Source organism: Acinetobacter sp. 24-47-64 (genome assembly GCF_057737055.1).
Window position 1 is genome coordinate 230,687 of record NZ_CM173215.1, and the last position, 56,708, is coordinate 287,394.

The window sequence follows — 56,708 nt, forward strand, 5'->3', positions numbered from 1 at the left end:
AATTTTATCGAAGTTACTCATAAGCCCTCCTGGCCATGGTGATATAAAGTGAGTAACTGAATTAAGTTACTTGACCTCGCACCGAATATTTTTCATTTTTCCATTCTTCATTCAGCATCACTTGTTTAAGATGTTGAACAGCATGCCAAATGTCTTCATGGCTTAGGTACAAAGGTGTGACCCCAAATCTGAGCACGGCTGGCTCTCGGTAATCTCCAATCACACCACGTGCAACAAGCGCTTGGACAATGGCATAACCGTGTTCATGGCAATAACTCACATGACTACCACGCTGTAAATGATCGATTGGTGTAATTAACTCAAAACCAAATTCAGCACATTCCTGTTCAACCAATTGAATAAAGAGATCTGTTAAATTTAGAGATTTTTCTCGGATCTTTTGCATGTCAGTTTTTAAGAACACATCTAAACCACATTCGATCAAACTCATGGACAAAATACTTTGTGTGCCACATAAAAAACGACGAATGCCTTGAGCTGGCTCGTAGTGATCAGCCATATCAAAAGGACGTTGATGCCCCCACCATCCTGAAAGAGGTTGCCAAAATTTATTTTGGTGTTTTGCATTTACCCAGATGAGAGCAGGAGAACCTGGTCCACCATTAAGGTATTTATATGTGCAACTTACGGCAAAATCACTTTGGGTCTTGTTTAAATCGATTGGCACAGCACCTGCAGAGTGACATAAATCCCAGATGACCAAAGCGTTATATTGATGAATCGTTTGGTTGACCTGTTCCATGTCATAGAAATATCCTGAGCGGTAATTGATATGTGACAACACCACAACTGCCGTTTGATGGGCTTTCAGAATGGTTTCTAATTCATCAGGATGTTCGATTAAAACCAGTTGGTAGCCTTTTTGAACAAGGTCAATATAACCTTCAATAATATAGAGGTCAGTCGGGAAGACGTCCTTTTCCGCAATAATCACTTTACGTTCAGGAGCGATTTCAGCTTGGATTTTGACAGCAGCAGAGAGTGCTTTAAATAAGTTGAGTGTGGTTGAATCAGAGATCACCGTTTCGCCTGGATTTGCCCCAATGAGCTGAGCCACCTTATCACCTAACCGAGTCGATAATCCCCACCAATCCGCTTTGTTCCAGCTATTGATGAGATCTTCCCCCCACTCTTGGCTCACCACTTCTTGAGCACGTGTTAAAGCAGATTTAGGGCGTGCACCAAGGGAATTTCCATCTAGATAGATAGTATTCTCAGGTAAAGCAAATTCATTTTTTAAATGTTTCAGTTCGTCTTCAGCATCCCATGCTTTGCATTGATCTAAGGTAATCATTTTTATCCTAACTCGGTCCGTGTTATTTCATTCGATTTTATCACGGCATTTTTTCATATTTATCCGATAATTATGCTTGAAATTGCATGAAAACTGGATAGTATTCGAATTAAATATAAAAAATCAGGATGATATTTAGGAATGAATTTAGACCTCATTGATCATAAAATTTTAAGACTATTACAACAAAATGCACGACTAAGTCATCAAGAATTGGCAGATTTAGTGAATCTTTCTGCTTCAGCATGTCATCGACGTGTCAAAATTTTAGAAAACAATGGAGTCATCGAAAAATACCAAGCAAAAATTAATTATGAAAAATTGGGTATTCAAGTTGAGGCGATTGTCGAGATTAAACTCAATCAGCTGACCGAATCAGATCATCAGCACTTTCTGAGTCAGATTCGTAATTTTGATGAAGTGATCAATGCTTTTATCATTACAGGGGATTCGAATTACGTTCTCTTTGTGGCCACCAAAGATTTAAATGGGTTTTCCCAGTTTATTATTAATAAGTTAAACAAAATTAAAGGCATAGCTAACATTAATTCTAAAATTATTCTTGAAAAAGTGATCGAGAAGACCTTCATGTGATCATTAATTTTTTTATGAAAAGTGAATCCGTATTTTAAAATCAACCTCGAATTGATTTTACAAGCGATGTTTTTTTATGAGTTAAAACACATAAAACTGCTATTATGGTCCATCTTTTTTTTAAAATAATTCTATGAACGAACATTACAAATATATATACACTAAATTTAGTTTTTTTGGTTCATTACCTACATATAAGGTGTTTCTGAATGAACAAAATAAGATCGTAAAATGGGTCTTTGCTGATAACTCTTTTATCTATGGGTATATATCTGATTGGGCATTGAATCATTCTGGTTTAGATGTGGGAAAGGCTACTTGGGCTGAAGAGTCGACATTATTACTAAATAATGAAAAATTTAAACTCAATTTGTATAGGTCTTTACATCAAAAATTTAAAACAGAATTATCTGAATAATTTATCTAGTAACGATAATGATTTTATAGTTTTTGATAAAAATAAATTATTTAGATTGCTATATATCTCAAATTAGCGTACAAATGCACTTGTTGATGCGGGATGGAGCAGTCTGGTAGCTCGTCGGGCTCATAACCCGAAGGTCGTTGGTTCAAATCCAGCTCCCGCTACCAATTAAAAACTAATTTAAAAGTTTACAACCTAATTGCGGTCGATCTGTAGTTAGGTTTTTTTATTAAAGAAAATTGAATCAATAAATCAATTAAATATGTGTTATATTGGTTTTCTAGAATTATAATTTTATTGTTTACTAATTTTATTTTGATCTGATATTAATTACATCTTTCATTCTATTAAAAGTCTATCTTCAAAATTATTTTCTAATTATTCATTACATAATATAGGAAATAAATGATGTCTAATTTAACAACTGGTACTGTTAAGTGGTTCAACGAAACTAAGGGTTTCGGATTTATCGCTGTAGATAATGGTCAAGATGTATTTGCTCATTTTAGTGAAATTCGAGCAAATGGTTTCAAGAATCTAGTCGAAGGACAGCGAGTTCAATTTGTTGTGCAACAAGGTCAGCGTGGCTTACAAGCAAGTGATATTGTAGCTATTTCATGAACACCTCATTAATTGAGGTGAAAGATCAGTTTGAAGTTAAATATGCAGTGATAGGTACATTTAATACTTCGCAGCATGCTTCGAACTTATCTCAAATAAATATTAAATTTATCACTGTTAATAATGAAAATATAAGACCTAGTTTTGATTTAAATTTTCATAGTTTAAATACTGGTAAAATTTATCAGCTCATTTAAATATTAAAATTAAACCATAAAGTATTTTTTATGGTATAATCGTTGTTGATCGAATCCGTAAGCGAAACGGAAGTGTTTAGATAGAACTTAGAATTGCGTATTCTCAATTTATAGATTTTAATATCTATGATGTCTAAACAGTTAACGCAGAGCATGAACTCGCACCATGCCGATCTTAGAAGTCCACAATCTCATTGTGGGCTTTTTATAATTAAATACATGCTAATGTAAAATTGTAATTTGAATTATAGGCTTGAGCCTCTTCGATATCAGAATCCATACTCTCGATTTAAATATTTAATATTATTTTTAATTTTACATGAGCTCATTAATGAGTAAGTGAAAATGAATATCTCTAATGGCTGGACTACAGCAAAAGCAGTGAATGGTGAAACCATTCGAATTAACATTATCCCATTTCATAAAGTTCAAAATACGATGAGAGGGCAAATTCTTGTAGAAGTTTCTAAACAAGTTGAAGTCGAATCAGGTGAAGTATTTGAAATAAACTTAGATGGCCGATCTTTTTTCTTGGGATTTAATAATCTATATAAGATTATGATTTAAAAATATTTTTCATAAATGATGCTATTTTTAGTAGTAAAACCTTTAAAGATCATCAAGATAAATTTAAGAAAGCGATACAAAATCACAGACTCTGGTCTCGAGAGGATATAGTAGCAAGTATCCCAGCATAAAAATAAGAGAAGCCTAGATTCACTATCTAGGCTCTTTTTTTAGGTAGTCATGATAGGTTTATTGATCGAATTATTTTGATTGGTCTTAAGTAAATATACCGTGAATAATCTGAGCACAGTTCATCATAGAGCTTTTAGACTCGTAATTCGAGCGACGTTAGATCGCTAGTTGATTTATTTCTATTGATGACCTTGAGTAATTTGATACAAAGTTAATTTTGATTTGTCTAGAGAATTGCTATTCTTGAGCTAGCGCTTGAAAATTTGAAATGTGAAACCGCCATACATATTTGTAAAAGTAATTCTATGAAAGATAATAAAAATGGGAAACAAACTTTGAGTAATGAACGGTGTCCTTTTGAAACGTCACTCCCGATACTACAAAAATCTAAGTTGGGGCATCATTTCTCTAGAGTGCAAAACTCACATATATCCATGGATCTTATTGAACTGATTCGTGGAAGAAAGTCATGATCGGTGTAATCGATGTGGCAACCAATCAAATTGAAACACTTGACGAAATGGTGAACACTTTGCGTAAAGTTTTGCAATTTGTCGATGCTGATAAGCTATACCCTTCAACCCACTGTGGAATGATACCACTGTCTCGTCACGTGGGACGTGACAAACTTGAAGCCTTAAGTATGGGTTCAGCGATCTTAAACTAAGAAGTTAGTGCTTTAGCTGAGTTTATTTTCTACATTCAAGATGGATCATCTGTGCAATCACCTATATCCTAGGTTCGCACGAGTTTAGCAATTTATATTTGAGAAGAGAAAAATGGTTGAAGCTTCAGACTACAGAAACGCAATGTCTTTATTAACCACTGCAGTCAATATTATTACAACAGCTGGTGAAACAGGACAGCATGGTTTCACGGCTTCTGCTGTATGTAGCGTTACTGATTCACCTGCTACGCTTTTGGTGTGTATGAATCAATCATCCCGATCTCATCAGTATTTTATTGAGAACAAAGTTTTATCTGTCAATGTGCTCAGTTCTCAACATGAGTCTCTTTCAAATGCTTTTGCATCGAGTCAATTAAGTGCAGAACAACGTTTTGGATTAGCCCAATGGGGTAAATTGAAAACAGGTTGCCCGGTCTTAAAGGACGCTTTAGTCAGTTTTGATTGTGAGATTGAGCAAATTCAACGAGTGGGCACACACAGTATTTTTATTTGCCGAGTTGTAGCCATTCAACAAAGCTCGCAAGAGGAAAGTCTTGTCTATTTTAATCGATCTTATCATCAGGTGAGTGCAGAAGAGGAAGTTTAATGAGCTAGAGCAGCAAGATTTTCAATCGTTTCTTATAATGATTATAGAAATAGATCAGCGTTTGATTAATGATCTTGGGAAAGATGGTGAATCGTAAGCCTCGAACAGTGAGCTTTCATAGTGTGAGGTTAAACCCAATGGATATTACTCGAATCGTTTATGGTCATACAGAGTGAATGATCTTTCTCTTTGGGATGAAAAAAGAAAAGTATTATTTTCAAAAATTTGAAACCAATTAAATAAGTTTTAAAAAAAATCAGTGTTTTATATTTAATTTATTCTCTTAAAGAAATATATTAACTTTTAAATCTAGAAATTCGATTGTTTTTATAAATACTTTCGGTTTTACCAATCCAATCATATTTTGTATTCTCTATTTCAACGAAGCAACACTCTCACAAAGAAATAGAGGAAAACACATGAGTTTAATCAATACTGAAGTCAAACCATTCAATGCAACTGCTTATCAAAATGGTGAGTTCATTGAAGTTTCTGAGCAAGATTTTAAAGGTAAATGGTCTGTTGTCTTTTTCTATCCTGCAGATTTTACATTTGTATGTCCAACAGAATTAGGCGATCTTGCTGATAACTATGCTGAATTCCAAAAGTTAGGTGTAGAAATTTATGGTGTATCTACAGATACTCATTTCACACATAAAGCTTGGCATGATACTTCAGATGTGATTGGTAAAATTCAGTATCCACTTATTGGTGACCCAACGTGGACATTGTCTAAAAACTTTGATGTATTGATTGAATCTGAAGGTTTGGCAGATCGTGGTACATTTGTAATTGATCCTGAAGGAAAAATTCAAATTGTAGAGATTAATGCAGGTGGTATTGGTCGTGATGCTCAAGAACTTCTTCGCAAAGTGAAAGCGGCTCAATATGTTCATGCCCACCCAGGCGAAGTATGTCCTGCGAAATGGAAAGAAGGTGATGCTACACTTGCACCATCAATCGATCTTGTAGGTAAGATCTAAATTAAGTTGAAAAGTAAAGAACCAGCACGATGTGCTGGTTTTTTATTAAGAGGCATAACCTTCTTGATTTTGTGCTGCTTGTCGTAAACCTTCAACCAAGTGGTCGATGAGTTTTTCCATCACGAGTCGTTGTCCTTTACGTGATGCATAAACGAGTTGCACAGTCCCTATATTTGAGCACCAGTCAGGTAAGATGTGTATAAGCCGTCCTGCTGCCAAATCCTTTTGCACTGTAAGATAAGGTAGATCTGCAATACCTAATCCATCCATCACTGAATAATACACACCAGCCAAATCATTACTTTTAATACGTGGTTGTAATGGAATTTCAATGAGATCATGCCCTTCAATTCGGTGCAAATTCCATTGATAGTGTGTTTTTTGAGTTCCTAAAACAATTGTTGGAAAATCATTGATTTCAGTTGGATATTCTAAAACGCGACCCTGTAAAAGCTCAGGGGTTGCCACTAAACAATGAGTGGTTTTGATGACATCACGAACCACGATGGTGGAGTCTTCATTGGCAGAAAAATTAGTTCTGATCGCCAAGTCAATATCATCGTGCAATACATCTACGCGTCGGCTGGTTAATTCCATCTCGACTTGAACTTTTGGATAGCGCTTCAAAAAATCATTGAGTAAAGAGCGAATTTGATAACGCATCATTACGGGTGGGCAACTAATTTTAACTAGACCCTGAGGTTCACTTTTCTGTTTAAGTAAAACATTATGAGCGCAATCAACTTGGTTGATTACTTTTTCACATTCTTGAAAAAATTCTTGACCTAAAGGCGTTACTTTGAAATGGCGAGTAGAACGTTGAATGAGTGTGACATTAAATTTTGCTTCGAGTTCTAAAATACGTCGACTAAGCTTTGATTTAGTTATATTTGACGCGTCACTAGCAGCACTGAAACCGCCGTATTTAACGACCAAATAAAAATAGTAATAGTCATCAAATGAATGCAATTTTCACCTCGACGCCTGATCTGATAAAGTTTAAGCATAGGTTAAACTAAGCCGTTCAAGAAATCATCTTGGGTTTTGAATATGGTAAAAAAAAGCGACCCAAAGGTCGCTTTTATTAAATATTATTTTTTAGTGGTGTTCTTTACATAGCTAACCATTAAGTTTTTATAGTCAGGAATATGCTCACCGAATAAAGCACCTAAACCTTCGATATCATTACGCCAGTCACGATGTAACTCACCTGCAGCACCAAACCATGTCATAAGTTGAGCACCTGCTTGAGACATGCGGTTCCATGCAGCATCGCGCGTAATTTGGTTGAATGTACCAGATGCATCAGTAATCACGAATACATCAAAGTCTTCAGCAAGAGCTGAAAGTGTAGGGAATGCAACACATACTTCAGTCACAACACCAGCGATGATCAGTTGTTTTTTACCTGTCGCTTTAACAGCATTTACAAAATCTTCGTTATCCCAAGCATTGATTTGACCTGGACGCGCGATATATGGAGCATCAGGGAACATTTCAACTAATTCTGGAACGAGTGGACCATTAGGACCATCTTCAAAGCTTGTTGTTAAAATTGTCGGCAAGTTAAAGTATTTTGCTGCTGCTGCGAGTGCTAAAACATTGTTTTTAAACTTATCAGGATCGATATCACGTACAAGAGAAAGAAGACCTGTTTGGTGATCGACTAAAAGCACTACTGCATTATCTTTATCTAAACGAACGTAAGGTTTGCCCATTATTATTAGCCTCTATGATGTTAGTAAGTGTGAATACGTATCAATGAACTCGTATTCAGTCACCAGTTATATTAGACTGAAAATGAGATAAATTTGTGACCATTTTTAGGATAATTAGTCTTATTAATAGGAATATTGTAATCATAAATTCCAAATTTCAGTGAATAGTCACATATATGAATTAATTTAGATTGTTATAATCATAAAAATAGGAATCTGTGTGGCAGTAAAGCTCTTTTTATTTTCTGTGCAAAGTCTAAAATGAGCGCATGTTCATCCTATCGAATATAGGAGTAAAAGATGAAAAGAGTAATTGGGGTTTATCGTAACCAACATACACATTGGGTTGGTGATGGTCTGCCAGTGCGTAACTTATTTTCTTATGATCGCTTAGGTCAAGCACTTAGTCCTTTTTTGTTATTAGATTATGGTGCACCACATCACTTTGAGCCAACGACACGTCAGTTAGGTGTTGGTTCACATCCTCATCGCGGATTTGAAACAGTGACTATCGCCTACCAAGGTGGTTTGGCACATAAGGATTCCAGTGGTGGTGGTGGTGTTATCGAGGCAGGAGATGTGCAATGGATGACTGCTGGGGCTGGATTGGTTCACGAAGAGTTTCATTCTCCTGAATTTGCTCAAAAAGGTGGAATTCTTGAAATGGCACAGCTTTGGGTCAATCTACCAGCCAAAGATAAAATGACTCAACCACGTTATCAAGCGATCACATCTCATGATATTCCAACAATTACCATGGATGATGATGCTGGTCACATCCGTGTAATTGCGGGTGAGTTTGGTGGTCATTATGGTCCTGCTGAAACATTTACTCCAATAAATGTGTGGGATGGTCAGCTTAAAGCTGAGTATGAAACATTCATACATGTTCCTGTAGATCACAATGTATTGGTTGTAGTGTTGAATGGTGAACTCGTAATTAATGGGACTCAAAAAGTTCTAGACAGTTCAATTGTGATGTTTGCTCGTGATGGTGAGGCAGCAATTCAATTGCAAGCATATAAAGATACACAATTTTTAGTGCTTACAGGTGAGCCACTAAATGAGCCAATTCAAGGGCATGGACCATTCGTCATGAACACCAAAGAAGAAATCATTCAAGCTTTTCATGATTTCAATAATGGTAAATTTGGTGAAATTGCACGTTAATTGGAACGCCAAAAGCGGAAATATCATTTCCGCTTTTTTTGTGATCATCATTTTAAAAAAATAAAGGACCTCTATCCCACACAACAGAGGTCCTTATACGCTGTAATTTATATTTATTTTCTAGATCACATTCTATTTGTGCTTCTTATTAATGTGATGTAGTTCTCATTTTCAAAACAATGATAATGCATTTTTTTTAAGCTGTAAACTAAAAAATTAAATTATTGGTGAAAATATCTATTTTGTTTTTAAACATATTTTTTGATTTCTTAAAAAATACAAGTGTATTAAATATTTAGCGTATGACGAATAGTGTAGCAAGAATTTTACGTAAATTTATTTGATTAAAAATTAATCAAAAACAAATAAAATCTGGAAGTTTTTAATAGCAAGTTTCAAAGTGTTCTATCGCATAATTAAAAAAATTTTTAATGCTTGGATCATAATTTTGAAAATTGCAGTGATTGGAAGTGGTATGGCAGGGTTGGCAACTGCGAGAATTCTCAAGGATGCTGGTCACCAGATCACAGTTTTCGAGGCGCTTCCAGGGCGTGGTATGGATAGTTATAGTCTTGAGTATGAAGGTGGGATTATTGATTCGCCATTACGTGTCATGAATCCAATGCTCTGGAAAAATACATTGAGTCTTGCCACACATTTGGGTCTCAACACTTTTCCAGTACGTACATATATGTCATGTAGCTGGTTATTTGAAGATAAAATCGAAACTTGGCTGACAACATCACGTTCACGCATAGGCAACTTTCCAATCATTAACAATCGAAAAGGATTAAAGCAATATGGCATCCGTTTAGTGAAAGGGATGTTACAACTTAGATCTGCATTGAAGCAGTTTTTTAAATCTAAAAATCAAGATATCACTTTAGATGAGTTCGTTAAATATAACCAAATAGAAGAAGTATTTTGGAATGGGGCAGTCATGCCTGTCCTATTTACCATTTGTACATGTGATGCCAAAACAATTGGTGAATGGCCAGCGAAACCATTGTTGATTTTCTTACGCCAACTGACGGATGGAGATGCACTTCTTCGAATTCAAGGTGGGACTCCAGCTTTCGTTGATAAATTGCTGGAAGATATCGATTTAAGAAGTGGGCAGCCCATTACTCGTGTACAAGAGCAGGGTGATTTAGTCTATGTGGAAAATGAAGCAGGTGAATCTGACTTATTTGATCGCGTGATTGTCGCGACACCAACAACAAAAGTTCATGAGTTTTTAGATGCTGAACAGTTTGCGGATGATATTGCACTTCTCAAACAATTTAAGTTTGTTGATGGTGAATTGGTCATTCATACTGATTCAGTGGTAATGCCTGTGAAGCGTAAAGATTGGTGCGTATTGAGTTATATGATGGATCGTAAATTTACTAAACAGCATTTCACTGTTTGGCTGAATTCGATTGAGCCAACATTAGTGGGTAAATCTCCTGTTTTTCAAACTTGGAATCCAGTAATTGAGATTGATCCTAAAAAAGTAATACATAAAGTGAAGCTCACTAGAGCTGTTGTAGATCGTCATACTTTACCACTAACCCATGAGTTGAGTGCTCGTCACCAACAACAAGGTCGCAAAGTATTTTATTGTGGTTCTTGGTCATGTGATGGATTGCCAATTTTGGAGTCAGCGGTGACTTCAGCAATGGATATAGCAAAATTACTTGATGCGCCGTTACCATTTTTAGGTTTAAAGCCTAAGGTACAAGTTGCACCAGAGTTAGGATATTAAGGGATTGAATGAAGAAGCTCCAAGCATGGATGAAAGCACCTCAACATAAATATGCGATCAATGCAGCTTTATTGGGGGATCACCGTAATTGTGCTTGGAGTAATTTAGGTCTATGGCAAACTGACCAGCTGAATTATCCACAAGCCTGCGAGTTACTCGCAATAACCCTTGCTCAATCTATCGATTTAAATTCAAAAGATAAATTAATTGATTTAGGTTGTGGGCAAGGTGCTAGCTTAATTTTATGGAAAGAAAAATTTCAAATCGAATACTTGGAAGGAATTGAATTACAAAAATATTATGTAAATCATACGCGTAAGTTTTTACCTCATGTCAATCGGATCTCGCAGGGAACATTTTTAAATTTAGAATCTAGATCATTTGAATTTAAATTTGATGCGGCAATTTGCATCGATGCTGCTTATCACAGTAATTTGAATTTATTTCTTCGTTCTGTAGATGGTATTTTGAATTCAAAAGGACGCTTAGCATTTCATTATCTTGCTTTGAATTCAAAGTTCTATACTTTGAGTCCTCTAGCGCAATTGAAAGTTAAATTATTATTAAAAGCAGCTGACGTTCAACTGAACCATTTGCACTCATTCGATGAAATGCAATCAATCTTAGTGCAAACGGGTTTTAGAGATATACATATTCAAGATTTGAGTCACGAGGTATTTGCAGGATTTGTAACGTATATTCAGAGTGATATTTTTAAAAATAACATCCAAGCTCATTCGTATCACGTTTTAGATTTAGCAAAAATTAAGATGACAGCAAAGTTGTGTGCGAAACTTTATCAAGAGGGGATCGTGCGATATGTACAAGTGAGTGCAAGTAAAAAATAAATCATCAAAAACAACAAAGCCTCACTAAAAAGCGAGGCTAAGTATAAAATGGTGCCGGCACACGGATTCGAACTGTGGACCTACTGATTACAAGTCAGTTGCTCTACCAACTGAGCTATGCCGGCAACGTGGAGAGAATAATAGCGTTTTTTCACTAAAACGCAAGTCAAAAATTAATCGATTAATTAAAATTGAGCAGGATGAATTGTTTTTGCTTTATTTTTGATCGTCTTTTCTCCTCATTTTATAGTGATGCCCGTCATAGCGTGTACAGGCATCTTGAGAAAATTTTATAGGATCAGCTATTTGTTTTTTAGAATACGATCAAGGTCTTGTGCACACTCTTCAAGAGTATAAGCCATATCAAATTGCATTTGAGGTTTTAACTCTTGTGCTAATTTTCTCCATTGCTCAATTAATCTTAGCGCTTTTTGAATTTTGTGTTTATTCACATCTTTAGCGATAGTGGGTGTGTAGCCACCACGTTTTGCATTTTTAATTTGTTTTACATAGTTGGCGCTGTTATTCATATTATCTCCGGAATAGCAGGTTCTATATTTAAATAGGTGTGCAAAAATCATCTATTTGAATAACGTTGTTAGGTTGCTCAGCTCCTTAAGTATTGTTTTTATTAACTTAACATGATGTTGATGACAGTAAAATGAAGCGAGATACGTGCCAAAAGCGAAGTTTTAGGCGAAAAAAAACCGAATCATGAGATTCGGTTTTTTAAATTCTGGCGGTGAAAGAGGGATTCGAACCCTCGATACGCTATTAACGTATACACACTTTCCAGGCGTGCTCCTTCAGCCACTCGGACACTTCACCAAGGCGTGCGATGATAACTAAAAAAAAAGCAGATGCCAAGTTGAAACAATTGATTTAAAGAAAAAGTTTTTAGCCAGTGATATGATTGCCGAAAAATTCTGTCGAATGCATGAAGACTAAAATATGCAAAGCACTGCAAAAAAAGCCGCACTTCCTGCGGTAACATTGGCAGCATTAGGGGTGGTGTTTGGTGACATTGGAACCAGTCCTCTGTATGCATTGCGTCAATGCTTCCTTACGGCTCATATTGCAATTACTGAGGCAACCGTTCTGGGCATTTTGTCGCTCATTTTCTGGTGCATGATGCTCACCATCAGCTTTAAATATGTCTCAGTCATTATGAAGGCAGATAACAATGGCGAAGGCGGTATTATGTCGCTTCTTGCCTTAAATCTACGTTCAACCCGTATTGCAGATCAGCGCAAAATTTATCTCATTGCCTTGGGCTTTATCGGTGCATCACTTTTTTTTGGTGATGGCATTATTACCCCAGCAATTTCTATTTTATCCGCGATTGAAGGTTTAAGTATTGCGACTCCGATGTTTAATCAGTGGTTATTACCATTGGCCGTCGGTATTTTAACAGCACTGTTTTTAATTCAGCGCCACGGCACGGCGACCATGGGTAAGTTCTTTGGACCAATCACATTATTGTGGTTTGCATCTATTGGACTATTAGGCTTATGGAGTGTTATGCAAACACCGTTCGTGTTGGCAATGATTAGTCCGCACTGGGCATTTGGCTTTATCATCAATCAACCTTTTGTTGCATTCCTCACGATGGGTGCCGTCATTTTAACGATGACGGGGGGTGAAGCACTATATGCAGATATGGGACATTTTGGTCGCATGCCCATTAAGCTTGCTTGGTTTGTGATTGTATTGCCAAGTCTAGTTTTTAACTATGCGGGTCAAGGTGCTTTACTTTTACGAGACCCAAATGCAATTGAGAACCCATTTTACCTGTTAGTCCCTGATTGGGCTTTATTTCCAATGATTGGTCTTGCAACCGCTGCTGCCGTGATTGCGTCTCAAGCGGTGATTACGGGCGTATTCTCAATGGTCAATCAAGCGATTCAATTGCGCTATTTACCGCGTTTAACCGTGCAACATACCTCTGATGTTGAACAAGGACAAATCTATGTCCCATTCATCAACTGGGTATTATTTATTTCAGTCATTATTCTCATTTTATTATTTGAAAATAGTGCAAATCTTGCCAGTGCCTACGGTGTAGCAGTGACCATGACGATGCTATGCGGTACGATTTTAATTTCGATTTTAGCTTATGGCGTTTGGCGCTGGCCTGTTTGGAAAGTAGCGCTTTTTGCCGTGCCTTTATTGATCATTGACCTTGTTTTTGTTGCTTCGACTTCTTTAAAAATTGTTGGTGGTGGATGGGTGCCGATCTTGATTGGTGCAATTGTATTTACTGTTTTAATGACGTGGAAAGATGGTCGTCAAATCGTACTTAATAAGCTTGAGTCTGATGCGTTACCAATTGATCTCTTCATTCAAAGTGTCAAGATGAGTGATGAAACGCTCATTGTTCCTGGGGATGCAATTTTCCTCACAGGAACACCCAATATCGTTCCACATGCGATGTTGCACAATATTAAGCATAATAAGGTTCTACACGAACGTAATATGATGATTACGGTCATTACTAAAGATGTACCATATGTACCTGATATTGAGAGAATTCGTGTAGAAAAGATGGATAATCGATTCTTTAGGATTTTTGTATATTATGGGTTTAAAGACCAACCCAACATTCCAGTTGCGCTGAAAGCGGCATATGAGCAGTTAAATTTTGAATTTGATATGATGCAAATTAGTTTCTTTATTTCACGTGATCGTCTGATTCATACCGTGGGAGAAGGAATGGCGCCATGGCGTGAAAAATTATTTATTTCAATGCAGCGGAATACCAGTCCTGTGAGTGATTTCTATTTAATTCCACCAAATCGCGTGGTCGAAATGGGAAGCCAGATCGAAATCTGAGTAAGCGTTTGCTAAAATTTTGGATATAAAAAAACCGCCTCAAAGGCGGTTTTTTTATTAAGTCTAATACATTACTCAGCCGCTGGTGCTTCTACAGGCGCTTCTTCAGTTGCATTTACTTCAGGTTGAGCTGGAACTGCAGTTTGTGCTTGAGGAGCAGTTTCTTCTGCTTCAGCAGGTGGTAAGTTTCCAATAGGCGCTTTCGCATCAGCAGGCGCTTGTGTTGTAGCACCTTCAGAAATAACTTTCATCTGACCATTAGCTAATACTTCTTGTAAAGTACCAGGCTGACCATTAACTGTTGTTACGACTTTAGCTTTAGAAAGGCTTTCCAAAGTTTCGCCAGCTTGAACTGGTGGCTCAGCAAATGCACTTGCACTTGCCAAAGATAAACCCATTACTAATGCTGTCAAAGAAGTATGTGCTAATTTCATAGTGTCCTCACTTTCAATTCTTTTAATTTACTAAATAACTTTTATAGCATCTCACAAGTAATTGATGTAATTCAATCAAATACACGTAAAACCTTAAAGAGTGTTAAAAAACTATTCTATAAAAACAACAATTTGTTACTTATTTTGAGTGATATTTGAACGGAATGCGAAGATCCTTTATTCACTTGAAAATTCACTTGATGTACTTCAAATTCATAGCTTGTTAAGCTGTGGCCGGTTTTGAATAAAGCCCACGCATTGGGCCAGAAGTTGAACACGGAATGAATAGGTAATCTGAGTTTGAATAATATTGTGGTAAAAGCTGTATTAGGTATTGTTGCAGCAGGAAGCTTTGCAATTGCTTTCGGTCAAGAAAAGTTGTCTTCATATCTGCCATTTTCAGGTTCGGTTAATAATACAGCTTGTCTAAATCAATTTTATCGCCAAGAGCCACCTTATTTAATCAAAGAGAGCTTAAATAAAGATCGCTACCCATTATGCTTTAATGGATTCACCACTATGTATTCTGGTGTCTCAAAAACACCATTATGGGTAGCTGAATATCTGAATCCAGATCGGCTGAGCCAAAAAATAAAAAGAGAAGACAGTTTCCATGAGGAGACTCGTGTAGCAGAAAAGCATCGAGCATTATTATCAGATTATCGTGGGTCGGGATATGACCGTGGTCATATGGCTCCAAATGCTGATATGCCAAATAAAGCTGCACAGTACGACAGTTTTTCTTTAGCCAATATGGTTCCTCAAGCTCCGCAGAATAACCAACAAATCTGGCGAGAAATTGAGGAAGCGACACGTGCAATCGTTACGAAGCAGAAACATGATGTGTATGTGATTACCGGGCCTGTATATAGTGGCAAAAAACTGAAAACCATTGGACGCGGTGTTATTGTTCCAACAGCGGTGTTTAAAGCCGTATATATACCTAAAACAGGTGCTATTGGCGCATATTACGCTCCCAACAATAATTCACTACAGATGCAAGTGGTCAGTGTATGCCAGTTAGAAGAAGTGCTTGGCATGAATCTGTTTCCTCAACTTACATCTGAGCAAAAGCGTAATACTTATAAATTGCCATTAAAAGCCAATCAGGTCAAAGCCCAACAAGCGATAGAGTATTCGCACTGGGATGCCGAAAGCCAATGTGCAGTTGATATCTCAACAGATCAACTCAAAGCGCTGCAAAAAGAGTTTAGTAGTCAAAGCGTACCTGTTAATACAACCGTAACGAATCAAGAGGCTAAGATTGATGAACAAGCACAAGATGCAATCGTGAAAGAGTTGGTTCAAGCGTTGTTGCAATATTTATTACAAATCCTTAAATAAAAAAGCTCGAATTCGCCCTGAAGATTCATTTATCTTCAGGGATTGATATTTATAAACTTAAAGAGATTTGCCATGTTTAAGCCTTTTGAAAATGGGACTGAGTCACATTCGATTCATGACTTGACGCTTGAAAATGATCTTGATCGTGTGAGTATTTATGGCAACTTGCAAATCACCAAAGATCAAACCGGTTTAGCCGCTGCGAAAGCGTTAAAACAATATTTAGATGCAATGGTCATCTACTTAGAAGATCAACAAAATTTAGCAGAAAAAATAGAAACGACGGCTGAGAATGAAATAGAAAATCCATTCTTGTGATTCATCAATCATCTTTAGAATGATGATTTAGATTGACAATCATGAACTGCGAATATGATGTTGAATACGCCACTGCTGGGGCGTCATCTTCATCCACTGACGAAATGCGCGTTGGAATGCACTTTGTTCTGAATAGCTGAGCAATAACGAAATCTCATGCAAGCTGAGATAAGGATCTTGTAGATATTGAATCGCTAGAAGTTTGCGAACTTCTTGAACGCGCTGCTGATAGGTATCACCTTGATTTTGTAAATGGCGCTGAAGTTGTCTGACGGACATTCCCACTTGTTCTGCGACAGTTTGAATTTGATAATTGTGTCTTTGGATTCCAATCAGAATGGCTTGCTGTAACCGCTCATCGATTTGTGTGTTATTGGGGAGTCGACTTAACAAATCTTGAGCTTGCTGCATCAGGAGTTTTTGTAAAGTTTGATCAGCTTGTTTAATCGGTGCTTGTAGGAGCTGGCTTGGAAAAGTAAGCTTGACATGAGGCTGAGAGAATTTTACTTTGCTCTGAAAAAAACGCTCATAAATCGCAATATTTTTTGGTGCTGTAAAGCGAAAGTGAATTTCTTGAATATGTAAATGCTCAATACCCGCATAACGTTTTAGAAATTCAACCAATAATGCCATCGCAATTTCATCCGTGATTTGTGTCGACAAATGCATCGGCAAATCTTCCCAACGTACGCTAAATACGCCTTGCTCCAGATCAACGGCGAGAGGTGTACCATCATAAATTAAACGATGATATTCATGATAACGGGTGAGTGCTTCTGCTAGGTTATCGCATGATAAAGCGATATACGCGATAATGCCTAAATGTTGCGGTTTGACCCATTGAGCAATTTCTAACCCTAACGCAGGTTGTGGGTGTACTTCATAAATTTCATTTAATATTTCACGCCAAATGCTAAAGTCAAAGCGTTCGGCTTGCTGAATACTTGCCAATTTTGCAGAAATAGGGAGACCGTTCTCTTCACAATAATTATGTAAGAGATGTCCAAGTCCACCATGAACCGAGCCTGAATAATCCTTTATCTGCTGCATGTGATTAATACTTTTCTTGTTTTATCAATTGAAATCACGATGAGTTATTAAGCCTGTTTTTACAGTGCTATACAAGCGCTTTTTCTACCATACGACATTGAAAAATATGTCGTGATTTGTCAATGAAAATTTTATCTTGCGTCAATGGTTGAGAGCTTGAGTTAGATATATTGAAAGAAAAGAAACAGGGATTTTGAACATGATTAAAGGTTTTGTTGCAGGCTTAATCATTGCCAATGGATTTGAATGGGTCGCGCATAAATATGTTCTACATGGTGTACACCGTCCGGGTAAAACGAGGTTTAGTCCTGTGCCTAAAAATATGGAATCTCATTGGGCACATCACCGTGAAGTTAGAACACAAGATTTCCATGATGAGGGTTATGTAGAGGGAATCTCAAATTGGCGAACAAAAAATGAAATCGTATCATTGGGGATTGTTGCTGCTGTATTTGGAACAGCATTTTATCCAATCTCGAAAGGCATGAGTTTATCCGTGCTTTATAGTGCTTGTAACTACTACTACACGCATCGCAGAGCTCACCTCGAACCTCATTGGGCAAAAAAGAAAATTCCTTGGCACTATGACCACCATATGAACGCCAATCAAGATGCAAATTGGTGTGTCACTAAGCCTTGGTTTGATTACATTTTAGGGACACGTGTCATTTCAACGCCAGATTTGAAGGAAGATAACCCTTTAGGGGTGCAGTTACCGTCTTTTATTTCAAAACGAGTCAATCATATTGTTGAACAATATTTCCCCTCAAAGTGGGTTGAGCAGAAAGCAGCGCGCTCCGATATTTCAAAAAAAGCTTTGGCTATAGTGGAGTAAGTCAGATTAGATATGGAATTGGCTGAATTGACATCTGGTTTGTCATGATTGGTCAATAAAATATGTAGCTTTTGTCAAGATTTCGTGCAGATCTGTCATTTATGATATGAGATGAATAAATCGGAGAATGAAAATCTGATGGTAGAACTCTCCAGTTTATCGCTTTGCATAACGAACCAAGCGCTGTTTTTTCTTGGTTTTTAGGGCCTTCGGGCTCTTTTTTTTGCAAAAAAAAGAGGCAAATGCCTCTTTTTTATGGGGCGTGATTAAAGACGCATTTCAATGCCTTGTTCAGCTAAATATTGTTTTGCTTCCGGGATGGTGTGTTGACCAAAGTGGAAGATAGAGGCTGCCAGCACCGCATCAGCACCCCCTTGTAAAATTCCGTCTGCTAGATGTTGAAGATTACCCACACCACCTGAAGCAATCGTTGGAATCGTTACACGATCATTAATCTGACGCATCAATGCTAAGTCATAACCAGCTTTTGTACCATCTGCATCCATTGACGTAATGAGCAATTCTCCTGCGCCGTATTCTGCCATTTTCACAGACCATTCAATCGCATCGATACCCGTTGGTTTGCGACCACCATGTGTGAAAATTTCCCACTTATTTTCACCCGTTTTTTTTGCATCAATCGCAACTACAATACATTGTGCACCAAAACGTTGAGAGGCTTCTTGAACGAATTCAGGGTTAAAGACAGCAGCTGAGTTAATACTGACTTTGTCTGCACCAGCGTTAAGCAATAAACGAATATCTTCAACTTTACGAACACCACCACCTACAGTCAGTGGTACAAATACAGTTTCAGCCATGCGCTCAACCGTACGGTAAGTGGTGTCACGGCCATTAGATGTTGCAGTGATATCGAGAAAAGTAATCTCATCTGCACCTTGTTCGTTATAACGACGTGCTACTTCAACTGGGTCGCCTGCATCACGAATATCAAGGAATTGAACACCTTTTACAACTCGACCGTTATCTACGTCGAGGCAAGGAATAATACGTTTAGCAAGCATAATTTTTTCCAAAAATAACAGCCGATTATGAAACTTACAGACTTTGGTGCTACACCTTGGTAGTCGGAGCAGGTATTCTATCAAAATAATGTAAGTTTTTTCGCAGGTTTTTTTATGTCGGTTTATACCACTTTGACTTTAAATGAAGTTCAGGATTTTGCTACGCCTTATGGATTAGAGGTGATTGACCTGATTCCGATTCAAGGAGGTATTCAAAATACGAACTATTTTCTAGTTTGTGCAGATCAAACCGAATTTGTTTTAACAATTTTTGAAGAGATGGATGAGCAAGGCGCAGGTGAACTCGTCCCTGTACTTGAGCATCTGGGTCATGCAGGTCTGCCTGTGCCTGTACCTTTGAAACATTCAGGACGTTCGATTCAGATCTTAAAAAATAAACCTGCACAAATTGCGCCTAGAATGCGTGGCAAGCATCCTATGCTTTCATCACTTGAACAGGTTCAGTCCATTGCTATTGCACAGGCTCAAATACATGTGGCTCTCGATAACTTTCCCTTAGAGCGCGCAGAGTATCGTAATCATGATTATTGGTTAAGTGTGGCTCAGCAGCTTCGACCTACGCTAAATCCAGCCGATCAAGTATTATTAAATAGTTTGTTAGGTTTATATGATGCTCTTACCGCAATGTACCCTGATCGTCCACGAGGTTTTATCCATTCTGACCTATTTAGAGATAACACTTTATTTGAAGGGGCTACTTTAAAAGGGATACTCGATTTTTATGAGTTGAATAAAGATGAACTTTTGTTTGATATCGCCATTACGATGAATGATTTCTGTACAGAATATCCAAGTGTTCATTTGAATGAGGAAAAGGCCTTAGCATTCTTGGAGGCTTATCAAAGTGTACGTGAAATGACCAGTGATGAAAAATCATGCCTAGAACTCTATTTAGCGATGGCAGCTGGACGTTTCTGGATGATGCGTTTGCTAGTGGCTCAAAAGAACAAAGAAATGGGGCGTGTTGGCGAGGATATTTTGCAAAAAAATCCTTTAGAAATGCGCAATATGCTGGTTGAACGATTAAAATTTGTCACAGCTTAAAAATTTAAAAAATCTGGGGGAAATATGCGTGATCAAGGTCGTCTAGTTGAATGGTTTGATGAAAAAGGCTATGGATTTATTCAACCCAATGATTCATCCAAAGATCGCGTTTTCCTTCACATTAAAGATTTTGCCAAACCAGGCCCAAGACCGATTCCAGGTTGTGCTTTGGAGTATATCGTTCAATTGGATGGTCAAGGTCGATTTAAAGCGAAACAAGTAACATACTTAAAAGCGGCTCAGGCAAAAAAAGTAAAAACGAAGCCGCGTCATTCACCAGTTACTCAACAAAAAATGCAACCGATGCAAGTAGCGATTATTGCTTATATCTTGACGCTTGCTACATTAGTCCTCGTGGGGCTATTGAGTATGATGGTGGTGTTGGTCATTTTATTGATGAACCTGATCACCTATGGCTTATATGCACACGATAAAGCGGCGGCTCAACAGGGGAGTCAACGTGTACCAGAAAATACATTACATGTGGTTTCTATATTAGGAGGATGGCCGAGTGCTTGGCTTGCTCAGCAACGCTTGCGTCATAAAACACAAAAACAACCATTTCGAAAAATTTATTTCTGTACTATAGCGTTTAATATACTGATTATTTTATGGATAATTTCACCATTTAATGGTTTGAAATTATAAAGCCTCAAAAAAATTAAAAAGGTGATTTTATGAATTATACAGCTGATCAAGATCCAAACCGCAGCTTAACGATTTTACTTTACATCCTGTATATCATCGCTATTTTTTCAGCAGGTATTTTGGCGGTTATTGCGCTAATTATTAACTATTGGAAACGATCAAAGGTACAGGGCTCAATTTTTGAAAGTCATTTTACTTGGCAAATTCGTACTTTTTGGTGGTATTTAATTTGGAATATCATCGCGTTCCTGCCGTTTTTGTTCTTATTCTTCACGGGTGACAATCCTAATGCCTTTGCTGGTGTAGCACTGGGTGCAACAACATTCTGTATCGCAGTGATTGGTTTGTCATGGGTTTGGATTGTTTATCGTGCGATCAAAGGAATTATTAAGGTCAATGATAACGAGCCAATGTATCAATAATTAAAACTCATGAATGAGGTGGTGTCATGATTATTGAGCATGTTCATTTAAATATCAAAATGAACCAGAGTGAGGCATTCGAAAATGTTTTTAAATTAGCTAAAGACATTATTTCACCAATAAAGGGGCTAAATGCGGTTCAGCTGATTAAAAATACGAATAATGAACATGCTTATATTTTACTGATTTACTGGGACAAACTTGAAGATCATACGGAAGGTTTTAGGCAGTCAGAGGCGTATTTAAAATGGAAGGAACTCTTGCATCCCTTTTATACGCCTATGCCTGAAGTGCAGTATTTTCAACCATGTATGATGTTAAAGCTAAAAGAGCCCCAATAAGCTTATTCTTTCTTCTTAAATTTTGGTCTCCACTCACTGGTAATTACACCGAGCACAACCAACACGCCACCTAAAATTGAGAGCATAGCTAAATGCTCACCTGCTAATCTCCCAATCAAAGCCGCCCAAACAGGTTCGCCAGAATAAATAATGGCAGCCTGTGAAGGATCAACCACGCGTTGAGCCCAGTTCATGACTAACTGAATGATTGCACTTGCAAGTCCTAAACCTACAATAATTGCAACGAAGATCCAGTTAAACTCAGGGAGTTGTGTTTCACCCACCAATGGTGCCATTAGAAAACAAATTAACGATGCAAAAATGAGTTGTAATATCGTCACTCGGCGTAAATTGACTCGAGGTGCAAAGTAACTAATGAGAATAATTTCAAGTGCAATCGCAATTGATCCTATCAAGGTAATGATCTGACCAAATTCAAGCCGAATAGCACCAAACCCATTGCCTGTTAAGAAAACTAAACCTACAAAGGCGAGTCCTGCCCCTATCCATGTCATGACATGTGGCCTTTTTTTAAAGAGCAACCACAATAAGATGGGAACCAATGGCACATAAAGTGCTGTCAAAAAGGCAGACTCGCTACTGGTGATGGTCTGTAAGCCAATGGTTTGCGTTCCATAGCCAATTGCAATCACTGTTCCAATGCAAAATCCTGCCCAAATATCTTTGGCACTAAAATTTTTACAATATTGAAGTGAGATGAGACCAACAGCCAGCGCAGCTGCTGCAAATCGAAAGGCAACGAAAAGCACTGGTGTGCTGAAGCTCAATCCATATTTGACTGTTATGAAACTGGCACCCCAAATCATCGTAATTGCAATGAGGGCAAGTTGTGGTGTTTTGGTTTTGAGGGTAGGAGATAAATTCAACATATTTTTTAAGTAAGAAAAAAGAGGTCCTAAGACCTCTTTAGAAACATGCGCTATTAGAGCGCTTGTTCATCAAGTAATAATTGAGCTTCACGAAGATTTAAAGTGCCTTCATAAATTGCACGACCAGTAATCGCACCTAAAATACCAGGCTGACCTTTTAAGTTGCGAACGTCGTCAAGATTGGTCACACCGCCTGAAGCGATCACAGGTAAACCTGAATAAGTCGCAAGATTAACTGTTTGTTCGATATTCACACCTTGCATCATGCCATCACGTGCAATATCGGTATACACGATACTAGATACTCCAGCATCTGCAAAGCGTTTAGCTAAATCAGTTGCTTTCACGTCAGTTACATTTGCCCAGCCGTCAGTTGCGACCATGCCATTGATTGCATCAATACCGACAATGATGTGACCTGCGAATTTTCTACAAGCTTCCTCAACAAACTCAGGTTCTTTGACTGCTTTTGTACCAATAATGACGAATGATACACCTGCATCTAAGTAGTGTTCGATGGTTTCAAGAGAACGGATGCCACCACCAATTTGAATTGGCAGTTCAGGTTGTGCTTTTGCAATCGCTTCCACAACAGGTTTGTGAATAGGTGTACCAGCGAAAGCACCATTTAGATCAACTAAATGTAAACGGCGAGCGCCAGCGTCTACCCAATGTTGTGCTGTTGCCACAGGATCATCAGAGAAAACGGTATCGTCTTCCATACGACCTTGTTTTAAACGGACACATTTACCATCTTTAAGGTCAATTGCAGGGATAATCAGCATGCTTTCGCTCCTTGCCAGTATTCTGGAGTTTATTCGCAGCAATCTTAGCAAAGAAACATCAAATGAGCGAAGTAACAATGAAAAAAAACCGTCAGAACAATGTTGACGGTTTTTAATACGAACTTTGAATTAAATGTATGGTGTTGTATCTAAGTTAGAGATTAGATCAAAGCTAGTTGGTGTGATATTGGTTGGGATTGCACCTAAAGCATTTGTGATCTCTCCCGTGAATCCTACAAGATCACCCACGACAGGAATCGATGACAGAGCATCTGTTACAGGTGCTAAATCATCCAATAAGTTATCTAATGTTCCTGAGACATCTCCTAATGTTCCTGTGACACTGCCTAAAGGATCATCAATGAGACCAGTCACGAGATCAAGAGGTTTGGTACTTGCGACATAATCTCCCGTTTCACTCACGAATCCCAAAAGATTTGAAGAGGTTTCTCCGACAACATCTATGACAGCACCTAAACCTGGCACTTGGCTTAGCAGGTCGGTCACGGGATCGGCTAAACCAGCGACTTCACCTACAAGATTTGAAACATCTTTGATGGTTTGGCCTACAGTTGCAGTAGTGCCATTCAATGCAGTATTAATGCCCCCTAATAGATCTCCATTCGAAAAATCATCAGCGATAGCGTGTAAGCCTCCGCTTAAATTTCCTAGTAAATTATTTTCAAGATTGAGTACCGATTCCACTGTATCTCCGATCAGTGGCAATTCTGTTAACTTATCCGTTAATGGTTTGGTCAGCGTCCCTACTGTGTCAACAACGGTATCTACAACTGTCGTTACGGTTTCTAGAATAAAACCAACTGCTTTCGTAATTCCCTGTAAAGCAAGGCTTAGAACGCCACTGATTTTTCCAGTAAAAAGTTTAAACATGTGCAGATTGCTCCAAAATATATGTGGTTAGTGTTGGATCTTTGTTGTTTCAGCAAGTTCATAATTAACAAAGAAAAAAATTTCAGACAAATCGAAAAAAAACAATATAAGTGGAATAATTTTGAAGATATGCCGTAAAAACAGCAACTTAATACAACACAAGGGTAATGTTTAAAAATGTTAACAAAATCAATTATTTATTGTGGTTTAATTTGGTGCTTGATAGAATAAATGTACACTTATAATGCATGAATATTATCGAGTAGCATGGTGTAAATACCTAAAATGCCAACTTGTTCGATTCGTTGATTGATTTTGTGAATTTTGTGTATTTTTTTAATGATTAAAATTGGTGCTCATTGTCTTTACATAAGTTAACAATTAATCATTGGGTCAATTTATTTTTCTTTTTAATTCAAACTGAGTAATGAGAAAAATTAGATCACACTTTTATTTGTGAATTATCTATATTGAAAATAATTTCAATTTCATCTGATTTGTTTGGCAATATTAGACTCAACTGCATAGGCTTAATGTTAAATTGAAACTGCAGACAGTGAATAAGATTTGGACAGAAGCGATGGCAGTTCAAGAAGATGATTTATTTAGCGAAGGTGCTAAAAAACTTAGAAAATTGATCAAAGAGAAAAACATTAAACCGACTGATGTGGTGAATGCATTGGGAGTCTCTAAGGAAACGCTGTCGAAATGGGTGCAAGAGTCAACTCCTGCCAATGCTCAACATCTAGTTGAATTAGCGAAAGTACTGAGTGCTGCAGAACGATGGGTTTCAGACGCTAAAGATGGTAAAAAATCAGAAAGTTTTAAACAGTATCCTTTGAAGGATGAGTTGGCTTTAAAAGATGCAACGCCAGAACAATTAATTTCAGAACTTAAAAGTCGTTATGCTGCGCTGAATCTAAAAGCAGAAATTAAAGTAACTGTTGAGCCAATTGAAGGTGGCTTTGTCGTAAAAGATATTTAGAGTAAAGTCTGAAAAAAAGCTCACTGAAAACAGTGAGCTTTATTATGGCTTTAAATTTTCCACTCTACAAAATTTTTCAACAACTGTAAGCCAGCTGTATGACTTTTTTCTGGATGGAACTGAGTAGCAAACAAATTATCTTTATGGATTGCGGTGCAGAATTCCAAACCGTAGTTACATGTCGCAGCAATGATCTCAGATTGTTTCGGTTCAACATAGAAACTATGTACGAAATAGAAACGAGCATCTTGATCAATGTTGTTCCACATTGGATGGCTTGGATCTGCTTGGTGTACCTGATTCCAACCCATATGGGGAACTTTTAAACCTTCAATATCTGGAAAGCGTTTAACAGCACCATCAAAAATGCCTAATGCATCTGCACCACCATTTTCTTCAGAGTGTTGCAGCAGAGCTTGCATGCCGACACAAATCGCAAGGACAGGCTTGTTGAAAACGGCATTGCGTACAACCTCGTCAATGCCAGCCTCGTGCATACCTTGCATGCAATCACGCATTGCACCAACGCCTGGGAACACAATTTTATCTGCTTGAGCAATCAGCTTAGGATCATTGGTCACATCAACGGTTGCACCAACATGTTCAAGTGCTTTTGCTGCTGAGTGAAGATTTCCCATGCCATAATCAAGAAGGGCAATACGGGTCATTACAAAGTACCTTTGGTTGAAGCTACAGTATTTTCTGCACGTGGATCTACTTCACAAGCCATACGAAGTGCTCGTGCAAATGCTTTAAATACACTTTCAATTTGGTGATGGCTATTTTTACCTTTCAAATTGTCTATGTGGAGTGTCATTAATGCGTGATTCACAAAGCCTTGGAAAAACTCAGAGAATAGGTCGACATCAAAAGTACCAATGCGCGCGCGCGTAAATGGAATGTCCATCCATAAGCCAGGGCGGCCTGATAGGTCAACAACGACACGACTCAAGGACTCATCAAGTGGTGCATAGAAGTGACCATAGCGACGTAAACCTTTTTTGTCACCTAAAGCCTGTGCAAATGCCTGACCAAGGGTAATACCACAGTCTTCTACTGTATGGTGATCATCAATTTCTAAATCGCCGTCGCAATGAATATCGATATCAAATAAACCATGACGCTTGATTTGGTCGATCATATGGTCTAAAAATGGAACACCTGTATTGAGGGTGCCTTGACCAGTACCATCAAGATTCACGCGAACACGAATTTTGGTTTCGTTTGTGTTTCTTACCACTTCACTGATACGTTGCGTCATAGACACGTTCCTCAAAAACGTTAAAAATGATGAATGTAGATTTTCGATGTCACGAAAGTGACAGCATATTAGATTGCTCAGGAGGGTTAATCAATGCCTATAACCGTACATGCAATAACTTCGCTTGATAATGTTGAAGTTCGTGAACAGCTTGAGCGCTTATATGACACCAGTCCAGAATTTAGTGACGGACAAGATGCCATTGAACAACTTGAGCAAAACTTAACTCAGTATACCTTACTTTACACGGCAGAATTTAATACAAAGATCATTGGGGCCATTTGGTCAACTGGACAAGGTGAAAGTCGAACGCTTGAAAATATCGTAGTTCATCCGGCTAACCGTGGACGTGGTGTCGCAGAGCGCTTAGTGAGTGAAGCATGTCGAATGGAAGAAGAGAAAGGCGTTAATCATTTTGAGCCTGGATGTGGTGCAATACATCGTTGTTTAAGTAGTTTGGAAAAAATTTAAAACTATTGTTCGATTTTAAATATTAAAAGTCAGTCAATACTGGCTTTTTTTATTGGATTTGTATGTATTTACATCGAATAATCTAAATGTTGTTTTAAAAACATCCAGTTGTTTAAATATCCCAAAAACTTGCTTGACTATATCGAGATGAAACTGTTTAATACGCGACATCGGCGTGATAGCTCAGTTGGTAGAGCAACGGATTGAAAATCCGTGTGTCCCCAGTTCGATCCTGGGTCTCGCCACCATATTCTTTTAAGAATTTGTATTTTCAATCTCTGATCCCATCAGAGATTTTTTTTGGGTAAAATTTACTCGAACAAATAAAAAATGCATGATTTTTATTGACTATTGAGCTCAGTTACGGCTTAATACACCCCATCGGCGTGATAGCTCAGTTGGTAGAGCAACGGATTGAAAATCCGTGTGTCCCCAGTTCGATCCTGGGTCTCGCCACCATATTCGAAAAATCCTCAACAATGTTGAGGATTTTTTTTGCTTATAAAATAATACAAAATGAATCGAAGTCATTCATAATCCATTTTTTTTGATGTGCTAAGGTTGATTTCTCGATCAAATTCAGAATAAAAAATGAAAGACCTATTTTCTGATCAAAGTGAGCTTTATCAACAAGCTCGTCCAAGTTATCCACAAAGTGTGATTGACGAAATCTTAAAATATGTTCAGAACTATGAAATGGCTTGGGACGGCGGGGCTGGTTCAGGACAATTTACTCGGATATTAGCTCCGCATTTTAATCAAATCATTGCAACGGATATAAGCGCAGCACAGCTTCGGCAAGCCCCAGCAATAGATAATGTAATCTACCGAATTGAAAACGCTGAACATAGCAATTTGAAAGCACAATGTTTTGACCTGATTACAGTTGCCCAAGCCATTCATTGGTTTGACTTCGAGTTATTTTTTCAAGAGGTCTATCGAACACTGAAGCCCCAGGGTGTCTTTGCAGTGATTGGATATGGGCTTATTGAAGTGGAGAATGAGGAGCTTCAAAGCTGTATTGAAAAGCTATATCACCAAGTATTGAAAACATATTGGGAGAGTGAGCGTCACTATATTGATCTGAAATATCAAACGATTCCATTTCCTTTTGAAGAAATCCCGACCTGTGAGCAGCACATGCATTGTAAATGGCGGATTGATCAATTGATTGATTATTTAAATACATGGTCAGCTTTAAAGAAATATCTTAAACAAAATACGCAAGCCAATAATCAGGCGACACAAATCTTAAATCAGATGAGCCAATATGCCTTAACTTTGAATAATGATACCGGTCATAAATTTAATATTCGATTCCCAATATTTTTACGGATCGGTAAATTGATAAATGCTCCTGTTTTATAAAATTTCTTAATGGTCGTGAATGAGTCTTTTAGCAAGGCATACAACTTCTTTTTCGTCATATCCCAATTGTTCATAAAAGTTTTGAATATCAATAAATTCTTTTTGCACTAAAAGCTGAACTTCTGGACAACCAAGTGCAATCAATCTTTTTTCCAAATGTTGAATCAACGCTGTAGCAACACCATTCCGTTGATGATTGGGATGTACCGCGAGGTAATTGATCCACCCGCGATGACCGTCGTAACCACCCATTAATGTTGCGATAATGAACTGATCTTGCACTGCCACCAAGAATAAGTCATCTTTTTGTGCAGCCTTCCTAAAAATATCAATTTCCGGATTATTCCATGGTCGTGTTAGATCACATCTTTCCCAGAGTTGAATGATGTCTTCTAAGTCAGTCTCAATATAAGGACGAATGATAAACATGATGCGCTCAAATGGTGGTTAATTTTAATACAGAGATTAGCCTACTCTGATGAAATTGATAACTCATAATCATCTTATGTGTCTATTTTCTGCTTTACATTTATGCAGTCTTTTTTAGATAGGAAGATAAATATCAATAAAAAAGATTTGTCTGTGAGGTGAGTCTAATAATTCCTGTTAAGTAAATGATATTTAAGATAAATGGTAGTTGTGTTTGGCTGAAATGTTTTTAAAGATGGCTTTTATTACGTTCAGTGAGAGCGATGGGGAATGAGACAATTTAAGCAAGTTTTGTGGGGAATCTGTGCTTGGGGTCTTTCGAGTTTGAGTTGGGCGGCACATCCTAACAATGGGCATTTTAAATTACTGCCAGATGATCAGTTAAGTTTGGTCAATGCTTTAGGTATTGAGGAATCTCAAATTCGTGAAATTACATCTTTTAAATCTCAGGATTTAAACCATTTAGAAAATTTCGTGAGTGATAGAAAAAGGATTCATTATACAAAGGATGAAGAGCAACCTTTTAAAGCGCTTATGGACTTAACATCTATGAACTCTTTACAATTCAATGGACAGGTTTTGGAGCAGCGGTTTGATCTTCAAAATCGGCAGATTTACATTAAATTTGGCCCAATTCGTGTTGACCGAATGGAGATGCAGTTAAATATGGATGGAGTTTACCAATTAGGTCATATTTTAAATCCACCACAAGCACTTCTTTCGTCAGCTAAATTTTGACTCCATTGATATTTATTTGATGTCCCATAAAAAAAGAACCTCTATTACGGAGATTCTTTTGGGATTAAAGCCTGTGCACACCTTCTGTGTTTTTCTTGCCTAATTTTTAAAGTAACGCATAAAAAAGAATCCCCAAAGATGGGGATTCTTTTTAGATTAAAGCCTACGCGGACTTCGTCCTTAGCTTACGTAAAAAGAAAAGCAGTGCTTTCTTTTTTACTCAGGCTTTAGGCCTTCAGCTTTTTCTAAAGTTTCATCATTGTTGAAGAACTTTTCACGTTGTTCTTCAAGAAATTTTTTTGCATCAGCTTCAAAGACATTTAAACGTTTTTCATTGATTAAAGTAGTTTGATGCTTTAACCATTCGCCCCATGCTTGCTTAGAAACACTATCAAATAGTTCCTGACCTTTAGGACCAGGGAATGGTGCAAAATCCAAACCTTCCATTTCTTTTTGATACTTACGGCAAAATACTTGGCGAGACATATCAATACTCCAAAAATATAATCAGAAATTAAGCGTAAAGAGCTTCTAAACGCGCATGAGCACGCTCAATTGCTGCTTCAACTTGAGCAGGTGCTGTACCACCGATGTGGTTACGTGCATTGACAGAAGCTTCTAAAGTTAATGCTTTTTCAAAGACGTCAGCTTGAATTAAATCAGAGAATTGTTGAAGTTGTTCAAGCGTAAGTTCTGATAAATCGTTACCTTCTTGTACGCCAAGCGCAACTGCTTTACCGACGATTTCATGTGCATCGCGGAATGCAACACCATTCTTCACTAAGTAATCAGCAAGGTCCGTTGCTGTTGAGAAACCACGCAGCGCAGCTTCGCGCATTTCAGGAATATTTGGAACAAGCGCAGGAATCATGTCTGCGAAAGCCATTAAAGAGCCACGAACCGTATCAATAGCATCAAATAATGGTTCTTTATCTTCTTGGTTGTCTTTGTTATATGCCAAAGGTTGACCTTTCATGAGAGTAAGTAGACTCATTAAGTCACCATATACACGGCCTGTTTTACCACGAACAAGTTCAGGTACATCAGGATTTTTCTTCTGAGGCATGATTGAAGAGCCTGTGCAGAAGCGGTCAGGAATATTCACAAACTTGAATTGTGCAGATGTCCAAAGAATTAATTCTTCAGACATACGAGATAAGTGCATCATGATGAGTGATGCCGCAGCATTAAACTCAATACCAAAATCACGATCAGATACAGCATCTAATGAGTTTTCTGCAACTGCTTCAAACCCTAAAAGTTCTGCTGTATAAGCACGATCGATTGGATAAGTGGTACCTGCAAGCGCAGCAGAACCTAAAGGCATGCGATTAACGCGTTTACGGCAGTCAATCAGACGTTCTGAGTCACGTACCAGCATTTCAAACCATGCCATTAAATGATGTCCAAACGTCACAGGTTGTGCAGTTTGAAGATGTGTAAAGCCAGGCATGATTGTATTTGTATTTTTAGCAGCCAAGCCTAGAATGCCTTTTTGCAGTTTGTGTAATAACGCTAAGATGGCATCAATTTCATCACGTACATACAAGCGAATATCCGTTGCTACTTGGTCATTACGGCTACGACCTGTATGTAATTTCTTACCTGTAATCCCAATGCGTTGTGTTAATCGAGATTCAATGTTCATGTGAACATCTTCTAAATCAATACGCCATTCGAAGTTGCCAGCTTCAATGTCCGCTTTAATTGCGGTTAAGCCTGCGATGATGTCATCACGCTCTTGTTCAGTGAGTACACCGACTTTTGCCAACATCGTTGCATGTGCGATTGAACCTGCAATATCTTGTTTATAAAAGCGTTGGTCAAATTGAACAGATGCTGTAAATTCAGCGACAAAGGCATCAGTTGCTTCGGAAAAACGACCGCCCCACATACCTGAAGTTTGGGCTTGTGACGGATTAGAGGAATTAGAAGATGTGGTCATGTCGGCTCAGTAAAAGAAAAAGCAGTAATTTTGCATCCAGTATAACAAATTCAAATCAAGATGCCGAAGTCTTGCCTATGGATAATTCTTCAAAAGATAAACAAGAATTTATTGATGCGAATTTCTTTGTACGTATTGGGCAGTGGCAATATTTTGCAGAGCTGTTTATTGCCAGTATTTTTTTGGCGTTGTTGCTGTGCCTAGCAGAGTCACAGTCTTGGTCAAATTTGCAGACATCACAGGTGATCAAGTATGTGCTTTACATCAATTGGGTGGTATTGGTCTTTATCGCCGTAATTGATTTGTTTAGGGAGTTTTGGCAAAAATTAACAACTTGGCAGTCTGCAATTTATACATTCGTACTATTAGAACTCATTATCCTATTCACTACTTGTAGTTTGAATTTTCTGTTTTTTTGGGGAAGTAACTTTTCTTTACAAAAATTTTCATGGTTACTTTTATTTGATCATGTGATTTTACATATGAGCTATGGCGTATTGTTGATCACTTTTTGTTTACGATATATCTATGTTCGGGGTGAGTGGTTAAAGCAGCAACAAGGTGAATTGAATGCTCGAATTCAAGCCATGCAAGCAAGAATACATCCACACTTTCTTTTTAATAGTTTAAATAGTGTGGTGAGTCTGATTGGGAGTGATCCAGATAAAGCAGAGCAAATGCTCATCGATCTTTCAAGGTTGTTTAGAGCAAGCTTTCAAGAGCTTAAAATTGTCACATTAAAAGAAGAAATCCAATTGTGTGAACATTATTTGGCGGTTGAAAAGCTAAGGTTGGGTTCGAGATTAAATGTGGAATGGAATATCTTGCAACCAGAGCAGTTGGGCCAAGCAAGTATCCCTTTTTTAACTTTACAGCCTTTAATTGAGAATAGTATCTTTCATGGGGTGGAGAAAAAGTTAATTGATGCAAAGATTGTCATATTGGTTGAAATATTACAAAATCAGGTCACTATAGTCATTACTAACCCTTATATAGCCGATAAAATGGCCAATAGGGAGGGGAATGGTATTGCGATAGAAAACGTGAAACAGCGTTTGAAAGCACACTATGGGTATACGGTACAGTTTAGGAGTCATGCAGGTAATGGAATTTACACGACTGTAGTCCAGTACCAATATAAATAAAATCAAGTTAATACATTAAAATAAGCAACGTTAACTTGAGCAAGGAGGAACAATGGACATCCTAATTTGTGATGATGAGCCACTCGCGGTTGAGCGCTTATCTCGCTTGGTCACTCAATTGGGGCATCAAGTTGTTGCAGCTGCGCACCATGGAAAAGAAGCTTTGACCTTAGTGCAACAATATGAGCCTGATGTAATTTTACTTGACATCCAAATGCCTGAAATGGATGGTTTGACATGTGCTCAGCATCTTTCACAGCTAAACCCAATGCCTGCTATTGTTTTTTGCACGGCCTATGATGAGCATGCTTTGACTGCTATTCAGGCACAAGCGAAAGGCTATTTATTAAAACCGATTATCAAATCAGAATTAGAAAATACACTCAATAATTTAACTAAACTTACTCAAGCTCAAATGTCGAATATAGAGCAAAAAGAAAATATGGAAGAAAAACATCAACGTCAGCAAATCGCTGCGAAAACGTATCGTGGTCTTGAACTCATTCCTATCGAAAATGTTTACTATTTTCTAGCTGATCAGAAATACGTAACAGTACGACACAAAAACGGCAGTGTGTTAATTGATGAGACTTTAAAAGATCTAGAGCGTGAGTTTTCAAATAAATTTATACGAATTCATCGAAATGCGCTGATTGCATTGGATTATTTGGATGGATTGGAGTTGGTTGCTTCAGGCCAGTATCAAGTTCGTTGTCGTGAACTTGAAGAGAAATTGGCGGTCAGTCGCCGTCACTTACCTTTGCTTAGAGAAAGAATGCAAAATATTTAGTTGCCTAAAATTATAGTGATTGCCGAACAATTTACTTGCAATTTTGGGACAGCAGGGTAAGTTTAGGATGTCTAAAGTTTGGCAGCATTAAAATGATCAAAACCTTAAAAATTGCAACTCGTCAAAGTCCATTGGCTTTATGGCAAGCGGAGCATATTCGTGAGCGACTTGAGACCCTACATGCTGGCCTAAAAGTTGAGTTGGTGACGTTTGTGACCCAAGGTGATAAAATTTTAGACACTCCTTTAGCCAAGATTGGTGGAAAAGGTTTATTTGTTAAAGAGCTTGAGGCTGCATTACTTGATGGTCGTGCAGATCTGGCTGTCCATTCCATGAAAGATGTGCCGATGGCGCTCCCAGAAGGATTAAGTCTTGCCGTGATTTGCGAGCGAGAAGATCCTTTAGATGCTTTTGTTTCGAATACTTATAGCAAGTTTGAAGATTTGCCCCTTGGTGCCAAAGTGGGAACCTCAAGTTTGCGTCGTAAATGTCAAATTTTAAAAGCCCGTCCAGATCTTGAGATTATAGATTTACGTGGAAATGTAGGCACACGACTATCTAAGCTTGATGATGGGCTTTACGATGCCATCATTCTGGCAAGTGCAGGCTTAAAACGTTTAGGTTTAGCAGAGCGTATTCGACACACGCTGGATGCACAGACGAGTTTACCCGCAGTTGGCCAAGGTGCATTAGGTCTTGAGTGTCGAGGTGACGATGCACGCGTATTAGAGTTGATTCGACCTTTATTACATGCAGAAACTGATGCGTGTGTTCGTGCAGAACGGGCATTTAATGCTTATTTGGAAGGCGGGTGTCAGGTACCGATTGCGGGATATGCGACTTTAAATGATCAACAGATTCAATTAGAGGGGCGCGTAGGCAGTGTGGATGGTCAAACATTATTGGTTGCTAAAGTAGAAGGTCCAGTTGAACAAGCTGAAACGTTGGGTGTTTCACTAGCAAAAGCTTTGATTGACCAAGGTGCTGCTGATTTATTAAAAGCACTGTATAAATAAAAAAATGAAATGAAGTTTATCAATACTCGACCTGCAGATCGTGCTAAGCCTCTCAATGAGGCACTGGTACGTGCAGGATATGAGCCTATCGAGTTATCTGTACTAGAGTTGGCTGCTGTTAATTGGAGTGATGAACTTGATCAGCTCTTTCAGCAATTAATTTCAGCACAAGTGATTGTGGTCGTCAGTCCAACAGCCGTTGAAGTTGGCATGCAGTTTCTCGAAAAATCGGGACTTAGATTGACCGATTTAAATCATATCAAATGGATTGCAGTTGGCCGGAAAACAGCTGAAGCTCTAAGTCGATATGGTGTTAAAAGTTTAGTTCCAGATGTTGAAACATCTGAAGGAATGTTAAGTCTTCCGGTTTTAACACAAAATGCTGATCTCAAACGTATTGCGTTTTGGCGGGGAGAAGGTGGCCGTCAGTTCATGATGCAGCAGTGTCGTACTGCTAAAATTGGAGTACTTAATTTTGTTTTATACTCCCGCTACTGCCCAAGTGATGCTCAAGATAAATTTAAACATCTACTTGAAGCATTCAATGCAAATCCACAACCTTATGCTGTATTGATTAGTAGTGAAGCCAGTTGGAAAAATTGGCTGAGTTTATGCAAAAATTATCCTGTATTTATGCAACACGGTCATTACTTGGTTTTAGCGGATCGGTTATATCAGATCGTGTGTATGTATCAACAGACCTCAAATACTAAATTTCAAATCACTCAAATTGCGGACTTAATGCCAGATACGATTTTGTCGCAGCTTGAAAGTGAACATAGGCACTCATGAAGAAAATTTTATATCTATTCATTTTAGGCTTAATCATTTGGTTGATTAAACTCAGCTATGATCATTTTTCATTACAAGAAAAAGTTGAGTTGCTACAACAAACTCAACATAAATCAGAGCAATTAGTGGCAAGTTTGAATGATCAGTTGGTAGCAATTCAGCGCTCAAATCAGCAGGTTTCGTCTCAATCCAATCCACCTCAGCAAAACAATAATCAACAAGAAATTCAATCTGAAATCAATCCAATCAAACTCTTAAGTCAAAAATTAGAGCTAATTCAATTTGTCTTAGATCAACATGAGTTTGTATATGCACTTGAGCAACTCAATCAACTGGATCAATTGGTTGAGCGCTTGGCTTTGGCAGATACATTGCAGGTTTCAATGCATCGAGCTGTTGAGCATGATCAAAAAATGATTCAACAATATGTTGTGGCAAAAAATATTCAAATTGCTCAGTTAGGTGACTTGCTTGAAAATATTGATGCAAATTTGAAAAATGAACAACAAGTACAGCAACTCACGAGTGATAACTCTTCGCAATCCTCATGGTTTGAGCGTGTATTCAAAGTTGAACGCGTTGATGAACAGATGCCGGTATTACTTAATCGAAGATTAGTTTTAAAAGAAGTTCAATTGAGAGTGTTATTTGCTCAAAGAGCACTACAACAAGGACAATACATTGATTATCAAAATGCACTGACCTCAATTATCGATGAACTGGATCAACTGCCTGATGCTGCGGCAATCAAAATAAAAAATAAAGCGAAACATCTCAAACAAGCACAACTTTTACCTGTCCCTAAATTGAACAGTAAAGCAATTTTAGAGGGCTAATCATGAAACATATTTTTATAGTTTATGCATTAGTTGGTTTAATGATATTAGCCGTGTTAAGTGTGCTGAGTTATCAAGAAGGGCCAGGTTATATGTACATGCTTTGGCACGGTATTCAGATTCAAACGAACCTCTGGTTTGTTTCATTTTTTCTTCTATTCGTTGCTTTGTCTCTTCATCTTTTATGGTTTTGGGTTGGAAAGATGAGATCACGAGAGCAGCGTAAAATTCAACAGGTGACAGACTTTTCAAGGCTTCATACGTATGAAAAATTAGGAGTTTTGTGGGTTTTGGAGGCCAACACAAAACAGCGAGAATATTTACAACCTGTGTTTGAGAACTCAGGATTACTCAAAGAGGTTATTCAATCTCGTATATGGTTGAAGCAAGATCGTATTGATGATGCGTTGAGTGTTTTACAACAAAGTCCTGCAGATGCTTTTGAATTGGCTGAACTCCAGCGTATTGAAATTTATTTAGCTCAAGAGCTTCCAGATCAGGCTTTAACCCATTTAGAGTTTTTACATGGTCATATGCTGTCACCTTGGTTAAAAGATCTTGAAGATGCTTATCAGCATAAGTTGAATCATCTATGGGGTAGATTTGCGATTCAATATCCATGGCATTATTTAAAAGCCACGCAATATGGTCATTTAGATTTGGAACATAAAAAGAAATGGCTTTTAAAGCTACTCAATGATTTTGACAACGTTTCAAATACAGATTTAGAGCTTATTCAAATTCGGTATGCTCAAATGAGTGATCAAATTATGTCGTCTTCATATGGTATTAAATCGTTATGGTTAAAACTTATTTCTCGCATTCCTGAGATGGCTTTTGATGAAACTCAACTTTCTTTGTCTTTATTAGAAGAACGGTTCGATCAGGATATTTTTTATTTATGGTTTCAACAACAATTGTTAAAACAAAATCCTGATTATGAAATGCTTGAAAACCAGATTGATCATTTTGAAATGAAATATCCTGGATTACCGATTTTGAGTTTTTCTAAATGGCATATTTATACTGCGACTCATCGTGAACAGGATGCTGAGGCATTATTGCAATTATATCCTGATCACCCTTTAATGAACTATTTAAGAATTAAATCTGTATTAAAAGGCGATGCTGTATTAACTCAGCAATTGAACAGTGTCTTTGAGACCCATAATAAATTTATTCAATTTAAGTTATGAGAATGATGAATGAAACAAATGAATGAGTACAAAGTCATCACCCATCAAAAAGTCGCTTGGGGTGATATGGATGCTTTTGGACATGTCAATAATGTGATTTATTATCGCTATATTGAAACTGCTCGAATAGAGTATTTGAATCAATTAGAAATCTTAGCGTTAGATATTAATACTGTTGTGGCTTCAAATAGTTGTAAATATCTTAAACCAGTGTTTTATCCTGATTATTTACGCATTGGAACTAAAGTGGTTGAATTGCGTAACTCTGCCTTCAGGATGGAATATACAGTTTGGAGTGAGCAACAGAATGAAATTGTGGCAATTGCTGAGGCCGTTATAGTTTGTGTGGATAAAAATACAATGCAAAAGGTTTTGATTCCAGAGCATATTAGAGAAAAAATAATAGAAATAGACTCGGTTAATTAATGTGTTAAATTATTTGTTTTATTTATGTATATTAAATAACATGATGGATTGATTAAAATAATTTATAACAATAAGATGGCGCTTTATAAATCTAATAATGATATTGAATTTTTTGGAGTAAATGTTATGCCTGATATTAGTAATTTATCTGTTGAAGAGTTAAGAAAGTTAACTGCTGAAGCCCAAGCTTTGATCGAGTCTAAGAAAGATCAGGAAATTGAAGATGCTTATCATCAGATTACTCAAATTGCTGAATCAGTGGGTATGTCTTTAGAGCAATTCATTGAATATGGTGCACAAAAGCGTAAGAAAAGCACGCGTAAATCTGTAGAGCCTCGTTATCGTAATAAAAATAATACTGCGGAGACTTGGACAGGGCGTGGAAAGAAGCCACGTTGGTTGGTTGCAGAGCTTGAAAAAGGTGCCAAATTAGAAGATTTCCTTATCTAATTTCACTGATTTGTCATGTAATGACACTAATATTAAAAAAACCAAGCAAATCTGCTTGGTTTTTTTATAAGTGAATTGGAGAAGTGTAAAATTTATGCATAATACCAAGATAGAAAATTTTCAAACATTTTGCGGTTAATTAGACTTAGATGTTGGTATACATGGAATGATAAAAAAATCAAAAAAAATGGTGTGGTTAAGCGTCGCTATCTTCGCTTTTTTATTATTTGTTTTTTTACAAGTTCCAGCATCGTGGCTCATTGCTAAATTTTATAAAAATAATCAAATTTTAAAAAATGTCAGTGGCAATATCTGGCAAGGTCAAGCAGATTGGCAAAAAGGAAATCTTGCAGGTTCTGTCATCTGGCAAACACGTCCTCTCGATCTGATTTTATTAAGAGCTGGTGCCAACTTAGAAATACATAGTGGTCAGACGCAACTCAACGGTGTGGTGGGTTATGGGCTTGGAAAAAAAATAATTATCAAAAATATGAATGGAAATATTGCCCCTGAAACACTCAAAACATTTGTGGATTGGCAATGGCCTCAGAATAGTATTCAGTTGAAGGATGTAGCATTTCAATTCAAACAAAACGATGGTTTTGCAAAAACCGCCGGAGAGATGCAATGGGGTGGTGGTACGCTAACTTATACCTTTGCCCAGAAACAAGAACGAATGAATATGCCATCTTTAAAAGGGCAGTTTTCAGACGAAGCTGGAAAACTGCTCATTGATGTACAAGATCAGCGCGGGCAAAAAATGGCCAACCTTAGTTTAGATCCTGAATTAATGTTGGATGCACAGGTGACCCAAAGATTATTAATGAATGTGCCTTCATATGATGGTAAAGCTGGTTTGGATACCTTTGTTGTCAGTACGAGACAGCCACTGCTGAGTGGAGGCTTCTAATGAAGGGATTCCAAGATAAGTTTTCACAAATTTCATTTAAAGATTTAGATCGAATTGCTCCGCTTACTTTATTTATTCTGATTTTAATCTTAATGTGGAAGCTCGCTTCATTATTTTGGTTGGTGGTTGCACCACCGCAAGTCATGCAAGTTGAGCGAGTCGCATTAGGTTCGCAGCAACCTCCTGTTCCGAATATATCGAGTTTCTCTTTGTTTCAAGAAACAGGTGCGCAAGTGAGTGGTGCTGATGCTAATTTAGCGCTTACGTTGCAAGGGGTTGTGGTTTCGACGCCAAGTAGTCAATCTTCAGCCGTGATTAAAGTGCGAGAGGTTGCTGATCGTTATACCATTGGACAAACTTTGGAAGGAAGTTCTTATCAGCTTTCAGAAGTATATTGGGATCATGTGGTATTGAAACAGCCGAGTGGTGCGACGACTGAGTTGAGATTTACTGGAATAGAGAATCTTAATCAGCCACTGATACCTGATGCACAGCAAAATTCTGCTAACGTAACACCGAATTCTGGTCAAACGACCACTCAAAATGCCATTGGTCAGGCAATCAATCAAATTCAAGAAAATCGTGAACAATACTTAAGTAATATGGGTGTCAACACTGACAGTGGTCAAGGTTATGAAGTCACGGATCGAACGCCTGCATTTTTGAGAAGCAAACTGGGATTAAGACCTGGTGATCGCGTTTTATCCTTGAATGGGCAGTCAGTCGGTCAAGGACAAAGCGATGCACAACTGCTAGAACAGGCTAAACGAGAAGGTAAAGTTCGCATTGAAGTAAAACGAGGTGATCAAGTGATGACCTTCCAACAAGAATTTTAAAATGTGTAAATTTGCATAAAGTATTAGGAAATATAACAAGTTATGGATTTTTTAAATCGAAATCGGTCACTTTGGGCGATGGTCGCAGTAGCACCAGTATTGGCTGTCGCAAGTACCGCTGCGCAAGCGCAAACTTGGAAAATTAACCTGCGTGATGCAGATTTAACTGCATTTATTAATGAAGTGGCAGATATCACGGGAAAAAACTTCGCAGTTGATCCGCGGGTTCGGGGTAATGTGACGGTCATTTCAAATAAGGCTTTAAACAAAGCTGAAGTCTATGATTTGTTCTTGGGTGTGTTAAACGTTAATGGCGTTGTTGCTGTACCTGCGGGTAACACTATCCGCTTAGTCCCTGACAATAATGTAAAAAATTCAGGTGTGCCTTTTGATGCCTCTCGGAACGCACGAGGTGATCAAGTGGTCACTCGTGTCATTTGGCTGGAAAATACTAACCCCAATGATCTAATACCCGCGTTAAGACCACTCATGCCGCAATTTGCGCATTTGGCGGCGGTACAAGGTACAAATGCGCTTATAGTCTCAGATCGTGCGAATAATATTGCACAGCTTGAAACGATTATTCGTAATTTAGATGGAACGGGACAAAACGATATTGAGGCTATTAGCTTGCAGTCTAGCCAAGCTGAAGAGCTGATAGTTTTGTTGGATTCAATGTCTTCTACGGGTGGTGCCAAAGACATTTCAGGTTCTCGAGTACGTATTATCGCAGATGCACGTACTAATAGGATTTTGATCAAGGGTGATCCAAGTACTCGTAAACGCATTCGTCAAATGATCGAAATGCTTGATGTGCCTTCAGCTGATCGCTTAGGCGGTCTAAAAGTATTTAAGCTTAAGTATGCAAGCGCAAAAAATTTGGCTGAAATTTTACAAGGTTTAGTATCTGGTCAGGCGGTGAATAGTACCAGTAATTCAAATAGTTCAAGCTCCAATTCAAGTGCTAGTAACTCATTAATTAATAATAGCTCGAGTAATACGTCTTCAAATGGGAGTGTGAATACCCCAGCGATTAATTTGAATAGTGGTTCAAATCAAAATCAACAAGATATTACAAGTTTTAATAGTAATGGCGTGAGTATTATTGCTGATGGTGCACAAAATGCATTAGTGGTAAAAGCAGATCCTCAACTCATGCGTGAAATTGAATCTGCTATTCATCAACTTGACGTGCGTCGTCAACAAATTCTCATTGAGGCTGCTATTGTTGAAGTTGAAGGAAATGACGTAGATCAATTGGGTGTTCAGTGGGCACTAGGTGACATCAGTAGCGGTATTGGTGTAATCAATTTTGATAAAGCGGGTGTAGGGCTGAGTCAATTGGCTTCTGGATTCCTTGGTAATGTAGCTACGGGTGCTGGTTTGATTGGAGCTGGTGCTTCATTGGCCTTAGGTGAATATAAAGAAGGTGCGAATGGATCGCGTAAACTGTATGGCGCACTGATTCAGGCATTAAAGACCAATACTAAGTCGAACTTATTGTCTACACCATCGATTGTCACCATGGATAACGAGGAAGCTTATATCGTTGTGGGTGAGAATGTCCCATTCCAGACAGGATCTGTGACAACAACAGGTGGAACAGCAAACCCTTATACTTCAATTGAGCGTAAAGATGTTGGTGTTACATTAAAGGTCATTCCGCAAATTGGTGAAGGTGGAACAGTTCGTCTTGCTGTAGAACAAGAAGTATCCTCAGTGAAGCCAGATAGTGGTGAGGCGAAAGACTTGGTGACCACTAAGCGTGCCATAAAAACCTCGATTTTGGCTGAAAATGGTCAAACAATTGTACTGGGTGGTCTGATTTCAGATGATACTAAGTTAACGCGTCAAGGCGTCCCAGGTTTAAGCTCGATTCCTGGTTTGGGTAGACTGTTTAGAGCAGATGCAAAGAATAATGTGAAACGAAACCTACTCGTTTTTATTCATCCAACAATCGTAGGAGATACGGCTGATATTCGTAGATTGTCACAGCAACGCTATGACCGTTTATACAGTTTGCAGTTAGCGCTAGATGGTGATGGAACATTTAAGAAGCTACCGGATAATGTTGATGATATCTTCCAACAGCGGTTGCCTGTATCAAGTACTCCTCAACCCGTTAAGCCTATCGTAGTGCCATCAAGGCCTCAAGCAGTAGAGCCACAGGTACAGCGTTATACTGCTCCGACAGCACAGTCTAAGCCAGTAGGGCGTGTGATTGAACGTCCAAATGTCATCGTGACTCAGGATCCTGTGGTGAAATCAACGCGAGTGCTGCCAAAGCCTGTGATTTACAATCAAGTTGCCACAACAAATACAAACAATGCCCAAGTCGTGGTGGAAACCCCTGTCGCGATTGAGCCAAAACACGATGTGCAAAGAACACAAAATACGGTCACAACCACGACATTGAGACCATCTCGATAACATGCGTTCAATGTGAATCTCGAAAACAGCCATGTTAAAATGTCAAAACTTGAATAATGGATCGAAACTATGACTTGGAAATTACAAACAATTACTGGCGAATTTACGGGTAAAGAAGTTGATATCGATCGAGACATGTTGGTGGGTCGTCATCAAGATGCAGATATTTTGATTCAGTCTGCAGATGTATCACGTCGTCATGCTGCTTTGTTTCTAAAAGAGCAGGTGCTCACTGTTCAAGACTTAGGTTCGTCAAATGGCACGTTTATTAACGATACAAAAGTTGCTGAAGGCGAAACTATTGTTAAAGATGGCGATATTCTGCAATTTGCTAGCCATAAATTTTCAGTTTTAGCACCTGCGCAATCTGCACAAACATTACAAGATGTTCAGCAGCCTAGCGAAGCAATCGCAACAGCTGAAATTTCTTCAAAGGTTGCAGTAGAGAAGACAGCAGCAGCTGAAATGCTTGAGCAGGGTATGCCTGATCTGAAAGAGCGAGATAGCTCAGTTCAGCTTACTCGAGATGGTATGCCTCAAAATGTAGGAATTCCTAAACCAGCCCCAATTCCTGAAGGAGTTGATGTTAATACAACTGTCAATAAGCATGAAGCGTGTGAGGTAAATATTCCTGCAGCTTGTACGGAAAAAGAGTTGGAAACTCAAAAAAATGCCAATATTGGCTTAATGGCATTATTGGTGTTAGTGATTGTGGCACTAGTTGCCTGGTTTATTTTCAACTAAGTTGCATGTGATTTTTTAAGGCATGCTTTCGCATGCCTTTTTTGTTAGGTTTAAAATAATGAATATTGCGAATTTGGAACAGCGTGACTTAATTCTTTTTGATCTGGATGGAACTTTGGTTGATTCGGCATTTGATCTATATCGTGCCATGAATATGAGTTTGAATGTATTAGAACTGCCTTTGGTCACAGAATCTCAAGTTCGAAATTGGATTGGCAAAGGGACTTCATTGTTCTGTCAGAGTGTTTTAATGCATCTGACTGGGCGTGTAGAGCCTTCTGAGCATCAACAATTATTGGATACTTTTTTAGAAATTTATAATGCCGAACCGTGCGTGGATACGCGTCCATTTCACGGCATTATCGAATTTTTAGAGTGGGGTCGAGCTCATCAAAAAAAAATGGTGTGTGTCACGAATAAGCCGGAATTACCCGCTAGAAAAATATTGGCTGAATTAAAGATGGATCACTATTTTGTGGATACGGTGGGTGGAGATCGTTTTGAGGTGAGAAAACCAGATCCTAAACCTTTGTTGCATTGTGTTGAGGCCTTTGGAATTGATCTGGACAATACCTTGATGATTGGTGACTCATCGAATGATGTAGAGGCAGCGCGCCGTGCGGGTATTGATTGTATTGTCGTAAGCTATGGTTATAATCATGGCGAAGATATTCAGCTATGTAAGCCGCAACAAGTAGTTGATGATTTAACTGTGTTGATTTCTAAGTAAGTTGTAATAAATAAAGAAGGGTAGAGGAATGAATAGTTTTAATGTTTTTCGATGGCGTCTCTCAGCGCAGACTTTATAGAACATTCAATATGCATCGAAAACTACAGAGAATTCCTCATGACAACATCAACTCAATTTCAACAGCTTCAATCGCAAGGTTTTAATCTAATTCCAGTTTATCGCCAACGCTTAGCTGATACTGACACTCCATTGTCAGTATTTGCACGTTTAAAACAACATCAACAAGCCTATTTATTTGAGTCTGTAGAAGGTGGTGAAAACTGGGCGCGTTACTCGATTATTGGTCTGGGCGAGTCAACGGTATTCTCTTGCAATGAAGGACAGTTAACAATTCAGAAAGCTGATGGTCAAGTCGAATCGTTTGAGTGTCAAGATCCTTTCCAGTATATCCGTGACTTTCAATCGCAGTTCAAAGTGCCATCAAAAGCAGAACTCCCAGATTTGCCCAACTTTACAGGGGGCTTGGTGGGCTATTTGGGTTATGACGCGGTACGCTATATTGAACCGCGCTTAAATAACGTTCCTGATGCTGATCCTGTTGGATTGCCAGATTTATGGCTCATGTTGTCTAAAACAGTTGTAGTTTTTGATAATTTAAAAGACACGCTATTTATTATCGTACATGCGGATACACAGGATGCGGATGCTTTTGATAAAGCACAAAGCCAGCTGGATGAAATTGAATCATTACTTGCCACACCGGTGAGCTTGCAGGCAAAGCCTCACACGGCCCCTCATTTTGAATCATTAACAGGTAAAGAAAAATTCTTAGAATCGATTGAAACTGTTAAAGAGTACATTCGTGCGGGTGATGTGATGCAGGTGGTTCCTGGTCATCGCATGGTATCGGACTTTGATGGTGATCCTTTACAAGTATATCGTGCATTACGTCATCTTAATCCTTCACCATATCTGTTTTTAGTACAAGGAAAGACGCTTAGTGATGAAAAGCCATTTTATATTGTGGGCTCATCACCTGAAATTTTATCGCGTTTAGAAAATGGAGTGGCGACTGTGCGCCCATTAGCGGGCACACGACCACGAGGTAAAACCAAAGAAGAAGATTTAGCGCTGGAAAAAGATTTACTTTCCGATGAGAAAGAAATCGCAGAGCACTTAATGTTGATTGATTTGGGTCGCAATGATATTGGGCGTGTATCAAAAATTGGTAAAGTGCAAGTCACTGATCAAATGGTGATCGAACGTTATTCACATGTCATGCATATTGTTTCTAATGTGCAAGGGGAAGTTGCGGAAGGCGTAGATGCTTTGGATGTTTTTAAAGCAACATTCCCTGCAGGAACACTTTCTGGGGCACCAAAAATTCGTGCTATGGAAATTATTGACGAGGTTGAGCCAGTAAAACGTGGAATTTTTGGCGGTGCTGTTGGTTATTTAGGCTGGCATGGTGAAATGGACATGTCTATCGCAATTAGAACCTGTGTTATTCGCGAAAATAAGGTTTATGTACAGGCTGGTGCGGGTCTTGTTGCAGACTCAAATCCTGATTCTGAGTGGAATGAAACCCAAATAAAAGCTCGCGCAGTGATCAAAGCGGTTGAATTATCATCAAACGGATTGATTTTGTGAGTTTTTAGGGTTTTTTTTGAAAAAAACACTTGCACGGATTTCAAGTTTTGCTAAACTGCACACCGTTCCGATACGAAACGTACGAAACACTAAGAAACGCCGGCATAGCTCAGTTGGTAGAGCAACTGACTTGTAATCAGTAGGTCCACAGTTCGAATCCGTGTGCCGGCACCATCTTAGAGAGTTTAAGTAGTCGAGTAAAGAACAACACTGAAGTAAGTGTAAATGGTGAGATTCCCGAGCGGTCAAAGGGAGCAGACTGTAACTCTGCCGCGTAAGCTTCGAAGGTTCGAATCCTTCTCTCACCACCAATTTTAAAACTTCGATCTAGTGTCTTACCAATATGCGGGAGTAGCTCAGTTGGTAGAGCGGCAGCCTTCCAAGCTGCATGTCGCGAGTTCGACCCTCGTCTCCCGCTCCATCGAAGTATTAAATGCTCTTATAGCTCAGTGGTAGAGCACTCCCTTGGTAAGGGAGAGGTCTCGAGTTCAAATCTCGATAAGAGCTCCAGATATACAGTTTAGTAGAAATTTCTACAAAGTTTTAAAGAAAGCAGGCTTATTAGTCTGCTTTTCAAGTATTTAAAGTGTCATTTTTTTTGGCGACAGGTCGATACTGAACAATCTTAGAATTGTGTTCGACGTAAACGAGGAAGATCTCATGGCTAAGGCTAAGTTTGAACGTAATAAGCCACACGTTAACGTGGGCACAATCGGTCACGTTGACCATGGTAAAACAACTTTAACTGCTGCTATCGCAACTGTATGTGCGAAGAAATTCGGTGGTGAAGCTAAAGACTACGCTGCAATCGACTCTGCACCAGAAGAAAAAGCACGTGGTATTACAATTAATACATCACACGTAGAATACGATTCTCCAACTCGTCACTACGCTCACGTAGACTGCCCGGGTCACGCCGATTATGTTAAAAACATGATTACTGGTGCTGCTCAAATGGACGGCGCGATCCTTGTATGTGCTGCGACTGATGGTCCAATGCCACAAACTCGTGAACACATCCTTCTTTCTCGCCAAGTAGGTGTTCCATACATCGTTGTATTCTTAAACAAATGTGACCTTGTAGACGACGAAGAGCTTCTTGAGCTAGTTGAAATGGAAGTTCGTGAACTTCTTTCTACTTATGACTTCCCAGGTGATGACACTCCAGTTATCCGTGGTTCTGCTCTTGCTGCACTTAACGGTGAAGCTGGTCAGTTCGGTGAAGATGCAGTTGTTGCTCTTGTTGAAGCGCTTGACTCTTACATCCCAGAGCCAGTACGTGCTGTAGATCAGGCATTCTTGATGCCAATCGAAGACGTATTCTCTATTTCTGGTCGTGGTACAGTAGTAACTGGCCGTGTAGAAACTGGTATCGTGAAAGTAGGCGAAGAAGTTGAAATCGTAGGTATCAAAGACACAGTTAAAACTACAGTAACTGGCGTTGAAATGTTCCGTAAACTTCTAGACGAAGGTCGTGCGGGCGAGAACTGTGGTATCTTATTACGTGGTACTAAGCGTGAAGACGTACAACGTGGTCAAGTACTTTCTAAACCAGGTTCAATCAAGCCACACACTAAATTCGATGCAGAAGTATACGTACTTTCTAAAGAAGAAGGTGGTCGTCACACTCCATTCCTTAACGGTTACCGTCCACAGTTCTACTTCCGTACAACTGACGTAACTGGAGCGATTCAATTAAAAGAAGGCGTTGAAATGGTTATGCCTGGTGACAACGTAGAAATGTCAGTAGAATTAATCCACCCAATCGCAATGGACCCAGGTCTACGTTTTGCGATCCGTGAAGGTGGTCGTACAGTTGGTGCTGGTGTTGTTGCTAAAGTAACTGCATAATAGAAGTACAAACGAAAACCGAGAGTTTCGATTCTCGGTTTTGTTATAGGTCAGTAGTTCAATTGGTAGAGCGTCGGTCTCCAAAACCGAATGTTGGGGGTTCGAGTCCCTCCTGGCCTGCCAAATTATTTTTGATAAAAAGCTTGATGCTGGCTAAACTGGTCATATAATAAGTCGCGAATTCAACGACGAGTACAAAAATGTCGAATGATAAATCGCGTGACGCATTAAGCGACGCGCCAATTCCTCAAAGAAACAATTCCGCTGAAGTCGTTAAATCTGGTTCACCAGTTGACGTGATTTTATGGATTATTGCATTGGCATTACTTGCTGGTGCACTTATGGTAAATCAACATCTTCCAGCATATTGGGTTCCCGCAAACAATATTTGGGTGCGTGTTGGGGTAATTTTGGCTTGTATCGTTGTGGCTTTAGGTTTATTATACGCCACCCATCAAGGCAAAGGCTTTGTTCGTTTGTTGAAAGACTCGCGCATTGAACTGCGTCGAGTGATTTGGCCAACAAAGCAAGAAACAGTAACTGCATCATGGCAAGTGTTACTTGTTGTTGTAATCACCGCTATTGGTTTATGGTGTTTTGATTACATTATTAGTTGGTTGATGAAGTTTATTATCGGGTAAAAGAGCTATGAAACGTTGGTACATTATTCATGCCTATTCGGGTTATGAAAAACAAGTGATGCGTTCGCTTAATGATCGAATCCAGCGTAGCGCTGTTGCCGATAGCTTTGGTGAAGTCCTTGTTCCTACCGAAGAAGTGGTGGAAATGAAGGATGGTAAGAAACGTAAGTCAGAGCGTAAATTCTTTCCAGGCTATGTGTTAGTTGAAATGGAAATGAATGACGATACTTGGCACATTGTTAAAGAATGTCCAAAAGTACTCGGATTTATTGGTGGTACGGCAGAAAAGCCTGCTCCAATTACGCAAAAAGAAGCTGACGCGATTCTTGCACGTGTACGCAATACTGGCGAAGCACCTCGTCCTAAGACAATGTTCGAGCCAGGTGAAGAATTATTGGTTACTGATGGTCCATTCACAGACTTTAAAGGTGTGGTGGAAGAAGTTCAGTACGAAAAGTCACGCTTAACGTTGACGATTAATGTATTCAATCGACCAACTCAAGTTGAATTGGAATTTCGCCAAGTCGAAAAAACAATTTAATCTGAATTGGTTGAAAACGCCCGATTTTATTAATCGGGCATTGTTGTTGTAACGGTATCGTTACTTGTAAATATTGGGGAGCCTTAATCGGCGTTTGTACCCAGAGGTAATTGAAATGGCTAAGAAGATTGACGGCTATATCAAGCTGCAAGTTCCAGCTGGTAAAGCGAATCCATCTCCACCAATCGGTCCTGCACTAGGTCAACGTGGTGTAAACATCATGGCATTCTGTAAAGAATTCAATGCTGCTACACAAAAACTTGAAGCTGGTCTTCCGATTCCTGTAGTGATCACTGTGTACAACGACAAGTCGTTCACATTTATCATGAAAACTCCACCTGCTGCTATTCTGCTTAAGAAAGCTGCTGGTATCCAAAAGGGTTCAGCTGTACCTAACAAAACTAAAGTTGGTAAGTTGACTCGTGCTCAATTAGAAGAGATCGCGACTACTAAAGAACCAGATTTAACTGGTGCTGACTTAGACGCGCGTGTACGTACCATTGCTGGTTCTGCACGTTCTATGGGCTTGGAAGTGGAGCTTTAAGACATGGCTAAATTAACTAAACGTCAAAAAGCGATTGCAGCTGCTGTAGAAGCGAACAAAGTTTATACTTTGGAAGAAGCTGTAGCAGTACTTTCTAGCCTTCCAGCTGCTAAATTCAAAGAATCTTTGGATGTAGCTGTAAATCTAGGTGTTGATCCTCGTAAATCTGACCAAGTTGTTCGTGGCGCGACTACACTTCCTGCAGGTACTGGTAAAACTGTACGTGTAGCTGTGTTTGCTCAAGGCGCTGCTGCTGAAGCTGCTAAAGCTGAAGGCGCGGACGTAGTTGGTTTTGATGATCTTGCTGAAAGCATTCAAGCGGGTAACCTTGACTTTGACGTAGTGATTGCTGCTCCAGATGCAATGCGCGTTGTAGGTAAGTTAGGTACAATCCTTGGTCCACGTGGCTTAATGCCAAACCCTAAAGTGGGTACTGTAACTCCTGACGTAGCAACTGCAGTTAAAAATGCAAAAGCTGGTCAAGCACGTTACCGTGTAGACAAAGCGGGTATCATCCATGCTGCGATCGGTCAAGTAGGTTTCACTGCTGAAGCTGTTCGTCAAAACGTTGAAGCTCTTGTAGCTGACCTTAAGAAAGCAAAACCTGCAACTTCTAAAGGTGTTTATATCAAAAAGATCACTTTAAGCTCAACTATGGGTCCTGGTCTTACTATTGATGTAACTAACGTTTCTAACTAAGTTTAACTTAGACAGAATTTTAAAGCCCTGAGTAAGATTTGAAGCACTGCTTCAAATCTTACGCAAGATACCGGTTTTGGATTTCTTGCGAACTTAGGCAAACTTTGAATTGGTAAATGAGAATTTATCAGCGTCAAAGACCTCAGGCGAGGGGAGTTTTATGCTTCGCTCTTAATATTCCAGCCTGCGTAGACGCGGTGGTGTGATTTAGTTCATCCTCCGCGTGTTGACTCAGTGATGAGTTAACGAACTGGGAGTGTACTTCGCGTGAGTACATAAATCACCGTTAGGAGGTTTTACAATGGCTCTTCTTATCGAAGACAAAAAACAGATCGTAGCTGAAGTTAACGCTGTTGCTTCTACTGCTTTCACTGCTGTTGTTGCTGACTACCAAGGTTTAACTGTTGAGCAATTAACTGCTCTTCGTGTTGAAGCTCGTAAACTAGGTGTTACTACACGTATCGTGCGTAATACTTTAGCTAAACGTGCTCTTCAAGATACTCAGTTCGATATCTTGAACGACAACCTTGTTGGCCCAACAATTTTAGCTTTCTCGACTTCTGAAGACGACATGGGCGCAGCTGCTCGTTTGTTTGAAGAATTTGCTAAAACTAATAAAGCATTTGAACTTAAAGCTGCTGCATTCGATGGCAAGGTTTATCAAGGTGCTGAAGTTAGCGTAATCGCGAACCTTCCGAACCAAGAAAAAGCGCTTACTATGCTTGCAAATGTTCTTCAAGCTCCTATTTCGAAATTGGGTCGCCTTATTACTGCGCTCAAAGAGAAAAACGAGTCAGAAGCTGCTTAAGCTTAATAAATCAATTTCCACACCATTCAATATCCATTTGGAGTTATTCTCATGGCTTTAACTAACGAAGAAATCTTAAACGCAGTTGCTGAAAAAACTGTTCTTGAACTTGTTGAACTTATCTCAGCTTTTGAAGAGAAATTCAATGTATCTGCTGCTGCTGTAGCTGTAGCTGCTGCTCCAGGTGCTGGCGCTGCTGCTGCTGAAGAACAAACTGAATTCAATGTAGAGTTGACTTCTTTCGGTGCTAACAAAGTTGCTGTAATTAAAGCAGTTCGTGAAGCTACTGGTCTTGGTCTTAAAGAAGCTAAAGATTTAGTTGAAGGCGCTCCAGCTCTTCTTAAAGAAGGTGTTTCTAAAGAAGAAGCTGAAGAACTTAAGAAGAAACTTGAAGAAGCTGGTGCTCAAGTTACTGTTAAGTAATTTCGCCATGGGGTCATTATTAATTTGACCCCAAAAATTGGCTGATGGCTCTTGGGTCATCAGCCTTTTTGCGTTACAATTATCGGCTCGATTTTTGTTAACTTGATGTAAAAATCATCAATACTAACTATAATTGAATAAAATCAAACGCTTACCAATATTTTTCCATGTTTAAAAATATTGTTAAGCGTTTTAATACCACTGAACATTGCAGCATTTGAACAAAGTGGTGGTCATATCGACCTGCGTAATTCCTTCTAGACCCGTTCTGCAGGCGGGTTTAGTTTACTTTCCGAGGACTCCAGATGGCATACTCATATACCGAAAAGAAACGGATCCGTAAGAATTTTGGTAAATTGCCCCAAGTGATGGATGCTCCGTACCTGCTCGCGATTCAAGTCGACTCGTACAGAACGTTCCTTCAAGATGGCAAAACACCAAAAAACCGCGAAGATATCGGTCTCCAAGCCGCATTTCGTTCAGTTTTTCCAATTGAAAGTTATTCTGGGAATGCTGCTTTAGAATTCGTTGAGTATAGCCTTGGTAAACCAGAGTTTGACGTTCGCGAATGTATTCTTCGTGGCTCAACTTATGCGGCACCAATGCGCGTAAAAATTCGTTTGATCATTAAAGATCGCGAAACGAAATCAATTAAAGACGTACGTGAACAAGAAGTGTACATGGGTGAAATGCCACTTATGACACAGAATGGTACGTTCGTGATCAATGGTACTGAGCGTGTAATCGTATCTCAATTACATCGTTCACCTGGTGTGTTCTTTGATCATGACAAGGGTAAGACGCATTCAAGTGGTAAGGTGCTTTATTCAGCACGTATCATTCCTTACCGTGGTTCATGGTTAGACTTTGAGTTTGATGCTAAAGATTTAGTATACGTTCGTATTGACCGTCGTCGTAAGTTACTTGCGACTGTGATTCTTCGTGCCTTGAACTATACAAACGAACAAATTCTAGACATGTTCTATGAAAAGGTTCCTGTATATCTAGACATGGGCAGCTATCAAATTGACTTGGTTCCAGAGCGTCTGCGTGGCGAAATGGCACAATTTGATATCACAGACAATGACGGTAAGACAATTGTTGAGCAAGGTAAACGTATTAATGCGCGTCATGTTCGTCAAATGGAAGCTGCAGGCTTAACTAAACTTCCAGTACCTGATGAATATTTATATGAGCGTATTACTGCTGAAGATATTACATTACACAATGGTGATGTGATTGCTGCAAACACGGTTCTTAGCCATGAAGTGATGGTTAAAATCGCTGAAGGCGGCGTTAAGCAATTTAACCTACTTTATACCAATGACATCGATCGCGGTTCATTCGTAGCTGATTCATTACGTGCTGATACGACTTCTGGTCGTGAAGAAGCGCTTGTAGAAATTTATAAGGTAATGCGTCCAGGTGAGCCACCAACGAAAGAAGCTGCAGAAAACTTATTCAATAACTTGTTCTTCTCTTCTGAACGTTATGACTTATCACCAGTTGGTCGTATGAAGTTCAACCGTCGTTTGGGTCGTCCTTACGAAGTGGGTACAGATCAGAAGTCACGTGAAGTTGAAGGTATTCTTTCAAACGATGACATCATTGACGTATTAAAAACACTGGTTGAAATCCGTAACGGTAAAGGTGAAGTCGATGATATCGACCACCTAGGTAACCGTCGCGTACGTTCTGTTGGCGAAATGACAGAAAACCAATTCCGTGTTGGTCTAGTTCGTGTTGAACGTGCTGTGAAAGAGCGTTTATCACAAGCAGAGACAGATAATTTGTCTCCACAAGACTTGATCAACGCAAAACCAGTAGCGGCTGCAATCAAAGAATTCTTTGGTTCAAGCCAGTTATCTCAGTTCATGGATCAAAACAACCCATTGTCTGAAATTACACACAAACGTCGTGTATCAGCATTAGGTCCAGGTGGTTTAACACGTGAACGTGCGGGCTTTGAAGTACGTGACGTACATCAGACTCACTACGGTCGTGTTTGTCCAATTGAAACGCCTGAAGGTCCAAACATTGGTTTGATCAACTCATTATCTGTATATGCGAAAGCGAATAGCTTTGGTTTCTTAGAAACTCCATATCGTAAAGTTGTTGATGGTCGTGTAACGGATGAAGTTGAATATTTATCTGCAATTGAAGAAGTAGGTACTGTGATTGCACAGGCCGATTCTCAATTGGATAAAGATGGCAACTTAACAGAAGAATTCGTATCTGTTCGTCACCAAGGTGACTTCGTACGTATGCCGCCAGAAAAAGTAACGCACATGGACGTATCTGCTCAGCAGGTTGTTTCTGTGGCTGCGTCACTGATTCCATTCCTTGAACACGATGATGCGAACCGTGCATTGATGGGTTCAAACATGCAACGTCAGGCTGTTCCTACGCTGATTGCTGACAAGCCTCTTGTTGGTACAGGTATGGAAGCGAACGTGGCGCATGATTCAGGCGTGTGTGTGATCGCGAAACGTGGCGGGCGTATTGAATACGTAGATGCATCTCGTGTCGTTATTCGTGTGAATGAAGATGAAATGGTTGCGGGTGAAGCAGGTGTAGATATCTACAACTTGATTAAATACACACGTTCAAACCAAAACACATGTATTAACCAAAAAGTGCTTGTGAACCTAGGCGACAAAGTTGGTCGTGGTGATGTACTTGCTGATGGTCCATCAACTGATGGCGGTGAATTGGCACTTGGTCAAAACATGCGTGTCGCGTTCATGACTTGGAACGGTTATAACTACGAAGACTCGATCTTATTATCTGAGCGTGTTCTTCAAGAAGATCGTTTGACGTCTATTCACATTCAAGAACTCTCTTGTGTCGCGCGTGATACTAAACTTGGTTCAGAAGAAATTACTGCTGATATCCCGAACGTAGGTGAGGCTGCACTTTCTAAGCTTGATGAATCAGGTATTGTCTATATCGGTGCTGAAGTAACTGCTGGCGACATCTTAGTTGGTAAAGTAACACCTAAGGGCGAAACGCAGTTGACTCCTGAAGAAAAATTGCTTCGTGCAATCTTTGGTGAAAAAGCAGCTGATGTGAAAGACTCTTCACTTCGTGTTCCATCTGGTACGAAGGGTACAGTTATCGACGTTCAAGTGTTTACTCGTGATGGTATCGAGAAAGACGAACGTGCTCAAGCGATTGAAAAAGCTCAACTTGATGCATACCGTAAAGATTTGAAAGAAGAATACAAAATCTTCGAAGAAGCTGCACGTGAGCGCGTTGTACGTTTGTTGAATGGTCAAGAGTCTAATGGCGGCGGTACAACAAAACGTGGTGATAAGTTAACTGATGAAGTTCTTTCAAATCTAGAACTTGTTGATCTACTTGATATCCAACCAGTAGATGAAGGCATCGCGGAGCGTTTAACTCAAATTCAAGTATTCTTGAAAGAGAAGAGTCTTGAAATCGATGAGAAATTCGCTGAGAAAAAACGCAAGCTTTCTACAGGTGATGAGTTAACAACTGGCGTATTGAAAGTTGTTAAAGTTTACCTAGCAGTAAAACGTCGTATTCAGCCTGGTGATAAGATGGCGGGTCGTCATGGTAACAAAGGTGTTGTATCAAACATCTTGCCAGTTGAAGACATGCCACATGATGCGAATGGTGTTCCAGTAGATATCGTATTGAACCCACTAGGTGTACCTTCACGTATGAACGTGGGTCAGATTCTTGAAACTCACTTGGGTATGGCTGCGAAAGGTCTTGGTGACAAGATCGATCAAATGTTGAAAGAACAACGTACTGTACTTGAACTTCGTGAATTCTTAGACAAGATTTACAACAAAGTTGGTGGCGAGCAAGAAGATCTTGATAGCTTAACTGATGATGAAATCTTGGCACTTTCAGGCAATCTCCGTAAAGGTGTTCCACTTGCAACACCAGTATTTGACGGTGCCGAAGAAGGTCAAATCAAAGAGTTATTAGAACTATCTGGTCTTTCACGTACTGGTCAGACAGTACTGTATGATGGCCGTACTGGTGAACGTTTTGACCGTCCTGTAACTGTAGGTTACATGTACATGTTGAAATTGAACCACTTGGTTGATGACAAGATGCATGCGCGTTCTACAGGTTCTTACTCGCTTGTAACGCAACAGCCGCTTGGTGGTAAAGCACAATTCGGTGGTCAGCGTTTCGGTGAGATGGAGGTCTGGGCACTCGAAGCATATGGCGCAGCTTATACGCTTCAAGAAATGCTGACTGTGAAGTCGGATGACGTTGAGGGTCGTACCCGTATCTATAAGAACATTGTAGATGGTAACCATTATATGGACCCAGGTATGCCTGAATCGTTCAACGTATTGACCAAAGAGATCCGTTCTTTAGGTATCAACATTGAACTGAAAAATGGTGACTAAATCCCCCTCAATCCCCCTTTGATAAGGGGGAGACTAACCCCCTCTTTAAAAAAGAGGGGTTAGGGGAGATTACCAATTCAGTTAAAAAACAATATTTGTGACCCAGTTGTGAAGTGAAAATCTCCACAACACACGGAGAAAAAAATTGAAAGACTTGCTCGATATCATGCGCAAAAAGACGGATTCAGACGGTCATGCTCCTGTAGAGTTTGATCGCATCCGTATTGGTCTTGCGTCACCAGAAATGATTAAGTCATGGTCTCATGGTGAAGTTAAAAAGCCAGAGACAATTAACTATCGTACGTTCAAACCTGAACGTGATGGTTTATTCTGTGCCAAAATTTTTGGTCCAGTAAAAGATTACGAATGCTTGTGTGGTAAATACAAGCGTATGAAATACAAAGGCGTCATTTGTGAAAAATGTGGCGTTGAAGTAACAACTGCGAAAGTACGTCGTGAACGTATGGGTCACATTGAGCTTGCTTCACCAGTTGCACACATTTGGTTCTTAAAATCACTGCCTAGCCGTATCGGTCTTCTTTTAGACATGACGCTACGTGATATCGAACGTGTATTGTATTTCGAATCTTACGTTGTAACAGATCCTGGTATGACTCCTTTCGAAAAATACCAACTTCTGAATGACGAAGAATACTTCACAGCATTAGAAGAGCACGGTGATGAATTCACTGCGAAAATGGGTGCTGAAGCAGTTCAAGATTTGTTGAAAGACATTGATCTTGAAGCTGAGATTTCTCGTTTACGTGAAGAAATTCCGAATACAACTTCTGAAACGAAGCTTAAGAAAGCATCTAAGCGTTTGAAGTTAATGGAAGCGTTCAAAGAGTCGAATAACAAACCAGAATGGATGGTGTTGACTGTACTTCCAGTACTTCCACCAGATCTTCGTCCGCTTGTACCACTTGAAGGTGGTCGTTTCGCGACATCTGATTTGAACGATCTTTATCGTCGTGTGATTAACCGTAACAACCGTTTAAAGCGTCTTCTTGATCTAGCTGCTCCAGACATCATCGTACGTAACGAAAAACGTATGTTACAAGAGTCTGTAGATGCATTGTTAGACAACGGTCGTCGTGGTCGTGCGATTACGGGTTCGAACAAACGTCCTCTTAAATCTTTGGCAGACATGATCAAAGGTAAACAAGGTCGTTTCCGTCAAAACTTACTTGGTAAGCGTGTTGACTATTCTGGTCGTTCAGTAATTACT

The 56,708-nt window shown here is 39.0% G+C and carries 59 protein-coding genes, 10 tRNA genes and 1 pseudogene (2 of these 70 running past the window's edge); 52 read left to right on the forward strand and 18 right to left on the reverse strand.

Annotated features, from left to right (window positions below; all coding sequences use genetic code 11):
* Nucleotides 1-21: the beginning of an amino acid permease gene (locus AC1M85_RS01065; RefSeq protein WP_180028467.1), read on the reverse strand. The gene continues 1,380 nt to the left of window position 1, outside the view; the window shows 21 of its 1,401 coding nt (coding positions 1-21); its start codon is at nt 19-21; the stop codon falls past the left edge of the window.
* A 40-nt stretch (nt 22-61) separates the two neighbouring features.
* Nucleotides 62-1,315, reverse strand: coding sequence for a kynureninase (kynU, locus tag AC1M85_RS01070; RefSeq protein WP_481607224.1), 1,254 nt, complete (start codon nt 1,313-1,315; stop codon nt 62-64).
* A 141-nt stretch (nt 1,316-1,456) separates the two neighbouring features.
* Between kynU and gigD the strand changes: the two genes are divergently transcribed.
* The 7 genes and pseudogenes from gigD (at nt 1,457) to ahpC (ending at nt 6,107) form a co-directional block, all read left to right on the forward strand.
* A complete protein-coding gene (gigD, locus tag AC1M85_RS01075) occupies nt 1,457-1,909 on the forward strand; it encodes an Lrp/AsnC family transcriptional regulator GigD (RefSeq protein WP_092766480.1) in 453 nt (150 codons plus the stop codon).
* A 514-nt stretch (nt 1,910-2,423) separates the two neighbouring features.
* Nucleotides 2,424-2,500: transfer RNA gene (locus AC1M85_RS01080), tRNA-Met, on the forward strand.
* Nucleotides 2,501-2,741: 241 nt separating this feature from the next.
* A complete protein-coding gene (locus AC1M85_RS01085; RefSeq protein ID WP_035267602.1) occupies nt 2,742-2,954 on the forward strand; it encodes a cold-shock protein in 213 nt (70 codons plus the stop codon).
* Between the two features lie 542 nt (nt 2,955-3,496).
* Complete coding sequence (locus tag AC1M85_RS01090; RefSeq protein WP_035267598.1) at nt 3,497-3,718, forward strand: hypothetical protein; 222 nt, start codon at nt 3,497-3,499, stop codon at nt 3,716-3,718.
* A gap of 365 nt (nt 3,719-4,083) precedes the next feature.
* A pseudogene (locus AC1M85_RS01095) lies at nt 4,084-4,517 on the forward strand (uroporphyrinogen decarboxylase/cobalamine-independent methonine synthase family protein); the annotation flags it as partial.
* A gap of 112 nt (nt 4,518-4,629) precedes the next feature.
* Nucleotides 4,630-5,124, forward strand: coding sequence for a flavin reductase family protein (locus AC1M85_RS01100; RefSeq protein ID WP_035267597.1), 495 nt, complete (start codon nt 4,630-4,632; stop codon nt 5,122-5,124).
* Nucleotides 5,125-5,543: 419 nt separating this feature from the next.
* The gene (gene ahpC, locus AC1M85_RS01105; protein ID WP_035267594.1) at nt 5,544-6,107 is read left to right on the forward strand and encodes an alkyl hydroperoxide reductase subunit C; all 564 of its coding nucleotides are present in this window, start codon (nt 5,544-5,546) and stop codon (nt 6,105-6,107) included.
* Between the two features lie 45 nt (nt 6,108-6,152).
* Here the strand turns inward: ahpC and AC1M85_RS01110 are convergent, their stop codons facing one another.
* Both AC1M85_RS01110 and ycaC read right to left on the reverse strand, forming a co-directional pair.
* Complete coding sequence (locus AC1M85_RS01110) at nt 6,153-7,076, reverse strand: LysR substrate-binding domain-containing protein (protein WP_035267593.1); 924 nt, start codon at nt 7,074-7,076, stop codon at nt 6,153-6,155.
* 122 nt (nt 7,077-7,198) lie between these two features.
* The gene (ycaC, locus tag AC1M85_RS01115) at nt 7,199-7,825 is read right to left on the reverse strand and encodes an isochorismate family cysteine hydrolase YcaC (RefSeq protein WP_035267592.1); all 627 of its coding nucleotides are present in this window, start codon (nt 7,823-7,825) and stop codon (nt 7,199-7,201) included.
* Nucleotides 7,826-8,125: 300 nt separating this feature from the next.
* Here ycaC and AC1M85_RS01120 point away from each other — a divergent pair, with 300 nt between their 5' ends.
* The 3 genes from AC1M85_RS01120 (at nt 8,126) to AC1M85_RS01130 (ending at nt 11,590) form a co-directional block, all read left to right on the forward strand.
* Nucleotides 8,126-8,995, forward strand: a complete 870-nt coding sequence (locus AC1M85_RS01120) for a pirin family protein (protein ID WP_035267590.1) — start codon at nt 8,126-8,128, stop codon at nt 8,993-8,995.
* Between the two features lie 448 nt (nt 8,996-9,443).
* Complete coding sequence (locus AC1M85_RS01125; RefSeq protein ID WP_481591878.1) at nt 9,444-10,742, forward strand: FAD-dependent oxidoreductase; 1,299 nt, start codon at nt 9,444-9,446, stop codon at nt 10,740-10,742.
* 8 nt (nt 10,743-10,750) lie between these two features.
* The gene (locus AC1M85_RS01130; protein WP_488213387.1) at nt 10,751-11,590 is read left to right on the forward strand and encodes a methyltransferase domain-containing protein; all 840 of its coding nucleotides are present in this window, start codon (nt 10,751-10,753) and stop codon (nt 11,588-11,590) included.
* A 49-nt stretch (nt 11,591-11,639) separates the two neighbouring features.
* Here the strand turns inward: AC1M85_RS01130 and AC1M85_RS01135 are convergent.
* The 3 genes from AC1M85_RS01135 to AC1M85_RS01145 all read right to left on the reverse strand — a co-directional run bounded on the left by AC1M85_RS01135 (nt 11,640) and on the right by AC1M85_RS01145 (nt 12,418).
* Nucleotides 11,640-11,715: transfer RNA gene (locus AC1M85_RS01135), tRNA-Thr, on the reverse strand.
* A gap of 177 nt (nt 11,716-11,892) precedes the next feature.
* Nucleotides 11,893-12,120, reverse strand: coding sequence for a hypothetical protein (locus AC1M85_RS01140; RefSeq protein WP_035267585.1), 228 nt, complete (start codon nt 12,118-12,120; stop codon nt 11,893-11,895).
* A gap of 207 nt (nt 12,121-12,327) precedes the next feature.
* Nucleotides 12,328-12,418: transfer RNA gene (locus AC1M85_RS01145), tRNA-Ser, on the reverse strand.
* A gap of 123 nt (nt 12,419-12,541) precedes the next feature.
* On the opposite strand from AC1M85_RS01145, the gene AC1M85_RS01150 reads away from it, so the two are divergent.
* Complete coding sequence (locus AC1M85_RS01150) at nt 12,542-14,422, forward strand: potassium transporter Kup (RefSeq protein WP_092766472.1); 1,881 nt, start codon at nt 12,542-12,544, stop codon at nt 14,420-14,422.
* Between the two features lie 71 nt (nt 14,423-14,493).
* Here AC1M85_RS01150 and AC1M85_RS01155 read toward each other — a convergent pair whose 3' ends face one another.
* Nucleotides 14,494-14,856, reverse strand: a complete 363-nt coding sequence (locus tag AC1M85_RS01155; RefSeq protein WP_228133254.1) for a hypothetical protein — start codon at nt 14,854-14,856, stop codon at nt 14,494-14,496.
* A gap of 300 nt (nt 14,857-15,156) precedes the next feature.
* Here AC1M85_RS01155 and AC1M85_RS01160 point away from each other — a divergent pair, with 300 nt between their 5' ends.
* Both AC1M85_RS01160 and AC1M85_RS01165 read left to right on the forward strand, forming a co-directional pair.
* Nucleotides 15,157-16,200, forward strand: a complete 1,044-nt coding sequence (locus tag AC1M85_RS01160; protein ID WP_481591881.1) for a DNA/RNA non-specific endonuclease — start codon at nt 15,157-15,159, stop codon at nt 16,198-16,200.
* A gap of 72 nt (nt 16,201-16,272) precedes the next feature.
* The gene (locus tag AC1M85_RS01165; RefSeq protein WP_488213388.1) at nt 16,273-16,518 is read left to right on the forward strand and encodes a hypothetical protein; all 246 of its coding nucleotides are present in this window, start codon (nt 16,273-16,275) and stop codon (nt 16,516-16,518) included.
* A gap of 39 nt (nt 16,519-16,557) precedes the next feature.
* Here the strand turns inward: AC1M85_RS01165 and AC1M85_RS01170 are convergent, their stop codons facing one another.
* On the reverse strand, nt 16,558-17,568 hold the full coding sequence (locus AC1M85_RS01170) for an AraC family transcriptional regulator (protein WP_488213389.1): 1,011 nt from the start codon (nt 17,566-17,568) through the stop codon (nt 16,558-16,560).
* Between the two features lie 199 nt (nt 17,569-17,767).
* On the opposite strand from AC1M85_RS01170, the gene AC1M85_RS01175 reads away from it, so the two are divergent.
* The gene (locus AC1M85_RS01175; RefSeq protein ID WP_488213390.1) at nt 17,768-18,403 is read left to right on the forward strand and encodes a sterol desaturase family protein; all 636 of its coding nucleotides are present in this window, start codon (nt 17,768-17,770) and stop codon (nt 18,401-18,403) included.
* Between the two features lie 266 nt (nt 18,404-18,669).
* Here AC1M85_RS01175 and hisF read toward each other — a convergent pair whose 3' ends face one another.
* Complete coding sequence (hisF, locus tag AC1M85_RS01180; protein ID WP_035267573.1) at nt 18,670-19,428, reverse strand: imidazole glycerol phosphate synthase subunit HisF; 759 nt, start codon at nt 19,426-19,428, stop codon at nt 18,670-18,672.
* Nucleotides 19,429-19,542: 114 nt separating this feature from the next.
* Between hisF and AC1M85_RS01185 the strand changes: the two genes are divergently transcribed.
* The 4 genes from AC1M85_RS01185 to AC1M85_RS01200 are packed head-to-tail and all read left to right on the forward strand — an operon-like array spanning nt 19,543 to nt 21,904.
* The gene (locus tag AC1M85_RS01185; protein ID WP_488213391.1) at nt 19,543-20,493 is read left to right on the forward strand and encodes a homoserine kinase; all 951 of its coding nucleotides are present in this window, start codon (nt 19,543-19,545) and stop codon (nt 20,491-20,493) included.
* Nucleotides 20,494-20,517: 24 nt separating this feature from the next.
* Nucleotides 20,518-21,141: a DUF1294 domain-containing protein gene (locus AC1M85_RS01190; RefSeq protein WP_488213392.1), complete on the forward strand. Its 624-nt coding sequence runs from the start codon at nt 20,518-20,520 to the stop codon at nt 21,139-21,141.
* A gap of 29 nt (nt 21,142-21,170) precedes the next feature.
* Nucleotides 21,171-21,563: a DUF4870 family protein gene (locus tag AC1M85_RS01195; RefSeq protein ID WP_035267567.1), complete on the forward strand. Its 393-nt coding sequence runs from the start codon at nt 21,171-21,173 to the stop codon at nt 21,561-21,563.
* Between the two features lie 26 nt (nt 21,564-21,589).
* Nucleotides 21,590-21,904 carry an antibiotic biosynthesis monooxygenase family protein gene (locus tag AC1M85_RS01200; RefSeq protein ID WP_488213393.1) on the forward strand — a complete coding sequence of 105 codons (315 nt, stop codon included), beginning with the start codon at nt 21,590-21,592 and terminating at the stop codon, nt 21,902-21,904.
* Between the two features lie 2 nt (nt 21,905-21,906).
* Here AC1M85_RS01200 and AC1M85_RS01205 read toward each other — a convergent pair whose 3' ends face one another.
* The 3 genes from AC1M85_RS01205 to AC1M85_RS01215 all read right to left on the reverse strand — a co-directional run bounded on the left by AC1M85_RS01205 (nt 21,907) and on the right by AC1M85_RS01215 (nt 24,470).
* Nucleotides 21,907-22,794: a DMT family transporter gene (locus tag AC1M85_RS01205; RefSeq protein WP_488213394.1), complete on the reverse strand. Its 888-nt coding sequence runs from the start codon at nt 22,792-22,794 to the stop codon at nt 21,907-21,909.
* Between the two features lie 53 nt (nt 22,795-22,847).
* The gene (gene hisA / locus AC1M85_RS01210) at nt 22,848-23,579 is read right to left on the reverse strand and encodes a 1-(5-phosphoribosyl)-5-[(5-phosphoribosylamino)methylideneamino]imidazole-4-carboxamide isomerase (protein WP_035267561.1); all 732 of its coding nucleotides are present in this window, start codon (nt 23,577-23,579) and stop codon (nt 22,848-22,850) included.
* A gap of 129 nt (nt 23,580-23,708) precedes the next feature.
* Complete coding sequence (locus AC1M85_RS01215) at nt 23,709-24,470, reverse strand: hypothetical protein (RefSeq protein ID WP_051586572.1); 762 nt, start codon at nt 24,468-24,470, stop codon at nt 23,709-23,711.
* Nucleotides 24,471-25,026: 556 nt separating this feature from the next.
* Here AC1M85_RS01215 and AC1M85_RS01220 point away from each other — a divergent pair.
* On the forward strand, nt 25,027-25,455 hold the full coding sequence (locus AC1M85_RS01220) for a helix-turn-helix domain-containing protein (protein WP_228133253.1): 429 nt from the start codon (nt 25,027-25,029) through the stop codon (nt 25,453-25,455).
* Nucleotides 25,456-25,505: 50 nt separating this feature from the next.
* Here AC1M85_RS01220 and hisH read toward each other — a convergent pair whose 3' ends face one another.
* On the reverse strand, nt 25,506-26,123 hold the full coding sequence (gene hisH / locus AC1M85_RS01225; protein ID WP_035267559.1) for an imidazole glycerol phosphate synthase subunit HisH: 618 nt from the start codon (nt 26,121-26,123) through the stop codon (nt 25,506-25,508).
* The gene (hisB, locus tag AC1M85_RS01230; protein ID WP_035267557.1) at nt 26,123-26,716 is read right to left on the reverse strand and encodes an imidazoleglycerol-phosphate dehydratase HisB; all 594 of its coding nucleotides are present in this window, start codon (nt 26,714-26,716) and stop codon (nt 26,123-26,125) included. The genes hisH and hisB overlap by 1 nt, the downstream gene beginning before the upstream one ends.
* Before the next feature lie 93 nt (nt 26,717-26,809).
* Between hisB and AC1M85_RS01235 the strand changes: the two genes are divergently transcribed.
* The 4 genes from AC1M85_RS01235 (at nt 26,810) to AC1M85_RS01250 (ending at nt 28,555) form a co-directional block, all read left to right on the forward strand.
* Nucleotides 26,810-27,187: a GNAT family N-acetyltransferase gene (locus tag AC1M85_RS01235; protein WP_481588832.1), complete on the forward strand. Its 378-nt coding sequence runs from the start codon at nt 26,810-26,812 to the stop codon at nt 27,185-27,187.
* 172 nt (nt 27,188-27,359) lie between these two features.
* A tRNA-Phe gene (locus AC1M85_RS01240) sits at nt 27,360-27,435 on the forward strand.
* A gap of 135 nt (nt 27,436-27,570) precedes the next feature.
* Nucleotides 27,571-27,646 (forward strand) — tRNA-Phe (locus AC1M85_RS01245).
* A gap of 132 nt (nt 27,647-27,778) precedes the next feature.
* Nucleotides 27,779-28,555 (forward strand): class I SAM-dependent methyltransferase, encoded by a 777-nt coding sequence (locus AC1M85_RS01250; RefSeq protein ID WP_488213395.1) that lies wholly within the window; start codon nt 27,779-27,781, stop codon nt 28,553-28,555.
* Between the two features lie 6 nt (nt 28,556-28,561).
* Here the strand turns inward: AC1M85_RS01250 and AC1M85_RS01255 are convergent, their stop codons facing one another.
* Entirely contained in the window at nt 28,562-28,984 is a 423-nt protein-coding gene (locus tag AC1M85_RS01255; RefSeq protein ID WP_488213396.1) for a GNAT family acetyltransferase, read from the reverse strand.
* Between the two features lie 270 nt (nt 28,985-29,254).
* Here AC1M85_RS01255 and AC1M85_RS01260 point away from each other — a divergent pair, with 270 nt between their 5' ends.
* Nucleotides 29,255-29,722 carry a hypothetical protein gene (locus tag AC1M85_RS01260; RefSeq protein ID WP_180028781.1) on the forward strand — a complete coding sequence of 156 codons (468 nt, stop codon included), beginning with the start codon at nt 29,255-29,257 and terminating at the stop codon, nt 29,720-29,722.
* A gap of 216 nt (nt 29,723-29,938) precedes the next feature.
* Here AC1M85_RS01260 and AC1M85_RS01265 read toward each other — a convergent pair whose 3' ends face one another.
* Nucleotides 29,939-30,208, reverse strand: a complete 270-nt coding sequence (locus AC1M85_RS01265) for an oxidative damage protection protein (RefSeq protein WP_035267550.1) — start codon at nt 30,206-30,208, stop codon at nt 29,939-29,941.
* A 28-nt stretch (nt 30,209-30,236) separates the two neighbouring features.
* On the reverse strand, nt 30,237-31,667 hold the full coding sequence (argH, locus tag AC1M85_RS01270) for an argininosuccinate lyase (protein ID WP_488213397.1): 1,431 nt from the start codon (nt 31,665-31,667) through the stop codon (nt 30,237-30,239).
* On the opposite strand from argH, the gene AC1M85_RS01275 reads away from it, so the two are divergent.
* The 28 genes from AC1M85_RS01275 to rpoC form a co-directional block, all read left to right on the forward strand.
* Nucleotides 31,658-32,812: a sensor histidine kinase gene (locus AC1M85_RS01275; RefSeq protein WP_180028783.1), complete on the forward strand. Its 1,155-nt coding sequence runs from the start codon at nt 31,658-31,660 to the stop codon at nt 32,810-32,812. The two genes, argH and AC1M85_RS01275, sit on opposite strands and share 10 nt — an antisense overlap.
* 52 nt (nt 32,813-32,864) lie before the next feature.
* A complete protein-coding gene (locus AC1M85_RS01280) occupies nt 32,865-33,602 on the forward strand; it encodes a LytR/AlgR family response regulator transcription factor (protein WP_481590125.1) in 738 nt (245 codons plus the stop codon).
* Nucleotides 33,603-33,697: 95 nt separating this feature from the next.
* Nucleotides 33,698-34,618, forward strand: a complete 921-nt coding sequence (hemC, locus tag AC1M85_RS01285; protein ID WP_481608697.1) for a hydroxymethylbilane synthase — start codon at nt 33,698-33,700, stop codon at nt 34,616-34,618.
* Between the two features lie 9 nt (nt 34,619-34,627).
* Nucleotides 34,628-35,410 (forward strand): uroporphyrinogen-III synthase, encoded by a 783-nt coding sequence (locus AC1M85_RS01290; protein ID WP_488213398.1) that lies wholly within the window; start codon nt 34,628-34,630, stop codon nt 35,408-35,410.
* The gene (locus AC1M85_RS01295; protein WP_488213399.1) at nt 35,407-36,246 is read left to right on the forward strand and encodes a hypothetical protein; all 840 of its coding nucleotides are present in this window, start codon (nt 35,407-35,409) and stop codon (nt 36,244-36,246) included. Before AC1M85_RS01290 ends, AC1M85_RS01295 begins: the two co-directional genes overlap by 4 nt.
* Nucleotides 36,247-36,248: 2 nt before the next feature.
* The gene (locus tag AC1M85_RS01300) at nt 36,249-37,442 is read left to right on the forward strand and encodes a heme biosynthesis protein HemY (protein WP_488213400.1); all 1,194 of its coding nucleotides are present in this window, start codon (nt 36,249-36,251) and stop codon (nt 37,440-37,442) included.
* Nucleotides 37,443-37,451: 9 nt separating this feature from the next.
* On the forward strand, nt 37,452-37,868 hold the full coding sequence (locus AC1M85_RS01305) for an acyl-CoA thioesterase (RefSeq protein ID WP_035267539.1): 417 nt from the start codon (nt 37,452-37,454) through the stop codon (nt 37,866-37,868).
* Nucleotides 37,869-37,994: 126 nt separating this feature from the next.
* Nucleotides 37,995-38,318, forward strand: coding sequence for an H-NS histone family protein (locus tag AC1M85_RS01310; RefSeq protein ID WP_035267603.1), 324 nt, complete (start codon nt 37,995-37,997; stop codon nt 38,316-38,318).
* A gap of 166 nt (nt 38,319-38,484) precedes the next feature.
* Complete coding sequence (gene gspN / locus AC1M85_RS01315; RefSeq protein ID WP_488213401.1) at nt 38,485-39,228, forward strand: type II secretion system protein N; 744 nt, start codon at nt 38,485-38,487, stop codon at nt 39,226-39,228.
* Nucleotides 39,228-40,064 (forward strand): type II secretion system protein N, encoded by an 837-nt coding sequence (locus AC1M85_RS01320; protein ID WP_481595780.1) that lies wholly within the window; start codon nt 39,228-39,230, stop codon nt 40,062-40,064. The genes gspN and AC1M85_RS01320 overlap by 1 nt, the downstream gene beginning before the upstream one ends.
* A 42-nt stretch (nt 40,065-40,106) precedes the next feature.
* A complete protein-coding gene (gene gspD / locus AC1M85_RS01325) occupies nt 40,107-42,494 on the forward strand; it encodes a type II secretion system secretin GspD (RefSeq protein WP_488213402.1) in 2,388 nt (795 codons plus the stop codon).
* Nucleotides 42,495-42,563: 69 nt separating this feature from the next.
* Nucleotides 42,564-43,238, forward strand: a complete 675-nt coding sequence (locus AC1M85_RS01330; protein WP_488213403.1) for an FHA domain-containing protein — start codon at nt 42,564-42,566, stop codon at nt 43,236-43,238.
* 58 nt (nt 43,239-43,296) lie between these two features.
* Nucleotides 43,297-43,968: a phosphoglycolate phosphatase gene (locus AC1M85_RS01335; protein ID WP_488213404.1), complete on the forward strand. Its 672-nt coding sequence runs from the start codon at nt 43,297-43,299 to the stop codon at nt 43,966-43,968.
* Nucleotides 43,969-44,085: 117 nt separating this feature from the next.
* Nucleotides 44,086-45,579, forward strand: a complete 1,494-nt coding sequence (gene trpE / locus AC1M85_RS01340) for an anthranilate synthase component I (RefSeq protein WP_035270448.1) — start codon at nt 44,086-44,088, stop codon at nt 45,577-45,579.
* Nucleotides 45,580-45,677: 98 nt separating this feature from the next.
* A tRNA-Thr gene (locus AC1M85_RS01345) sits at nt 45,678-45,753 on the forward strand.
* Between the two features lie 53 nt (nt 45,754-45,806).
* A tRNA-Tyr gene (locus AC1M85_RS01350) sits at nt 45,807-45,890 on the forward strand.
* Nucleotides 45,891-45,924: 34 nt separating this feature from the next.
* Nucleotides 45,925-46,000: transfer RNA gene (locus tag AC1M85_RS01355), tRNA-Gly, on the forward strand.
* 14 nt (nt 46,001-46,014) lie between these two features.
* Nucleotides 46,015-46,089: transfer RNA gene (locus AC1M85_RS01360), tRNA-Thr, on the forward strand.
* A 150-nt stretch (nt 46,090-46,239) separates the two neighbouring features.
* On the forward strand, nt 46,240-47,430 hold the full coding sequence (gene tuf, locus AC1M85_RS01365; RefSeq protein WP_481590120.1) for an elongation factor Tu: 1,191 nt from the start codon (nt 46,240-46,242) through the stop codon (nt 47,428-47,430).
* Between the two features lie 47 nt (nt 47,431-47,477).
* A tRNA-Trp gene (locus tag AC1M85_RS01370) sits at nt 47,478-47,553 on the forward strand.
* 77 nt (nt 47,554-47,630) lie between these two features.
* Nucleotides 47,631-48,071 (forward strand): preprotein translocase subunit SecE, encoded by a 441-nt coding sequence (gene secE / locus AC1M85_RS01375; RefSeq protein ID WP_035265936.1) that lies wholly within the window; start codon nt 47,631-47,633, stop codon nt 48,069-48,071.
* 7 nt (nt 48,072-48,078) lie between these two features.
* A complete protein-coding gene (gene nusG / locus AC1M85_RS01380; protein ID WP_035265938.1) occupies nt 48,079-48,612 on the forward strand; it encodes a transcription termination/antitermination protein NusG in 534 nt (177 codons plus the stop codon).
* A 115-nt stretch (nt 48,613-48,727) separates the two neighbouring features.
* Nucleotides 48,728-49,156, forward strand: a complete 429-nt coding sequence (rplK, locus tag AC1M85_RS01385; RefSeq protein ID WP_004813566.1) for a 50S ribosomal protein L11 — start codon at nt 48,728-48,730, stop codon at nt 49,154-49,156.
* Between the two features lie 3 nt (nt 49,157-49,159).
* Nucleotides 49,160-49,855, forward strand: a complete 696-nt coding sequence (gene rplA, locus AC1M85_RS01390) for a 50S ribosomal protein L1 (protein ID WP_035265940.1) — start codon at nt 49,160-49,162, stop codon at nt 49,853-49,855.
* 301 nt (nt 49,856-50,156) lie between these two features.
* Complete coding sequence (rplJ, locus tag AC1M85_RS01395; protein ID WP_035265941.1) at nt 50,157-50,663, forward strand: 50S ribosomal protein L10; 507 nt, start codon at nt 50,157-50,159, stop codon at nt 50,661-50,663.
* Nucleotides 50,664-50,714: 51 nt separating this feature from the next.
* Nucleotides 50,715-51,086, forward strand: a complete 372-nt coding sequence (gene rplL / locus AC1M85_RS01400; protein ID WP_035265942.1) for a 50S ribosomal protein L7/L12 — start codon at nt 50,715-50,717, stop codon at nt 51,084-51,086.
* Nucleotides 51,087-51,391: 305 nt separating this feature from the next.
* Nucleotides 51,392-55,480, forward strand: coding sequence for a DNA-directed RNA polymerase subunit beta (rpoB, locus tag AC1M85_RS01405; protein WP_092766627.1), 4,089 nt, complete (start codon nt 51,392-51,394; stop codon nt 55,478-55,480).
* Nucleotides 55,481-55,625: 145 nt separating this feature from the next.
* Nucleotides 55,626-56,708, forward strand: partial view of a DNA-directed RNA polymerase subunit beta' gene (gene rpoC / locus AC1M85_RS01410; protein ID WP_035265945.1) — the start only. The gene runs 3,111 nt beyond the window's last position; the window shows 1,083 of its 4,194 coding nt (coding positions 1-1,083); it begins with the start codon at nt 55,626-55,628; the stop codon falls past the right edge of the window.

Coding starts and splice junctions, on each gene's coding strand:
- AC1M85_RS01235 (WP_481588832.1), top strand. CDS start 26,810: ATGCCTATAACCGTACATGCAATAACTTCGCTTGATAATGTTGAAGTT.
- trpE (WP_035270448.1), top strand. CDS start 44,086: ATGACAACATCAACTCAATTTCAACAGCTTCAATCGCAAGGTTTTAAT.
- ahpC (WP_035267594.1), top strand. CDS start 5,544: ATGAGTTTAATCAATACTGAAGTCAAACCATTCAATGCAACTGCTTAT.
- AC1M85_RS01215 (WP_051586572.1), bottom strand. CDS start 24,470: ATGTTTAAACTTTTTACTGGAAAAATCAGTGGCGTTCTAAGCCTTGCT.
- AC1M85_RS01175 (WP_488213390.1), top strand. CDS start 17,768: ATGATTAAAGGTTTTGTTGCAGGCTTAATCATTGCCAATGGATTTGAA.
- hisA (WP_035267561.1), bottom strand. CDS start 23,579: ATGCTGATTATCCCTGCAATTGACCTTAAAGATGGTAAATGTGTCCGT.
- AC1M85_RS01300 (WP_488213400.1), top strand. CDS start 36,249: ATGAAACATATTTTTATAGTTTATGCATTAGTTGGTTTAATGATATTA.
- AC1M85_RS01150 (WP_092766472.1), top strand. CDS start 12,542: ATGCAAAGCACTGCAAAAAAAGCCGCACTTCCTGCGGTAACATTGGCA.
- AC1M85_RS01205 (WP_488213394.1), bottom strand. CDS start 22,794: ATGTTGAATTTATCTCCTACCCTCAAAACCAAAACACCACAACTTGCC.
- AC1M85_RS01250 (WP_488213395.1), top strand. CDS start 27,779: ATGAAAGACCTATTTTCTGATCAAAGTGAGCTTTATCAACAAGCTCGT.
- AC1M85_RS01275 (WP_180028783.1), top strand. CDS start 31,658: ATGTGGTCATGTCGGCTCAGTAAAAGAAAAAGCAGTAATTTTGCATCC.
- AC1M85_RS01295 (WP_488213399.1), top strand. CDS start 35,407: ATGAAGAAAATTTTATATCTATTCATTTTAGGCTTAATCATTTGGTTG.
- ycaC (WP_035267592.1), bottom strand. CDS start 7,825: ATGGGCAAACCTTACGTTCGTTTAGATAAAGATAATGCAGTAGTGCTT.
- secE (WP_035265936.1), top strand. CDS start 47,631: ATGTCGAATGATAAATCGCGTGACGCATTAAGCGACGCGCCAATTCCT.
- tuf (WP_481590120.1), top strand. CDS start 46,240: ATGGCTAAGGCTAAGTTTGAACGTAATAAGCCACACGTTAACGTGGGC.
- argH (WP_488213397.1), bottom strand. CDS start 31,667: ATGACCACATCTTCTAATTCCTCTAATCCGTCACAAGCCCAAACTTCA.
- rplK (WP_004813566.1), top strand. CDS start 48,728: ATGGCTAAGAAGATTGACGGCTATATCAAGCTGCAAGTTCCAGCTGGT.
- AC1M85_RS01265 (WP_035267550.1), bottom strand. CDS start 30,208: ATGTCTCGCCAAGTATTTTGCCGTAAGTATCAAAAAGAAATGGAAGGT.
- AC1M85_RS01335 (WP_488213404.1), top strand. CDS start 43,297: ATGAATATTGCGAATTTGGAACAGCGTGACTTAATTCTTTTTGATCTG.
- gigD (WP_092766480.1), top strand. CDS start 1,457: ATGAATTTAGACCTCATTGATCATAAAATTTTAAGACTATTACAACAA.
- rplJ (WP_035265941.1), top strand. CDS start 50,157: ATGGCTCTTCTTATCGAAGACAAAAAACAGATCGTAGCTGAAGTTAAC.
- gspD (WP_488213402.1), top strand. CDS start 40,107: ATGGATTTTTTAAATCGAAATCGGTCACTTTGGGCGATGGTCGCAGTA.
- hisF (WP_035267573.1), bottom strand. CDS start 19,428: ATGCTTGCTAAACGTATTATTCCTTGCCTCGACGTAGATAACGGTCGA.
- AC1M85_RS01280 (WP_481590125.1), top strand. CDS start 32,865: ATGGACATCCTAATTTGTGATGATGAGCCACTCGCGGTTGAGCGCTTA.
- AC1M85_RS01130 (WP_488213387.1), top strand. CDS start 10,751: ATGAAGAAGCTCCAAGCATGGATGAAAGCACCTCAACATAAATATGCG.
- AC1M85_RS01120 (WP_035267590.1), top strand. CDS start 8,126: ATGAAAAGAGTAATTGGGGTTTATCGTAACCAACATACACATTGGGTT.
- rplA (WP_035265940.1), top strand. CDS start 49,160: ATGGCTAAATTAACTAAACGTCAAAAAGCGATTGCAGCTGCTGTAGAA.
- AC1M85_RS01170 (WP_488213389.1), bottom strand. CDS start 17,568: ATGCAGCAGATAAAGGATTATTCAGGCTCGGTTCATGGTGGACTTGGA.
- rpoB (WP_092766627.1), top strand. CDS start 51,392: ATGGCATACTCATATACCGAAAAGAAACGGATCCGTAAGAATTTTGGT.
- AC1M85_RS01320 (WP_481595780.1), top strand. CDS start 39,228: ATGAAGGGATTCCAAGATAAGTTTTCACAAATTTCATTTAAAGATTTA.
- AC1M85_RS01195 (WP_035267567.1), top strand. CDS start 21,171: ATGAATTATACAGCTGATCAAGATCCAAACCGCAGCTTAACGATTTTA.
- AC1M85_RS01200 (WP_488213393.1), top strand. CDS start 21,590: ATGATTATTGAGCATGTTCATTTAAATATCAAAATGAACCAGAGTGAG.
- AC1M85_RS01100 (WP_035267597.1), top strand. CDS start 4,630: ATGGTTGAAGCTTCAGACTACAGAAACGCAATGTCTTTATTAACCACT.
- gspN (WP_488213401.1), top strand. CDS start 38,485: ATGATAAAAAAATCAAAAAAAATGGTGTGGTTAAGCGTCGCTATCTTC.
- nusG (WP_035265938.1), top strand. CDS start 48,079: ATGAAACGTTGGTACATTATTCATGCCTATTCGGGTTATGAAAAACAA.
- AC1M85_RS01185 (WP_488213391.1), top strand. CDS start 19,543: ATGTCGGTTTATACCACTTTGACTTTAAATGAAGTTCAGGATTTTGCT.
- AC1M85_RS01090 (WP_035267598.1), top strand. CDS start 3,497: ATGAATATCTCTAATGGCTGGACTACAGCAAAAGCAGTGAATGGTGAA.
- AC1M85_RS01140 (WP_035267585.1), bottom strand. CDS start 12,120: ATGAATAACAGCGCCAACTATGTAAAACAAATTAAAAATGCAAAACGT.
- kynU (WP_481607224.1), bottom strand. CDS start 1,315: ATGATTACCTTAGATCAATGCAAAGCATGGGATGCTGAAGACGAACTG.
- AC1M85_RS01330 (WP_488213403.1), top strand. CDS start 42,564: ATGACTTGGAAATTACAAACAATTACTGGCGAATTTACGGGTAAAGAA.
- hisB (WP_035267557.1), bottom strand. CDS start 26,716: ATGACGCAACGTATCAGTGAAGTGGTAAGAAACACAAACGAAACCAAA.
- AC1M85_RS01165 (WP_488213388.1), top strand. CDS start 16,273: ATGTTTAAGCCTTTTGAAAATGGGACTGAGTCACATTCGATTCATGAC.
- AC1M85_RS01305 (WP_035267539.1), top strand. CDS start 37,452: ATGAAACAAATGAATGAGTACAAAGTCATCACCCATCAAAAAGTCGCT.
- AC1M85_RS01310 (WP_035267603.1), top strand. CDS start 37,995: ATGCCTGATATTAGTAATTTATCTGTTGAAGAGTTAAGAAAGTTAACT.
- AC1M85_RS01260 (WP_180028781.1), top strand. CDS start 29,255: ATGAGACAATTTAAGCAAGTTTTGTGGGGAATCTGTGCTTGGGGTCTT.
- AC1M85_RS01290 (WP_488213398.1), top strand. CDS start 34,628: ATGAAGTTTATCAATACTCGACCTGCAGATCGTGCTAAGCCTCTCAAT.
- AC1M85_RS01085 (WP_035267602.1), top strand. CDS start 2,742: ATGTCTAATTTAACAACTGGTACTGTTAAGTGGTTCAACGAAACTAAG.
- AC1M85_RS01190 (WP_488213392.1), top strand. CDS start 20,518: ATGCGTGATCAAGGTCGTCTAGTTGAATGGTTTGATGAAAAAGGCTAT.
- hisH (WP_035267559.1), bottom strand. CDS start 26,123: ATGACCCGTATTGCCCTTCTTGATTATGGCATGGGAAATCTTCACTCA.
- AC1M85_RS01155 (WP_228133254.1), bottom strand. CDS start 14,856: ATGAAATTAGCACATACTTCTTTGACAGCATTAGTAATGGGTTTATCT.
- rplL (WP_035265942.1), top strand. CDS start 50,715: ATGGCTTTAACTAACGAAGAAATCTTAAACGCAGTTGCTGAAAAAACT.
- AC1M85_RS01255 (WP_488213396.1), bottom strand. CDS start 28,984: ATGTTTATCATTCGTCCTTATATTGAGACTGACTTAGAAGACATCATT.